At 50.1% G+C, this 47,923-nt stretch carries 57 protein-coding genes, 1 tRNA gene and 1 pseudogene (1 of these 59 running past the window's edge); 38 read left to right on the top strand and 21 right to left on the bottom strand.

From position 1 onward, the window contains the following. Positions 1–136 precede the first annotated feature (136 nt). From BC440_RS03135 to BC440_RS03065, 15 genes are all read left to right on the top strand, one after another. Positions 137–213 (top strand) — tRNA-Met (locus tag BC440_RS03135). A 288-nt stretch (positions 214–501) separates the two neighbouring features. Beyond that, positions 502–1,581 carry a helix-turn-helix domain-containing protein gene (locus BC440_RS03130; protein WP_065702104.1) on the top strand — a complete coding sequence of 360 codons (1,080 nt, stop codon included), beginning with the start codon at positions 502–504 and terminating at the stop codon, positions 1,579–1,581. Beyond that, on the top strand, positions 1,574–2,134 hold the full coding sequence (locus tag BC440_RS03125) for a hypothetical protein (protein WP_063095376.1): 561 nt from the start codon (positions 1,574–1,576) through the stop codon (positions 2,132–2,134). The genes BC440_RS03130 and BC440_RS03125 overlap by 8 nt, the downstream gene beginning before the upstream one ends. Continuing rightward, entirely contained in the window at positions 2,127–2,864 is a 738-nt protein-coding gene (locus tag BC440_RS03120; RefSeq protein ID WP_063095375.1) for a SprT-like domain-containing protein, read from the top strand. The genes BC440_RS03125 and BC440_RS03120 overlap by 8 nt, the downstream gene beginning before the upstream one ends. Continuing rightward, a complete protein-coding gene (locus BC440_RS03115; RefSeq protein WP_071239504.1) occupies positions 2,861–3,472 on the top strand; it encodes a hypothetical protein in 612 nt (203 codons plus the stop codon). The genes BC440_RS03120 and BC440_RS03115 overlap by 4 nt, the downstream gene beginning before the upstream one ends. A 187-nt stretch (positions 3,473–3,659) precedes the next feature. Then, on the top strand, positions 3,660–4,154 hold the full coding sequence (locus tag BC440_RS03110; RefSeq protein WP_158526692.1) for a ProQ/FINO family protein: 495 nt from the start codon (positions 3,660–3,662) through the stop codon (positions 4,152–4,154). A 61-nt stretch (positions 4,155–4,215) separates the two neighbouring features. Continuing rightward, positions 4,216–4,836: a division plane positioning ATPase MipZ gene (locus BC440_RS03105; protein WP_223305253.1), complete on the top strand. Its 621-nt coding sequence runs from the start codon at positions 4,216–4,218 to the stop codon at positions 4,834–4,836. Further along, positions 4,836–5,108 carry a hypothetical protein gene (locus tag BC440_RS03100; protein ID WP_063114488.1) on the top strand — a complete coding sequence of 91 codons (273 nt, stop codon included), beginning with the start codon at positions 4,836–4,838 and terminating at the stop codon, positions 5,106–5,108. Before BC440_RS03105 ends, BC440_RS03100 begins: the two co-directional genes overlap by 1 nt. Positions 5,109–5,337: 229 nt before the next feature. Further along, positions 5,338–6,117, top strand: coding sequence for a DUF5131 family protein (locus BC440_RS03095; protein WP_063093966.1), 780 nt, complete (start codon positions 5,338–5,340; stop codon positions 6,115–6,117). A gap of 121 nt (positions 6,118–6,238) precedes the next feature. After that, positions 6,239–7,489: a three-Cys-motif partner protein TcmP gene (tcmP, locus tag BC440_RS03090; protein WP_063093964.1), complete on the top strand. Its 1,251-nt coding sequence runs from the start codon at positions 6,239–6,241 to the stop codon at positions 7,487–7,489. Positions 7,490–7,533: 44 nt separating this feature from the next. Next, positions 7,534–7,938: a hypothetical protein gene (locus BC440_RS03085; protein ID WP_063093962.1), complete on the top strand. Its 405-nt coding sequence runs from the start codon at positions 7,534–7,536 to the stop codon at positions 7,936–7,938. 182 nt (positions 7,939–8,120) lie between these two features. After that, positions 8,121–8,399: a hypothetical protein gene (locus BC440_RS03080; RefSeq protein WP_063093960.1), complete on the top strand. Its 279-nt coding sequence runs from the start codon at positions 8,121–8,123 to the stop codon at positions 8,397–8,399. Positions 8,400–8,424: 25 nt separating this feature from the next. Continuing rightward, the gene (locus BC440_RS03075) at positions 8,425–8,979 is read left to right on the top strand and encodes a hypothetical protein (protein WP_063093958.1); all 555 of its coding nucleotides are present in this window, start codon (positions 8,425–8,427) and stop codon (positions 8,977–8,979) included. Between the two features lie 190 nt (positions 8,980–9,169). Next, positions 9,170–10,333 carry an AAA family ATPase gene (locus BC440_RS03070; RefSeq protein ID WP_063093970.1) on the top strand — a complete coding sequence of 388 codons (1,164 nt, stop codon included), beginning with the start codon at positions 9,170–9,172 and terminating at the stop codon, positions 10,331–10,333. Beyond that, positions 10,327–10,977 (top strand): DUF4276 family protein, encoded by a 651-nt coding sequence (locus BC440_RS03065; protein ID WP_063093956.1) that lies wholly within the window; start codon positions 10,327–10,329, stop codon positions 10,975–10,977. The genes BC440_RS03070 and BC440_RS03065 overlap by 7 nt, the downstream gene beginning before the upstream one ends. 97 nt (positions 10,978–11,074) lie before the next feature. Here the strand turns inward: BC440_RS03065 and BC440_RS03060 are convergent, their stop codons facing one another. The 10 genes from BC440_RS03060 to BC440_RS03010 form a co-directional block, all read right to left on the bottom strand. Beyond that, entirely contained in the window at positions 11,075–12,244 is a 1,170-nt protein-coding gene (locus tag BC440_RS03060; protein ID WP_331710489.1) for a Y-family DNA polymerase, read from the bottom strand. A 329-nt stretch (positions 12,245–12,573) separates the two neighbouring features. Then, complete coding sequence (locus tag BC440_RS03055) at positions 12,574–14,940, bottom strand: heavy metal translocating P-type ATPase (RefSeq protein ID WP_074624822.1); 2,367 nt, start codon at positions 14,938–14,940, stop codon at positions 12,574–12,576. A gap of 42 nt (positions 14,941–14,982) precedes the next feature. After that, complete coding sequence (locus tag BC440_RS03050) at positions 14,983–16,320, bottom strand: APC family permease (protein ID WP_063093952.1); 1,338 nt, start codon at positions 16,318–16,320, stop codon at positions 14,983–14,985. 7 nt (positions 16,321–16,327) lie between these two features. Continuing rightward, complete coding sequence (locus BC440_RS03045; protein WP_063093950.1) at positions 16,328–16,777, bottom strand: cytochrome c; 450 nt, start codon at positions 16,775–16,777, stop codon at positions 16,328–16,330. Positions 16,778–16,887: 110 nt separating this feature from the next. Beyond that, complete coding sequence (locus tag BC440_RS03040; protein ID WP_064781637.1) at positions 16,888–17,223, bottom strand: YHS domain-containing protein; 336 nt, start codon at positions 17,221–17,223, stop codon at positions 16,888–16,890. A 551-nt stretch (positions 17,224–17,774) separates the two neighbouring features. Further along, positions 17,775–18,974, bottom strand: a complete 1,200-nt coding sequence (locus BC440_RS03030) for an ABC transporter ATP-binding protein (RefSeq protein ID WP_063093946.1) — start codon at positions 18,972–18,974, stop codon at positions 17,775–17,777. A 69-nt stretch (positions 18,975–19,043) separates the two neighbouring features. Beyond that, entirely contained in the window at positions 19,044–19,766 is a 723-nt protein-coding gene (locus BC440_RS03025; RefSeq protein ID WP_063093944.1) for a copper resistance protein B, read from the bottom strand. A 2-nt stretch (positions 19,767–19,768) separates the two neighbouring features. Continuing rightward, positions 19,769–21,451 carry a copper resistance system multicopper oxidase gene (locus tag BC440_RS03020; RefSeq protein WP_063093942.1) on the bottom strand — a complete coding sequence of 561 codons (1,683 nt, stop codon included), beginning with the start codon at positions 21,449–21,451 and terminating at the stop codon, positions 19,769–19,771. Between the two features lie 78 nt (positions 21,452–21,529). Then, positions 21,530–22,096 carry a plastocyanin/azurin family copper-binding protein gene (locus BC440_RS03015; RefSeq protein WP_082822664.1) on the bottom strand — a complete coding sequence of 189 codons (567 nt, stop codon included), beginning with the start codon at positions 22,094–22,096 and terminating at the stop codon, positions 21,530–21,532. Between the two features lie 154 nt (positions 22,097–22,250). Next, positions 22,251–22,571: a hypothetical protein gene (locus tag BC440_RS03010; protein WP_063093938.1), complete on the bottom strand. Its 321-nt coding sequence runs from the start codon at positions 22,569–22,571 to the stop codon at positions 22,251–22,253. Between the two features lie 391 nt (positions 22,572–22,962). Between BC440_RS03010 and BC440_RS03005 the strand changes: the two genes are divergently transcribed. From BC440_RS03005 to BC440_RS02940, 15 genes are all read left to right on the top strand, one after another. After that, on the top strand, positions 22,963–23,292 hold the full coding sequence (locus BC440_RS03005) for a hypothetical protein (RefSeq protein ID WP_063089330.1): 330 nt from the start codon (positions 22,963–22,965) through the stop codon (positions 23,290–23,292). 365 nt (positions 23,293–23,657) lie between these two features. Continuing rightward, on the top strand, positions 23,658–24,599 hold the full coding sequence (locus BC440_RS03000; RefSeq protein ID WP_196871078.1) for a hypothetical protein: 942 nt from the start codon (positions 23,658–23,660) through the stop codon (positions 24,597–24,599). 14 nt (positions 24,600–24,613) lie between these two features. Further along, positions 24,614–25,102 carry a DUF411 domain-containing protein gene (locus BC440_RS02995; protein ID WP_196871077.1) on the top strand — a complete coding sequence of 163 codons (489 nt, stop codon included), beginning with the start codon at positions 24,614–24,616 and terminating at the stop codon, positions 25,100–25,102. Positions 25,103–25,115: 13 nt separating this feature from the next. After that, positions 25,116–25,253: a hypothetical protein gene (locus BC440_RS23060; protein WP_155988749.1), complete on the top strand. Its 138-nt coding sequence runs from the start codon at positions 25,116–25,118 to the stop codon at positions 25,251–25,253. Continuing rightward, positions 25,250–25,735 carry a cytochrome c gene (locus BC440_RS02990; RefSeq protein WP_063089329.1) on the top strand — a complete coding sequence of 162 codons (486 nt, stop codon included), beginning with the start codon at positions 25,250–25,252 and terminating at the stop codon, positions 25,733–25,735. The genes BC440_RS23060 and BC440_RS02990 overlap by 4 nt, the downstream gene beginning before the upstream one ends. Then, positions 25,732–26,337, top strand: coding sequence for a DsbE family thiol:disulfide interchange protein (locus tag BC440_RS02985; protein ID WP_063093935.1), 606 nt, complete (start codon positions 25,732–25,734; stop codon positions 26,335–26,337). Before BC440_RS02990 ends, BC440_RS02985 begins: the two co-directional genes overlap by 4 nt. Further along, positions 26,334–26,936 (top strand): TlpA disulfide reductase family protein, encoded by a 603-nt coding sequence (locus BC440_RS02980; protein ID WP_223305185.1) that lies wholly within the window; start codon positions 26,334–26,336, stop codon positions 26,934–26,936. The genes BC440_RS02985 and BC440_RS02980 overlap by 4 nt, the downstream gene beginning before the upstream one ends. Positions 26,937–26,949: 13 nt before the next feature. After that, positions 26,950–27,366: a hypothetical protein gene (locus tag BC440_RS23225; protein WP_197464517.1), complete on the top strand. Its 417-nt coding sequence runs from the start codon at positions 26,950–26,952 to the stop codon at positions 27,364–27,366. Further along, entirely contained in the window at positions 27,359–27,619 is a 261-nt protein-coding gene (locus BC440_RS02970) for a hypothetical protein (protein WP_063093933.1), read from the top strand. Before BC440_RS23225 ends, BC440_RS02970 begins: the two co-directional genes overlap by 8 nt. A gap of 62 nt (positions 27,620–27,681) precedes the next feature. Next, positions 27,682–28,332: an SCO family protein gene (locus BC440_RS02965; protein ID WP_063093931.1), complete on the top strand. Its 651-nt coding sequence runs from the start codon at positions 27,682–27,684 to the stop codon at positions 28,330–28,332. Continuing rightward, positions 28,329–28,778 carry a copper chaperone PCu(A)C gene (locus BC440_RS02960; protein WP_062956573.1) on the top strand — a complete coding sequence of 150 codons (450 nt, stop codon included), beginning with the start codon at positions 28,329–28,331 and terminating at the stop codon, positions 28,776–28,778. The genes BC440_RS02965 and BC440_RS02960 overlap by 4 nt, the downstream gene beginning before the upstream one ends. Then, positions 28,775–29,422 carry a hypothetical protein gene (locus tag BC440_RS02955; RefSeq protein WP_062956572.1) on the top strand — a complete coding sequence of 216 codons (648 nt, stop codon included), beginning with the start codon at positions 28,775–28,777 and terminating at the stop codon, positions 29,420–29,422. The genes BC440_RS02960 and BC440_RS02955 overlap by 4 nt, the downstream gene beginning before the upstream one ends. Positions 29,423–29,506: 84 nt before the next feature. Further along, positions 29,507–30,247 carry a cytochrome c biogenesis protein CcdA gene (locus tag BC440_RS02950; RefSeq protein ID WP_063093929.1) on the top strand — a complete coding sequence of 247 codons (741 nt, stop codon included), beginning with the start codon at positions 29,507–29,509 and terminating at the stop codon, positions 30,245–30,247. 188 nt (positions 30,248–30,435) lie between these two features. Then, positions 30,436–32,892: a heavy metal translocating P-type ATPase gene (locus BC440_RS02945; RefSeq protein ID WP_063093927.1), complete on the top strand. Its 2,457-nt coding sequence runs from the start codon at positions 30,436–30,438 to the stop codon at positions 32,890–32,892. A 126-nt stretch (positions 32,893–33,018) separates the two neighbouring features. Continuing rightward, entirely contained in the window at positions 33,019–33,228 is a 210-nt protein-coding gene (locus BC440_RS02940; protein WP_062956569.1) for a hypothetical protein, read from the top strand. 133 nt (positions 33,229–33,361) lie between these two features. Here the strand turns inward: BC440_RS02940 and BC440_RS23465 are convergent. Both BC440_RS23465 and BC440_RS02935 read right to left on the bottom strand, forming a co-directional pair. Next, positions 33,362–33,540, bottom strand: a pseudogene (locus BC440_RS23465) (signal peptidase II); the annotation flags it as partial. Between the two features lie 5 nt (positions 33,541–33,545). Then, a complete protein-coding gene (locus BC440_RS02935) occupies positions 33,546–34,325 on the bottom strand; it encodes a cation transporter (protein ID WP_343834530.1) in 780 nt (259 codons plus the stop codon). Between the two features lie 197 nt (positions 34,326–34,522). Between BC440_RS02935 and cadR the strand changes: the two genes are divergently transcribed. After that, the gene (cadR, locus tag BC440_RS02930) at positions 34,523–34,930 is read left to right on the top strand and encodes a Cd(II)/Pb(II)-responsive transcriptional regulator (protein WP_063093925.1); all 408 of its coding nucleotides are present in this window, start codon (positions 34,523–34,525) and stop codon (positions 34,928–34,930) included. Positions 34,931–35,223: 293 nt separating this feature from the next. Here cadR and BC440_RS02925 read toward each other — a convergent pair whose 3' ends face one another. Beyond that, the gene (locus tag BC440_RS02925) at positions 35,224–35,640 is read right to left on the bottom strand and encodes a helix-turn-helix domain-containing protein (RefSeq protein ID WP_062956567.1); all 417 of its coding nucleotides are present in this window, start codon (positions 35,638–35,640) and stop codon (positions 35,224–35,226) included. Positions 35,641–35,715: 75 nt separating this feature from the next. On the opposite strand from BC440_RS02925, the gene BC440_RS02920 reads away from it, so the two are divergent. Genes BC440_RS02920 through BC440_RS02900 form a run of 5 tightly spaced genes read left to right on the top strand, consistent with a single transcriptional unit; the run spans position 35,716 to position 38,828 of the window. Then, on the top strand, positions 35,716–36,105 hold the full coding sequence (locus BC440_RS02920) for a mercuric transporter MerT family protein (protein ID WP_062956566.1): 390 nt from the start codon (positions 35,716–35,718) through the stop codon (positions 36,103–36,105). Continuing rightward, positions 36,084–36,446 (top strand): cation transporter, encoded by a 363-nt coding sequence (locus BC440_RS02915; RefSeq protein WP_223305183.1) that lies wholly within the window; start codon positions 36,084–36,086, stop codon positions 36,444–36,446. Before BC440_RS02920 ends, BC440_RS02915 begins: the two co-directional genes overlap by 22 nt. A 3-nt stretch (positions 36,447–36,449) precedes the next feature. Beyond that, on the top strand, positions 36,450–36,701 hold the full coding sequence (gene merF, locus BC440_RS02910; RefSeq protein WP_063093920.1) for a mercury resistance system transport protein MerF: 252 nt from the start codon (positions 36,450–36,452) through the stop codon (positions 36,699–36,701). A gap of 1 nt (position 36,702) precedes the next feature. Then, positions 36,703–38,124, top strand: a complete 1,422-nt coding sequence (gene merA / locus BC440_RS02905; protein ID WP_063093918.1) for a mercury(II) reductase — start codon at positions 36,703–36,705, stop codon at positions 38,122–38,124. 32 nt (positions 38,125–38,156) lie between these two features. Next, positions 38,157–38,828, top strand: coding sequence for a cytochrome c biogenesis protein CcdA (locus tag BC440_RS02900; protein ID WP_063093916.1), 672 nt, complete (start codon positions 38,157–38,159; stop codon positions 38,826–38,828). Between the two features lie 160 nt (positions 38,829–38,988). On the opposite strand, the gene BC440_RS02895 is transcribed toward BC440_RS02900, so the two are convergent. The 7 genes from BC440_RS02895 to BC440_RS02870 all read right to left on the bottom strand — a co-directional run bounded on the left by BC440_RS02895 (position 38,989) and on the right by BC440_RS02870 (position 45,440). Then, positions 38,989–39,372, bottom strand: coding sequence for a hypothetical protein (locus BC440_RS02895; RefSeq protein WP_063093914.1), 384 nt, complete (start codon positions 39,370–39,372; stop codon positions 38,989–38,991). 7 nt (positions 39,373–39,379) lie between these two features. Further along, entirely contained in the window at positions 39,380–41,245 is a 1,866-nt protein-coding gene (locus BC440_RS02890) for a hypothetical protein (RefSeq protein ID WP_139190039.1), read from the bottom strand. A 37-nt stretch (positions 41,246–41,282) separates the two neighbouring features. Continuing rightward, positions 41,283–43,124 carry a phage integrase SAM-like domain-containing protein gene (locus BC440_RS02885; protein ID WP_129542743.1) on the bottom strand — a complete coding sequence of 614 codons (1,842 nt, stop codon included), beginning with the start codon at positions 43,122–43,124 and terminating at the stop codon, positions 41,283–41,285. A 7-nt stretch (positions 43,125–43,131) separates the two neighbouring features. After that, positions 43,132–44,427, bottom strand: coding sequence for a tyrosine-type recombinase/integrase (locus BC440_RS02880; RefSeq protein WP_063093908.1), 1,296 nt, complete (start codon positions 44,425–44,427; stop codon positions 43,132–43,134). 176 nt (positions 44,428–44,603) lie between these two features. Then, a complete protein-coding gene (locus BC440_RS23675; protein WP_196871075.1) occupies positions 44,604–44,711 on the bottom strand; it encodes a hypothetical protein in 108 nt (35 codons plus the stop codon). Beyond that, positions 44,708–45,124, bottom strand: a complete 417-nt coding sequence (locus BC440_RS02875; protein ID WP_063093907.1) for a S24 family peptidase — start codon at positions 45,122–45,124, stop codon at positions 44,708–44,710. The genes BC440_RS23675 and BC440_RS02875 overlap by 4 nt, the downstream gene beginning before the upstream one ends. Before the next feature lie 136 nt (positions 45,125–45,260). Then, a complete protein-coding gene (locus BC440_RS02870) occupies positions 45,261–45,440 on the bottom strand; it encodes a hypothetical protein (protein ID WP_063093906.1) in 180 nt (59 codons plus the stop codon). A gap of 995 nt (positions 45,441–46,435) precedes the next feature. Here BC440_RS02870 and BC440_RS02865 point away from each other — a divergent pair. Next, the gene (locus BC440_RS02865) at positions 46,436–47,029 is read left to right on the top strand and encodes a hypothetical protein (protein ID WP_063093905.1); all 594 of its coding nucleotides are present in this window, start codon (positions 46,436–46,438) and stop codon (positions 47,027–47,029) included. Positions 47,030–47,059: 30 nt separating this feature from the next. Then, positions 47,060–47,338 carry a hypothetical protein gene (locus BC440_RS02860; RefSeq protein WP_063093903.1) on the top strand — a complete coding sequence of 93 codons (279 nt, stop codon included), beginning with the start codon at positions 47,060–47,062 and terminating at the stop codon, positions 47,336–47,338. A 61-nt stretch (positions 47,339–47,399) separates the two neighbouring features. Here the strand turns inward: BC440_RS02860 and BC440_RS02855 are convergent, their stop codons facing one another. Beyond that, positions 47,400–47,923 carry the end of a recombinase family protein gene (locus BC440_RS02855; RefSeq protein WP_071239502.1) on the bottom strand. The gene runs 1,099 nt beyond the window's last position, so 524 of the gene's 1,623 nt are visible here — the last part of the coding sequence; the start codon falls outside the window, past its right edge; its stop codon occupies positions 47,400–47,402.

The following is a 47,923-nucleotide window of genomic DNA, read 5'->3' as shown; positions in this document are numbered from 1 at the left end:
TCTTAAGGCACGGGAGAGTAGGTCACCGCCGGGCCTTCAAAACACAGCAAATATTCCCTAATCACACAAAACATCCAACGCCGCCTCATCCCTGATGCGGCGTTATCTGTTTAACCCACCGGTTAATACACCCTGACGCGGGGTGGAGCAGCCCGGTAGCTCGTCAGGCTCATAACCTGAAGGTCAGAGGTTCAAATCCTCTCCCCGCAACCACTTTTCTCTTCCTTGGAAAGTCTTAGATATAGACTCCAGGGATTCTACCGACAAGAGAAAAATGCCCGGAGGCGTCGCCCTATAGAGGAGGCGGCGCCTACGAGGCTATTTTATCCCAACGATTTCAATAGCTTATAAACAGCAAAAAACCCGTCGGCTGGCACCAACGGGTCTTTGAAAGGCTTAAACTGCCCACGTCAAATATGGGTTTCAGTTTAGGTGACGGGACCGCTTTGTCAAGCGCAAATGCGCCAAAACATCGCGATTTTATGCCTTCGCCGAAGATGAATGACAACGACCGAATCCATATCCGGCTGCAATGCCGGTTGGGAGGCAATCCGGACAGGTATCGCCGAACGGACAGATACCTATAAGGACCTCTTGTCTCTCGCAGACAGCTTTAACGGCACAAACGATGTCACGACAGCATCCGTCGTCGGGCTGGTCTCTCGTGCCATTGCCCAGAGATCACCCTGCCTCACAGACCTTTCCGTTCGTCTGCTTATTGTTCTGATAGAGCATGTCTATGACGAAAAAGCATGGCGCTCCGGAAGGCTCACCGTATTCCCTGGAAACAAGCGTCTTGCCGAAATCACTGGCAAGAATGAACGATCGATCCGCAGAGCTTTGGCCCTGCTTGAAGCCAATCACTGGATTATTCGCCGTTACACAGAGACGAATACCCGTGCTTCAGGCAATGCCGGCATCGATCTGCGCCCGGTTGCAGCTCGGCTCTATGAGTTGCGACAGGCGGAAAACTTCCTTGAAGAAAAAATAGAAGCGTCTCGTGAACGCAAGAGGCAGGAACGTGACGATCTGGCGCGACTGGAAGCCCGCAAGAAGGCACAGGACAGTCAGAACAAAGAGCAAAAAGAGTCCGGGGGGGAGGACTCTTCTGTCCACCGTAAATCCTACAAGCTAAATCCCGGTTCTTCGAACCTTGTACAAAGCGGGGCTTCGCAAGCTACGCTTGGGCAGGGATCGAACAATTCGATTTCCGACATTGATGTGGATACGGAGATCCTGTTCCTGATGGTTCAGGCGTCCCCGTCCCTTCAAAAGCAGCTTAGCGCAGCAGAACTTTGCGAATTGGTCGGCCCGGAGCCCTCTGGTGCCGCAATCCAGTCCGTCGTGTCCGCGGTTAGATGGATCCTCACCAATCAGGTGAAACTCAGGCCAGCTGTCTGGCGCGTGGCGCTTGACAAACACGGATGGGCGGCACTCGCGGCTGTTGTCGTCGCTGTCGATCGGCAAGGCGTTCGAGATCCAGCCAGCTATCTCTATTCCATGCTCAAAGCTGCTCGCCTGCGGGATACGGTGCGCCATAGCCTTCGCGCCCTTGAAAGTCAGGAGGGCGGCTATGCTTGATCTGGTTTCACCTGAGTGCGGCCTACCCCACACTCGCGTTGGGCGTATCGCAATGTTTCAGGCGAAAGCCCGCGCCCTCTCCCGGCTCCGCCGCTGGAATGGTGCCAGTGACGTAACCGTTGCACAGCATCTGGTCGATGCTTGCGATCGTGCCCCGCTGGAAGTGAAAAGTTACATCCTCCTCCATGACATCGAGGAAGATGAAACCGGGGATCTGATTACGCCGATCAAGCACCGAATGCGAGAGCTGGGTATCTGGGACAAGTTTGAAACCCATGTCGTCATGCCGATCCGGCGAAAATTCACACTTGCGGCCGGTCTTGAATGGCCGTGTCCGTCGGAGATCTGCGCTCAGATCGAAGAGATCGATCACCGGCTGAAGGCGACTGAATACCGTGATGCTGTCGATCAGCTGGTGGTCAGGGATTTCCGGCCGGGAGAAACACAACCCTACCCGGAATACATGCTGCCCTGGAGCCCGCAGAAGGCTGAAACCCAATTCATGGATCGGGCAACGCGCTATCTCCCCGCGCTGGGAGGTGGCAATGGGTAACATTCATCCGGTCAGTTCGATCCAGACGCCCACGGTCGAAACCTATGCCGAGCTTCAGGCTGCCTTCGATCATTTCAATGCCAGGATATTTGACGGCAAGCTTCCGGCCTGTCTGATCACGCTTCAGCGGAACAAGAGGACCTATGGTTATTATTCCCACGACCGGTTAGTTTGTGGGGAGACAGGAGAGCTTACCGCCGAGATTGCGATGAACCCGAGTTACTTCGTTGCCAGAACGATCCGGGAAACACTTTCGACCCTCGTGCATGAAATGGTGCATCAGTGGCAATACCATTACGGCAAGCCGGGCCGTCGTGGATACCATAACCATCAATGGGCCGACTTCATGGAGCGGATCGGCTTGATGCCCAGCAATACGGGGGAACCGGGCGGTCGAAGGGTTGGTGAGCAGATGACACATTACATCATCGATGACGGCCTTTTTGATCGTGCTTGCGCGGATCTGATGACGACAGAATATACCTTGTCCTGGTTCGATCGTTTTCCACCAATTGAACCGGTCTCTGTCGAGAGAGGCGGTTGCGCCAATGCTGGCGCTCTCGCCGCTGTGAACCCCACCATCAAAGAAAACGGCTCCAATCGCGTCAAATATCGCTGCCCATCCTGTTTATCCCAAGTCTGGGGTAAACCGGAACTTAAGCTTGTTTGTGGTGAAGAAGCATGTAGCGGGGCGAACTATGCCCCCGTCGGCAAAGAGGGAACGGTATGAGTAAAACAGGAATGGTATCAAGGATAACCGGCAAAATTTTGCCGGTTCTGACATGCGCGAGGGAATGTGTGTTTTCTGGCAATCATCCCAAGCGTGGTGCGGATACCAGACCAAATAAATATCGAAGCAGAACTAAATTGGTATTGAATAAATACTTATTAGGTCTTTTTCTGGTTTCGGTTTGTGGTGGCGGCCCCGCCGATGCCAGCGCTTACAATTGCTATCAATGGCCGTTGCGCGAAAGCAAAGGCAGCTACGCCTATGATGGCGATACGATCTATATCCAGATGCCGGGGCTGCCTGATCCGATAGCAAGAATGTCAGTCCGCGTAGCCGGCATCGACACGCCCGAGATCCGGGGAGCATGTGAGGCGGAAAAATCCGCAGCCATAGCGGCGCGTAATCGAGTGCGCGCGTTACTGGATCAAGCAGACCTGACAAATACCCCTGTTCAATTCTGCAATCCCGAGTGGGGCAGGTATGGCGGCCGTGTGGTCGCTTGGGTCGCAATCGGCAATATCTGGCTGCATGATCTGCTGATCGGGGATGGAGTGGCGCGCCCTTACGACGGCGGCAAGCGAGGCGGATGGTGCAATGTGTCTGAATGATCGGCGCATTTTTTGACGGCAGAAAAAAACATTGAAAAAATACTTATTTAGTACCGAATTAGTGCTTGCGACAGGCTGCAATTGCAGTATGTTTATAGTATTGAATAAGTATCAATTAAATATCAATAAGATACTTTAACGGTATTTTTTAAGAACATTTTCAATGCGGGTTCGAATGGAGGTCAAAGTGACCGAACACAAGAAGTCCCAGAGTTCAATCTGGTCAGCAGATCGAAAGATCACGGCGAGGGCATTTGAGCTAAGGGCCGCACAAGAGCTGCAATCCTTGTTGCGAGAGGAGATTTCAATCCTGCCTGCAACATTGTCAGACCAGATCAAGCCGTTTCAGATTGGCGTTCGCGCTCTCTTTGACGACCTGGCGAAAGCCGACACAACACCTGTCGAGTTGAAACTGGCCTTACAAAGATATACCGGGGCGACCGGATACCAGATGGCCTTGGGGCTTGATGGCAGTCACAGATATCGCCTTGACGGATCTGTGGATGATCCTGTGTCGGATGACAATCGCGAACATGCCCGGAAGATTGCCTTGGGCCGCTTTGAAAAGATGCGACGCAAGAAAGCAAATCCGGAACCTGATGACCGATCAGTTTCACCGCTGCCAGAACCGGCGAGGCCGGCTCGTGCAGTCCTCACCATTAATCACCGAACTGGTACCTAATAAACATATTTCCAATACCGATTATGTATTGATTTAATGCAGGAGCAATGCTGTGATTGTCATGTTTGGAAGTCGCAAGGGCGGATGTGGAAAATCGACGACAGCGGTAAATGTTTGTGCCGCTCTCGCAAAGCAGGGAAAAGATGTTGTGCTGGTTGATGCCGATCGACAAAGCACCGCAGCCAAATGGGTGACGGACCGGGACGAAAATCCGGACCTTCCCAAGGTTCACTGCATCCAGAAATACGATAACATTCGCGATACCCTGATCGATCTGAATAATCGATATGAGTATGTAATTGTCGATGCCGCAGGCAAGGACAGCCGGGAGCTTCGCACAGGCATGACAGCTGCCCATAAGCTGATCGTGCCGTTCAAGCCCTCGAATGCGGATCTCGATACATTGGATGACCTGCAAAAAATCATTGTCGAGGCGCGCGACTTCAATCCCGGGCTTGAGGTCCATGGCCTGATGACGATGGTGCCGACCAATCCAGTCATTCGTGAACGCGAAGAGGCCCGCGAATATCTGGCAGACTTTCCCGAGATCAAGTTGCTTGCAGAGGTTATCTGTGAGCGCAAGGTTTATCGGGATGCCCTGCCGGAGGGACGTGGTGTCGTCGAGATGGACAATCCCAAAGCGGCTTCTGAGATCAATGCTCTCATGCAAAGGATATTCTGATGGTCAAACGACGCGAGCAGAAGAACGCGGAAATCCCTAACGTTGATCCCGAGAAGATCGAAGAATTTGCGAGCCGGGTGGATGATGTTGCCAAGCCCGGCCGCATGGGGCGACCGCCGAAGGCTCCCGGCAAGAAACGAGATTATAAGGCAATCAGCCTTCCATTCAATCAGGCTGAATGGGAAATCCTTGAGGAGGCTGCTGAGAAAGCCGGTCGCTCCAAGAACAATTTCATCCGTTGGGCGATACTGGAAAAAGCCAAAGATTTATAATAAAAACGGTATTGAATTAGTATAAATACAGCATTTTTAAAGTTTCTTATTAGTGCTGTTTTCGGCGTGCATGGATACTAGTATTTGGTTCGTCTACTGACCGAATTGCAAGGAGGATTGCAATTTTTGGTTACAGTCTATCTCTGATAGACACGTTTGATTTACTGATTTCCGGCAAGATATTGCCGGTTTGTTTTTTTAGTTGGATGAAGGTATTTGGGGGACGGCAATGGCAGAAACAGAAATTGAATGGACCGATGCGACGTGGAATCCGGTTGCAGGCTGTTCGGTTATGTCGGCCGGTTGCACTAACTGTTATGCGATGAGGATGGCCAAGCGCCTCGAAGCGATGGGGATGGAAAAATATTCAGGCCTTACGCGAACAGTAAATGGTCAACCTGTTTGGACGGGAAAGATTCATGAGGATCATGGATCGTTGCAAACACCTCTTTCCTGGAAAAAGCCGCGCAAGATATTTGTAAACTCCATGAGTGATTTGTTTCATGATGCTGTAAGTGACAGATTCGTTGAGCAAGTATGGGAGATTATGGCAGCCACACCACATCACCATTATCAGATTCTAACCAAGCGTCCGGAGCGGATGCATGATCTGTTAATTGGATGGAAGAAACAGCCTCTTCCAAATGTTTGGCTGGGGACTAGCATTGAGAATGCCAAAGTGACTAACAGAGCTGGTGCGCTTCGCAAGGTGCCTGCCGCAATTCGTTTTATTTCATTTGAGCCCTTGATCGGCCCCGTAGGGAACATTGACCTGCATGATATTCACTGGGCAATTGTAGGCGGGGAGAGCGGTCCTAATGCCCGGCCGATCCGCGAGGAATGGATTGATCAGATTTATGATCAGTGTAGCATTCACGATACAGCTTTCTTTTTCAAACAATGGGGAACTTGGGGGGCAGACAATAAAAAACGCCCTAAAAAGGCGAATGGTCGCACTTATCGTGGACGCACTTGGGATTACATGCCTCCACAAGCATTTGCTATTTAGAGTCGTCTTCTACAAATTTTCCCTATATTAGTGGATATGGTATCTGCGCCGTAGGTTGTGTTTCCAGCCTGCCGGAGCAGGGGAGGATGCCAATGGGGATGACTTCTTAGCGGACGGGAAAATGCAGGATAATTTCAGCTGGAGACCGGGGGCACCGCTTCCTGGAATTGAGAGGCACACCCTCAGAAAGCTGGACGTGCTCAGAGACTATCTTGATGTGTACTTTGATACGGTTGTTTCAGATCCTAGGCTGGATTGCCTAAATATCACTTTGGTTGATGGTTTTGCTGGTGGTGGAGCGTATCAAAATGGAGATGAAATTGCAGATGGTAGCCCGCTAGTTCTTTTGCATGCAGTCGAACGTGCCAGAGAACGGCTCAACCGCAACCGCAAGAAACCATTAGAGATTAACGCCCGTTTTTTCTTCATTGACGATAAAAAGAACCATATAGACGCCCTTTATGAGCGGCTACATCATGAGGGTTTTTCTCCTCAAATTGGGCGAGAAATAACTGTTATTAAGGGAAAGTTCTCAGAGGAACTTCCCGACATATTGACCTCAATTAAAGCAGTCCAGCGTGCAGGACGGTCCATTTTTGTGTTGGACCAGTTTGGCTACACTGACGTGCCGATGGAAAGCATCAGATTAATATTTTCCCAACTTGAACGCCCTGAAGTTCTTCTGACTTTTGCCATTGATGGTGTTCTAAATTATCTCCAGCAAGACTCCTCCACTTTGGAGCGGTATCGCCAACTCGGGATAGACGATCATTTTATTGCTGAGTGGAATGCAAATAAGCACGACCCCGCATTGGGAAGGTTGATTTCTCAGCGTGCTCTGATGGCGAACATTCAAATGGGATCCGGGGCCGATTACTTCACCCCTTTCATGCTTTGGTCGCCAACAGACAGCCGCTGGATGATGTTTGCGCACCTGTCCCGGCACCAAGCTGCGAGAGATAAAATGCTCGGAGTACATTGGCAGGCACAAAACAGTTTCAGGCATTTAGGAAGAGGAAGCTTGTTTTCATTGGGGTTTGATACTCGATTGTTGGAGGCAAAGGATGCTCTGTTTAACTTTGCCGCACACGATAAACAAAAAATGATCCAAGAATTATTGGGGGAGGTACCCCGAGAGATCAGCATACATATGAAAGAACGCCAGTTACCCGTGGAGCATTTTTTAAGAATGATCGGCAATCGGACTGCCGCAACCAACGAAGATCTGTTCTCCGCAATTAAGGAATTGGCTCTATCCAGAGAGGTTGAGGTTATATCGAAGAAAGGCACATCAAAGAGGATTGGGTCTAGAATTGAAATCACCGACAGATTGGTGCTGCCTCTTCAGGGAACATTTTTTCCGCTTAATTAACCCCTGAGTGCTGCCAGCCGTTTTCCTCTGCTGAGAAAGATGTGATGAGAAAATATTATATAGAAAAGTCGATAGTTAAGGCTACTTTTCAGTTGATAAAAGCGATTTTTATCGTGTCGTTGTTTGTTGTTGGAATATCAAGAAATGCCGATGCTTCAATTCGTGTGGGTCAATTTTTCTCGATTTATTCAGATTCTCAAATGACACCCCAAAAGGCACAAATTATAGATTACTTGCAAGGTGTATTTGAGGGGGTGTTTATTGCTAATAAATACTCTGGGGATCCAAAATTCTGCATTCCAGATGAACTATATTTGGACCATAACGGTCTTTATTCGATAATTTACAACGCGGTCACGGCGAAGAGGCCTAGTAATCCTGAAATTGATTCGGCGTTTGTTCCAATGGTGCTTTATATCGGACTTCGGGACCAATTTCCGTGTCAATAGCCGTGTAATATATGGCTGACTGCTTTGGGAATGTTGTTAACTCCGTTTGTAGTTTAAGGCTTGGCTAAACGAAAAAAGATAACTTGAGGTCAGTGGGAAACTAAAGCTGTACCCACTTTGCAGTATGAGACGCCACGATTTCATGCTTTGCATAATTCTAGTATTAAGCCAGAGGGCGAATTATGTCTGACACCGATAATGGAGCCTTTGCTCCTACTGCTTGGACCCCGGCGAGAACAATTCTATGGAATGCGCTGCAGGGAGATGACCGTAAAGAGTTTGAGAGTTGGGTGACGAAGGGAAGTGATGCTCCTGTCCCGGAAAAATGGAAGGAACTACACATTCAGCTGCGAGGGGTTAAGCGGGAAAGTGTTGTTCCCATGTGGATAGTGGAGCACATGCGCAAGATTGGCAGAACCGACGCTGTTATAGATGCGATGTACGCCAAATTCTATCGATAGAACATCCTGTAATGAGTAATACGAAATGAGCCGCTGCACCCTGGACTCAGGAAAATACGAAGTCGCGATCGGGTGGGACAATCCACTCCAAACCTTTTTTCTGCAGGTTTTCGAGCGCGGGGCTGCTACGCCATTGATTGAGGAAGGTACAACCCATAACGCATGTATTGATCCGGCCGAACTGGTTGCTCTTGCAGAGCAATATGGTTGCTCCTTTGACAAGGATCGTTTGATAAACGAGCTAAAGCTGGACCAGTTGCACAATAGGGCTCGTGGCTATTCTATGGCTGGTTCAGAGGTGAAGCCGATTATCGGCCGGGAAGAACTTTGTCCTCACTGCAAATCCGAACTGAACCCCGGTGCTACAACTTGCCATATGTGTGGGGCTTACAAGGTTTATCTGAAAGGCTCGGTACTTGCCCCGATGATTTTTCTAGGCATTTTTGTCGTTACCATTGCAATCCTTTTCGACTCTCCCGCGATGCTCTTGCTTCTCCTGCTGATTTTTGCAGTTTATGCTGGCATTAAAAAGCGACACACTGAATATCAGGGATGGGCTCCGAGGAGCTCTGAACAATAGTCTGTAAGACGATGAATGCTGCTTTCTGTCGACGGCGATCGTGTCGAGACATTTTCCAGTCATTTGAACTCGAGCCCGCAAAATGTCCGAATACTTTTGTTCTGGCGGTTTGCTTTGAGTGCTTTTTTAATAAGAGGGAATCCGCATATGACCGAACTTAACGGCATTGCACTGATTGGAGGAAATTAATTTGCTCAAATCCATTAATTTGACCGGGTTCTTAAGCTATGGAACTTCAAGCGAAGCGATCCAACTCCGGCCGTTAAACGTCGTAGTCGGTCCAAATGGTTCTGGAAAGTCTAATCTGATCGAAGCGATTGAGTTAATTCGATCTGCGCCAAAGGAACTGCTTACACCAATTCGCGATGGTGGAGGTGTGCGTGATTGGCTCTGGAAAGGGGCTATAAAGAAACTTCCCGTTGCAACAATTGATGCAGTTTTTGAATATCCCAAAGGACCGACAAATCTACGATATGTTTTAAGCTTTACTGAGGTCGGACAGCGGTTCGAAATTCTTGATGAGAGAATTGAGAACGAGAAGCCTGATGCGGGTCACGAGAAGCCTTATTTTTATTACCACTTTGAGAACGGTCATGGGGTCCTCAACGTGAAGGGGAATGAGCGACGTTTGCAGTACGAGGAGATTGATCCAACGGCTTCAATTCTCTCACAACGTAAAGACCCTGACCAATACCCTGAACTCACTTTTCTGGGCAATAACTTCGCCAAGATGCGTCTTTATAGAGAGTGGAGTTTTGGCCGTTACACCCCTCCTCGTTTAGCGCAGAAGGCTGATTTGCCAAATGATTTATTAGAGGCTGATTGTAGTAATCTTGGATTGGTTCTGAATCGCCTTCGCAGGGAGCCGGAGATGAAAAGGAAACTCCTTGATGCTTTGCGTGTCCTTTATGACGGAATTGATGACTTCGATGTGCAGATTGAGGGCGGGACGGTACAGGTATTCTTTCATGAGGGACGTTTTACAATTCCGGCAACGAGGCTTTCCGACGGAACACTTCGATATCTCTGCATGTTAGCTATCTTGTGTCATCCAAATCCTCCTCCGTTAATATGTATTGAGGAGCCGGAGCTCGGGTTACATCCAGATGTTTTACCTAAGTTGGCGGAGCTTCTTAAAGAGGCATCGAACCGTACGCAGCTTATTGTTACGACTCACTCCGATGTATTGGTTGATGCCATGTCAGATACTCCGGAGTCAGTTCTTGTTGCGGAGAAAACCGACAGTGGAACCTCTTTAACGCGTCTTAATGCCGAAAAACTGAAGCCTTGGTTAGAAAAGTACAGATTAGGCCAGCTTTGGACGCGTGGTGAAATTGGGGGAACACGGTGGTAACTGTAAAGTTATATGTAGAGGGGGGAGGCGACGTCTCAGCGCTAAAAGCCGAATGTCGCCAAAGTTTCTCAAACTTTCTTAGTAAAGCAGGTTTTGATGGAAAAAAACCTCGCATAGTTGCCTGTGGTGGTCGTCAGAATGCTTATGAGTCCTACTGTACGGCGGTCTCAAACGGTGAAGATGCCGTTCTGCTTGTAGACAGTGAAACTGAAGTATCACCTCAACATGAGGCAGGGAATCCGGATACTTGGCAGCCTTGGAAACATTTGAAGCTTCGCGAAGGGGACGGATGGGACAAGCCAGACGGTGTGAAGGACACTGATTGCCACTTGATGACCCAATGTATGGAAAGCTGGTTTTTGGTGGATCGAAAATGCTTGAAGGACTTCTTCGGTCAGGATTTCAAGGCAGGCAAGCTGCCCTCAGTTCAGAATCCATCGGAAAAAGTGAGGAAGGCGCAGGTGTTCCAATCTCTCTCTGAGGCTACTAAAGATTGCAGAACTAAGTCTCAATATGGCAAGGGGCAGCATTCCTTTAAATTGCTTGGAGCACTAGATCCGGATGTCGTGATGAGTGGTGCGCCTTGGGCAAAGCGATTTGTTGATGAGCTGAAGAAGAAGATGGGGGGGCAGGAGGGAGCCTAGATCTTTCGGTTATTTTCGAAGCACTCCCTAATCATTTTAATCTTGGCTATGGTAAGATAGAAAAGGGGTTTACATTAGGTGCCCCTTTTCTTGAAGGCTATCGAACTGTCGGAATGTCCTGCCATCGCGTCGTATAGTTCGGGGATCTGTTATCTGTCGTCATGAACCAGTCCGGGCCGCTTCTCCTGGCTAATCGCCCGGTCATGACTGTTTCCTTGCCAAACCGGACTTCCAACTGGTCGAGTGCCTGCATGAGAGGGTTTTCCGTTCTGCATGAACCTGAAAACAAATCTCTGGGCGCATCTTCCGGCCGACACAGATCCAGCAGCAAAATCCCCGCCTTTTTTATCTGAAGGCCGTTTTGCCATATCCGACCAATATTCTCGCCGACATGCTTGCAGATCTGCCGGGTGTCGTTGCTTGCGGGGGTTAATGTCAACTCGCACCCTTTCGAGAATTGTGGTCGATCACTTCTGAAGCGGTTGCTCAGAATAAAAAGCTGAAGCCGGCACGCCACCAGTTCCAGACGACGCAGTTTTGCGCAGGCCCGACCGGCAAAAGACAAAAGCGCCTCTTTCAACATTTCCCTGTCGTCAATTTCTTTGCTAAATGATCGGGACACGCACACAGTTTCCCGCTGTGCCGGGCTGTCATCGAGATCCGAGCAGCATATGCCGCGCAACTCCCGCACGGTTTTCAAGCCACCCACTGTCATCATTTGTCGTGCTGCCTGATCCGGTATGTCGCGGAGCTGAAGGGCAGTGGTAATTCCGATGCTGGCGAGCTTTTGGGCGAATTTTCGGCCCACGCCCCAGACATCGCCTGCTTCGGTTCGTTCGAGGGCGAGATCAATCCACTTCTGATCCTTCAGCATCAGTACGCCATCAGCTTTGAATGATTTCTTTGCCAAGCGGTTCGCGATCTTCGCCAGCGTTTTTGTCGTGGATATGCCAATACCTACCGGTATGCCTGTTTCACGCAGGATCTTCGCCTTTAAATCACGCGCCCATTGATCGTGATTAATCGACATATTGTCGAGGTCGATGAATATTTCATCAATCGAGTAAATCGCGCTGTCAGGCACCTCACTCGCAACCAGTGTCATCACTCTACGGCTGATATCGCCGTACAATGCATAGTTGCTCGATTTGACGATCACATTATGCCGACGTACCAGGTCGCGGATCTCGAACAAAGGTTGGCCCATTTTGATTCCCAGCGCTTTCGCCTCGTCGCTACGCGCGATCGCGCATCCGTCATTGTTTATATTACATTTAATATAGTTTGTTATTATTCAGAGCTTTGATTTAAAAGAGTAAATACAAATATATTATTATTTTTGTTCACACAAAAACTGTTCAGTCAAATTATATAGGTGGTTAGAAGATAAGTGCATCAACACTAATTCGATGAAAATAGATTTCTGGCTACCAAGTGTAAAAAGTCGACAGATGAATTTTGGGAACGGATCAGAAGAGATTTAAAGTTCTGAGTGCTGGATGGTATGTCATTTAAAATGGGCGAGGGGTGAACTGTCCTGTATTAAAGTCAGCCTTGTCTGGTTCACCCCTCGCCCAATCAGTCAATATTGGGATGCTAGTAACTTGCTCGACGTAACCTCAGTGCATTCGCAATGACTGATACCGAGGATAAGCTCATGGCTGCAGCTGCAAACATTGGTGAGATGAGAATGCCAAAGAACGGATAGAGCAGACCCGCAGCAACAGGCACACCGGCTGCGTTATAGACCATCGCAAAGAAGAGGTTTTGCCGGATATTGCGCATCGTTGCTTCCGAGAGTTCTCGGGCTCTAACAATCCCGCTCAAGTCACCTTTGACGAGGGTGAAACCAGCACTTTCAATTGCAACATCAGCGCCCGTACCCATCGCAATTCCGACATCAGCCTGAGCAAGAGCAGGGGCGTCGTTGACGCCATCACCTGCCATGGCTACCTGATGGCCTTCAGCCTTGAGTTCCATAATTAAATTGGCTTTGTCTTCTGGGGAGACATCGGCCCGAATCTCGTCAATGGAAAGTTTATTGCCAACGGATTTTGCTGTTCGTTGGTTGTCACCGGTTGCCATGACGATTCTGAAGCCTTGCTTCTTGAGCGCCTTTAAAGCCTCCAACGTCGTGTCCTTGATCGGATCGGCTACGGAAATGAGCCCGGCAATTCTTCCATCAATAACGACATGCATTACCGTCTCCCCCATATCTCGCCGATCATTTGCTGTTTTATCAACAGCAGAATGATCGATATTGAGAGTCTGAAGGAGTTTACTATTACCTAGGGCAACCGACTTGCCATCCACCTTTCCGGTGACGCCCTGACCGGTTACAGCTTCAAAGTCCTCTGCCTTATCAAGGGACAAGCCGCGCTCCTGAGCAGCACTAACAATGGCGTCAGCCAATGGATGTTCGGATCCTTTTTCGAGCGCCGCAGCGACAGAGAGAACTTCCTCCTCCTGATAGTCTGATTGAGCGATTACACCTGCTAGTTTCGGTTTACCCTCTGTCAAAGTCCCGGTTTTATCGACGATGAGCACATCGACCTTCGCTAATCGCTCCAGGGCCTCTGCATTTTTAATGAGCACACCAATTTGCGCACCACGACCGGTAGCGGTCATGATTGACATTGGTGTTGCCAAACCAAGAGCGCAAGGACACGCAATGATCAGAACAGCGACTGCTGCGACAAGCCCGTATGACAATGACGGATCTGGTCCCCAGATGGCCCAAGCGACGAAGGCAACTAAAGCAACCAGGATAACAGCAGGCACAAACTTGCCTGCAACCGTGTCTGCAACCTTTTGGATTGGCGCTTTGCTTCGCTGAGCATTAGAGACCATATCAACGATTTGGCTCAAGACAGTATCTTTGCCAACCCGTTTGGCTTGGATAATCAGGCTGCCATTCCCGTTGATTGTTGCTCCGGTTACATCATCATCTGGATTCTTTTCAATTGGAACGGGTTCACCCGAGATCATGGATTCATCAACTGACGATCGTCCTTCAACGACAACGCCATCGACAGGTATCTTGTCACCTGGACGAACTCTCAAGCTCATTCCGACGGTCACATCTTCAAGAGGAACTTCCCGTTCAGAACCATCATCTTCAATAATGCGGGCTGTTTTTGCAGCAAGACCCAATAACGCCTTGATTGCCGAACCGGTTCGTTCCCGAGCCCCCAATTCCAACAGTTGGCCAAGAAGCACAAGTACAACGATGACAGCTGCAGCTTCGAAGTACACACCGACATGTCCCTGTGCATCTCTGAATCCATCAGGAAAAATGTCAGGAGAAATCACTGCGACGACGCTAAATATATAAGCTGCGCTAACACCCATCCCGATCAATGTGAACATGTTGAGAGAACGGTTCACCACAGAATTCCATCCACGAACCATGAATGGGAAGCCAGACCACAGGACGACAGGCGTTCCAAGAATTAACTCAACCCAAAGAGTAACGCGTTCTCCAATCATTTCTCGGATGAAACCCAAACCAACAAAGGGCCCCATCGTTAGGACAATCAGCGGCACCGTAAGAGCTGCGCCTAACCAGAATCTCTTTTTGAAGTCTTGAATCTCGGGGTTTGGTTCCTCATTTTCTGTTGGTATATCCATCGGTTCCAGTGCCATTCCGCAGATCGGACAGGAACCAGGTTCGGATCGTATGATCTCCGGATGCATCGGGCAGGTGTAGCGGCGAGAAGCGGATGACGAAGCGCTGTTTGCAGCAGATGTCTCTTCCTTTGCGGATAATACGCTTTCAGGAGAGCTATCGAACTTGCTCTTACATTTCTGGGAACAGAAGTAATATGTCTCATCGCCGTACGGTGAGCGTGGTGTATCGGAATCCAGCGTGACCGACATGCTGCAAACAGGATCGGTTGCATGTTCTGCTTGATCCGACGTTCTGTGATTATGCTGGTGCTTTTTATGATGATGCTCAGACATGGTCTGCTTCCTGCTGTTATGCCTCAATGTCACTGCGGTTTATCAATGTCCTGAGTGATCGTGACTGTGCGCCTTGGCCGATTGGTTTATCCGGTTTGACAGGAACCAACGTTCAAAAATGAACACAGCAACAATCATCAAGGTTGCAATGAGAACAATGGATGGGTCGCTTTGCAATTTCATGCCGGCGAAAACGAGCAATACGATGATGTCAAAGACAATCGCTGTAATCATAACAAAGCCGCGTGCACCTATTTCCTGCCGTAGATACTTAAAACATCCCCAGTGGATGAGCACATCCATGACGAGATAGAAAAACACTCCAAGTGAAGCGATCCGGCTTAAATCAAAAAAGATTGTCAACAGCGCTGCCACGACAACCGTGTAAACAAGCGTGTGGTCTTTGATTGAACCGGACATTCCAAAATGACTGTGTGGGATCATCTCCATATCAGTCAGCATCGCGAGCATTCTTGAGACAGCAAACACGCTTGCAAGTAAACCGGAGGCCGTCGCAACGACTGCGAGCAGCACAGTCAGATAAAATCCGGTAGGGCCCAATGCAGGCGCTGCGGCTTCGGCAAGGGCATAGTCTTTGGCTTTTATCAGTTCATCCAAGCCAAGACTTGAGCCAACAGCGAGCGCCACGAGAATATATACGACAACGCAAATCAGGATTGAGAACGTGATCGCACGGCCAACATTCTTGTGAGGGTTCACGATTTCAGCGCCGCTATTCGTGATCGTAGTGAATCCTTTGAAGGCTAGAATTGAAAGAGCAATTGATGCTACAAAACCGGCTAGAGGAAAACTCGCGCCGTCAGTTGATGACGGCTCGAACGAATATCCACCAGCCCACAGAGCTGCAATTGCAAACAAAGCAATTCCACCGATCTTCAGTGTGGCCATGACCATTGAAAACACACCAACCGATTTGTTCCCAGCTCTGTTGACAGCGTATGCAAAAATGATCAGGCAGACACCCAAGACCGGTATAAGAACTTCAAGCTCTGTCAAGTCAAATGCGCGCAAGACATAGGTTCCGAATGTTCTTGCCACCAAACTCTCGTTGATAACCATCGAAAAGGCCATCAGTAATGCTGCGCCACCTGCTATGGCTCCTGACCCGTATGCTTTTTGAAGGATCATTCCGATCCCACCCGCGGACGGGAAAGCATTTGACATCTTTATATATGTATATGCGCTAAAAGCAGTGACAAGTGCGCCAAATAGGAACGACAACGGGAACCACTTTCCTGCAAGTTCGGCAATTTGTCCCGTTAAAGCAAAAATTCCTGCCCCGATCATAACACCGGTGCCCATGGATATCGCGCCAACGAGCGAGATACTGTTTTTCTTGTATTCTGATTGATGATCCATCCCTGCCTCACATTTGATGTTGTTGGTACATAATGCCGTTTGCTTCCTGCAGCTCGCGTATATAACGAATGATCCGCGATACCTGTTCCGAACTTACCTGAGGTTGGGCTGGCATATCGCCAAAGGGCCAGTGATGTTGTTTTGCCCCGTTTTGAACAGCTAGATAGAATGCGCGATCTGAATGATGTCCCGGATTGTAGATTCTGTGCATCAGCGGCGGGCCTTGCTCTGTGCCTGTTGCATTGCCTCCGTGACAAGCAACACAGTTCATATCGAAAAGCTGGTTTCCTACCATGGCTTCCTTGCTGAAACTGGGGAGCGCAATTCCGCTATCGGTCAGTTCAAGATCTTTGATGTCATCTTTCCCGGGCAGAAACGAATTCAGGGTCATGGCGATGATCCCTACTGCGAAAAAACCGATAACCAAATACTTTGGCCAATTGATTTGTTTTTTCATTTTCTTCGGGCCTTTGTTTTATGCGTATGTATCAAATATTCGAAGACACGTGAGACCAAGGGAACTAGTCAACCCTGGTCCTGTTGCTGCCGCCTATTGATTTCGCTGAACTAGCTTGGCGATACGTGAGTTTGTCGGCTAATTGCGCTGCCATCGACATAGGTATCTGGCGACACTTCAAATTTCGAACGACAGGTGTCTGAACAGAAGTAGAATACTTCACCGCCATAAATGGCTGTTTTGGCGATGCGCGGATCGACAGTTTTATGACAAACCGGGTCAACGGCGGACTGAGGGTGCTCCCATCGGATTGCCTCAGCCTGACCGTCCGCTTGTTTCTTATTGTGGGTGTGCTTTTTGTGCCCAAACATGTGAGCACCGCAACCAAAGCGCATCATCAATATGATGAAGGCTCCCCAAAGCAACCAACTGAGAATATTTTCCATTTCTCTTCGCCATCCCATAAATACCTTTAGGTATGACTGTTCCGTCTGAAAGCAGCATGGTGCAGAACACCAAGGCTCGATCTGTACGCATGCCATCGGCAGGTGCAGAACCCAGAACAGTTATTCGCTATTTGTTCGGGAGGATCAGGATATGGGAGGCTGGAAAATCCATGACCGAGATACCGGCTGAAGGGACACTTCTTCTATCCCGTTCTGTACAGGAGAAAACTCGGAAACCGGTAGGATAATCTCGGTAAGGACCGCTGATGTGGAGTGACAAGAAACCTGAGGGCAGCACGAAGCCAGGTCATGCTGGTGTTCAACGTCAAAACCATTGAGTTCTGCAGAATGCGCAGGAAAAGATCCAGTCGACGCGACTGCAATATGGGGAGCAAGCATTATAGCGCTAATCCCGACGAGCAGGATCAGTACGGCGCGTATTAGTGCTTGCTGTGCATTCATTGATCAAACTTCCTTTGGGCAGTAACGTAACACTTATGCCCTTAAATATCGAGTTACGTTGACCTACCTCAATTAAGGGGACGTTTTTTTTAACCGACTTCAGACAGAACCGTTACATCTGCAAGCCGGTTGTCCGTACTGTTGATTTCCTTTGAGATGTAAGGTTTGATTTCGGAGTATCTGACGTGAGCATCGGCTTGCGCCTGATAGTAGCGAAAGAGCTCTTTTAGCGGAGCGCCCATGTCTTTGTATGCAGTTAATACTGCGATTAGAGCCCCGAGCGTGAGATCGCCTTTTATCACCAGATACCCTCCAATTGTGTAAAAGAAGAAGGGCGTCATCTGTGATATGAAATTGTTTAAAGACTTCATGACGAACTTGTTCTTGTGGATAGAGAGACGAAGGTCGTGAAGTCGCTTGTATGACCCGTAAATATCCCGGGCACCTGGCTGGTTATCGTTTGAGATGTTCCCTATCTTCTCGCCGAGAACTCTGACTTCCTTCAGCCGCGTTCGAGACAAAGCATTAATTTTCTTCTGGAATCTGGGGATGACAAAAATCTGAAGCGGCAACAGTGCGGTTGCGGCGATGCCCAAAACCAAATCTTGCACGAGCATGAAAGTCAGAATCGTCAGGAATGTACCGCCTTGTAACAAAGGCAGCACAATCGACTCTGCAGCATATCCAGCTACGGGCTCTACCTCCTGCACAATAACCGGAATCAATTCCCCTCCTTTGGGGGATGGCTTTCGAAAGCTGAATTTTGAAATATCAAGCCGTAGGCGGCGTGACATGTGTTCTGCCAGCGCACCGGATTGCAAATTAACCTGATATTTCAGCCAGCCATGCACGCCAATCGCCAATAAAAAAAGCAGACAGAGAGTAAGTAAAGCCATCGTTTGAGAGAACTCCATTCCTAAATAGGTAACTGGAAAATGTCCTGACTCAATGGCGTTGTTGATGATCAACTTCGGAAGCTCGAGGCTCATGTAAAGAGCCGGCAAAGAGGCCGTCGCCAGTAGCCCCAGTTTTATCTGCCGCTTCCATGAAGCTCTGAATATGTACTGCAGGAGCGCTGTTCCGCTCTTTGCCGAGGGCTTTTGAGCCTGTTGCGCAAGAACAGATCTGCGGCGTCTTAAAGCCCTGTATCCCGTCGCGCTGAGAATAATAATTAGCGCAACCGGCACCCCAAACACCACCAAATGGAATACAAGATGAACCCACCAGTGTGCATCGCTTGATATGTAGTGCGTCAAGCGATGCCCCATATCGTGGACGATTTCCATCATTGTAGTTAGGTTCCTTGAGAAGGTTCGGCAAAACAGACAGGGAGGAAAGTCCTCCCTGTCGTGTGATGCTTAGAAAAGAAGGCGGAGACCGGTTACGAGGTAAGTTGCCTCGTAATCTTCGCCGTCATCTTTTGCAAAGTCTGCGGTTTTGCCGAGTTTCCGCTCATAGGCAACCCCGATATACGGTGCAACGGCACGGTCGATGAGGTCATAGCTAAGCCGCAGTCCGATCTCTGCGCTTGAAAACCCGCGTCCGACCTCAATCTCGCGATCGTCAGAGAACGCAGCATTCAGCTCAAGCGAAGGTGTGAGGATTAAACGATTGGTCAGCAAGCCTTCATACTCAACATCAAGCCGCGCACTGCCGTCTCCGGTCTCGCTGACAAACAGATCAGCGTCGACTTCAAACCATTGAGGAGCAAGCCCCATGATTCCAACGGTTCCATACCAACGATCTGTTGTGCTTGGCGTATCCAGACGAATACCGGCTTTGGCATCGAAAAAGTCGCTGATTGGTGTTTGCAGGACCAGTCTGTTCTCGAAGTTTTCGTAAAGGTCGTTTTTGAGATCACGCTCGCCTTCGCCTTGCCAACGTAACTTCAGTTCATCGGTGCCAACAAATGCATCACCATCCCAAACGAAAAGATTTTCCCCTTCGTCACCAGAGCGGTATTCAAACTGCTCCATTTGAATGCCATAAAAGATGTGATTGTCTGCTTTGGCAGTGAACGAGAAGGACAGGATCGTGGAAAGAACACCACCACCAATCGCGGCCAAAGTTAGTGTTTTCATTGTTATTGAACTCCATTCTCAAGTGCCGCGACGGCTGGACCGCCCTCTACAACCACTTTTCGGAACATGCCAGAAGCCATGTGATAGCTAAGGTGACAGTGGAAAGCCCATTGCCCAGGTGCATCAACTTCGGTTTCCGAATAAACGGTCATGCCAGGGTTGATATTGATGGTGTGTTTAACCGGATCCCATTTACCGTTGCCAGTATCGAGGATTGACCACATCCCGTGCAAATGCATCGGGTGTGACATCATGGTCTCATTGACGAACTTGAAGCGCACCCGTTCGCCATATTTCAAGCGGATAGGTTCTGCATCTTCATATTTGACGCCATTGATTGACCACGTATAGCGTTCCATGTTTCCGGTAAGGCGCAGTTCAATTTCACGCGTTGCAGGCCGTTCAGGGTACAAAGGCTTCTGTGCCTTCAGGTCGGCATAGGAGAGGAACTTTCCGCCATTGGCTGCTTTTGGTGTCAAACCACTTCCAGCGGCATAGAAGGGATCATCTTTGGACATTCCCATCTGAGAATGATCCATTCCGGCCATATTCGAATGGTCCATTCCAGCCATACCGTTCTCGTTACCACTGCCCATCGAAGAATGATCCATTCCGGCCATGCTACCGTGATCCATTCCCATGTCCGCCATTGTCAGCAACGGAGCGTCCATGCGTCTGGCTGGCATTTCAGCTTTCAACCCTTCTTGCGGCGACAACGATCCGAATGCATAACCCGAGCGTCCCATTGATTCGGCCATGATTGCATACGGCTTTTCAGCTGTCGGCTGAACAATCACGTCGTATGTTTCTGCAACCGAAATGCGGAATTCATCAACCTTGACCGGTTGAACGTTGTTGCCGTCGGCCTGCACAACAGTCATTTCAAGTCCCGGAATGCGGACGTCGAAGTAAGTCATGGCAGATGCATTGATGAAGCGCAGGCGCACACGTTCATTGGCCTTGAACAGGCCTGTCCAGTTCTGCTCTGGTGACTTTCCGTTGATCAGACCGACAAATCCCTGAACATCTTCGATGTCGGTCGGCATCATGCGCATGCTGCCCCAGTCACCACGTTCCGACAACGTCGCACCGAAGCCATTTTCAGAGACATCACTGATGAAATCGCCAAGGGTGCGTTGGTTGCGATTATAATAATCGGGCATCATTTTGAGGTTGCGCAAAATACGTGCGCCGGAATGCGGGTGCTTGTCTTTCAGGACAACCACATACTCCCGGTCGAACTTGAACGGTTCTCGCTTTTTGGGTTCGATAATGATCGAACCATACGCTCCGTCCGGCTCCTGAAAACCGGAATGGCTGTGGAACCAGTAGGTACCGCTTTGCGAGACTGGAATGCGATATGTGAATGTTTCACCAGGAGCAATTCCCGGAAAACTGATCTCAGGTACGCCATCCATCTGATAGGGGAGGATCAAACCATGCCAGTGAATGGACGTGCTTTCATCAAGATTATTAGTCACATTGATAACGGCCTCTTCACCTTCTCTCAGGCGCAAGGTCGGGCCGGGCGAAGATCCGTTATAGCCAATTGCTTTTGTTTTCATTTCCCCTGTGTCGATTGTTACGTAGTCGACTGACAGGTCATATGTTGCTGCGTTCGCTACTGATGACACAGCAATAACGCTTAGCGCACCGAGAAGGGCACTACCAAGAAACTTGTTCATTTTTTGATATCCTTTGAGCCGGGTGCGCCCGAGGGGATAGGTAGGGTTTCCCTCTGGCACAAGCCCCAAAAGCAGTGATTACTGCAGGCGTACTTTCCCAACCATGCCACTTTCATAATGGCCTGGCACGTTGCATGCGTACTCAAGTTCCGCATCTTTGGGGAAAGTCCAGATCACCTCTGCAGAATCACCCGGCTCCAAAAGCACACTATTCGGGTCGTTGTGCTTCATGGTTTTACCGTTCCCCATGTCCATTTCCATCATGTCCATGTTGATTTTGTCTACTTCAAGGGCTCCGTGTTCCATCATCATCATCATTTCTTCCTGATGATCTGCATGCATTGCTGCAGTTCCAATGTTGAATTCATGAACGAATTCACCCTTGTTTTCGATCAGAAAACGAACTGTTTCGCCACCTCGGACGATAATTTTCTCTTTGTCGTAAAAATTGTCTTCCATCGTGATTCTGATGGTGCGCCGCACATCAGATATCTCGCCTGGTGCCCCGATTTCCGATGCACCGTCATTATGACCGCCACTATGACCCGCACCCGCAAAGGCAGGTGACTGAAGACCGACAAGCGCGCCAAGAATAAAGGTTGAAACGCTAACGCGACGCATAAGGGAATTCTTGAAGTTGGGCATGTATATGCTCCTAATAGATATTCAGTAAGAAGGCCCTCGTCCCATGTTCAATCACGACAACAGTCTGCGCTGCTGTAATTCAGGCAAAACGCTGTTTCATTCGAGGAACAGTGATTGAACCAGGCAAAGGGATGTTCGGAAAATCTGAAATATCTCAGGAACGCGGAGGCTTGGCTCTAACGTCCAAACCTGCGGAAGTCAAAGTCAGGTCCTGATACCAGTATGTTACCGCAAGCACCGTTGGGCTGGAAGACAGAACACCTTCTACTTCTTTAACGAACGGGCCGCAAACCGCCATACCGCAAAGATCCGCATGCATGTCACGTCGATCATGTTGCGAGCTATCAGAAACATCGATCATGACGCCGTGATGATTGTCATGGCCATGTCCCGAACCTGCTTGCACACCCTCAACCCCCGACAGCAGAACTGTCATGGCTATCGCGATTGCAAGAAAGCAGGAAAGAATGCGCACGGAACGTTCCTTAGTGATGCATTGCAACATACGCAATATCGGGCTCCCCCGGTTTCGTCAAGTGGCAATATTGTGGCAAAGACAGACTATTTCACGAATTTACATCTGCTGCTTGAGCCATCAGCAAGGTGAAAACAATAGATTACTGCATTCGTCGCCATGAAATCACGTTATGCGCTACAGATGAACAACCTGTTGTGCTGAGTTATTCACTAATCTGCGGGTATGACTTGCTAACAATCAATTTATAGATGAAGCACAATCAAATCCTATTAAATGCTGCGTAACCCAACAATTCTCCTAGTCTCTGGATATGGGCACAGAGGTGCAGCAATAGGATTTACTGTAGTTCGATATAGACAGCATCGCATCCTTGGGATAGAAGTAAACCATGCTCAATCGCATCAGGTTTTTGACCATACTTTTGATAGCTGCTTTTGCCGTCGGGACAAGTTTCCAGACGGTCAATGCTGCTGTTATGGAGGTCGGGATGCCGATGGCGGAATTGGCAATGGACAATTGTCAGGATTGTTCTGGCAGCGGCGACATCATGCCGGACTGCGATATTGCGTGCCCTCAGGTATCAACTATCGCAATTTCGCCTGTACAAGTTGCAATACCTGCACTCGCCTCAGTCGAGCATTTCGGGCCGACAGGCAGCCTTACCGGCCGCTCAAACTCTCCCGATCCATTCCCTCCCAGAACCAACACTCTGAACTGATATCTCCTTAATCCGTTTTGGTTTGAGGATATCAGTGTCATGGGGCATCACCGCGATTTCTCATGACATGCTTCGTGCCCGCAATTTTTGTTGTGGGCCTTACAGCTTCTTCAGACAAGGTTGGAAATCATGTTTTCCGATCTACGGGTGCCAAAATGTCGGCTTTGGTCGGTATTTCTTGGCGCAGTCGCGACATGCACCAAAGCATAGCTTCAGCTTCACTCAACGAGCAGGCGGCAATCCGCCCCGGCCTTGAGCGTCCCGCTTTTACTGGTGCCCGGCCTCTGAAGATCAAACCTTATAGGATCATTGTGAGCGGGATTCGGATTACGTTCTGATGCTCCAACTCCTTGAGAAACTTGCATATGAAAAGAAATACCATAGTCGCGGGCTCTGTTTCCAGACGTGCGCTGCTTCGCGGTCTCGTGACATGTGCTGGCCTCTACCTGTTGCCAGCAACAACCCTTGCCGCGGTTAGTGAAAGCTCAAACAGTGCAATTGCTTTTGATAGCAATGCGCTGATTATTGCACGCGGGTCATTGCTTCTGTATCGCGATAGGGATCGAAACTGGATAACATTGCCGGAGATGTCGGCAGGTTCCATTCTCACACTTGCAACACATCCGGAACGGCCGGGCCGAGTTATTGGTGGTCTGGATACCGGCAGGATTGTTCTGTCTGTAGATGGCGGGAAAAGTTGGGACGTACGTGGGCAAGGACTGCCAAAAGCGGCAGTCACTGCCATCACAACTGCGGCGACAAACCCAGATACCATATATGCCGCCATTCGCGGTGACGGCTTATGGCAGAGCGATGATGCTGGTCAGTCATGGGTGTTTGTCATGGACCGGCCATGGTTAGCGAATGCCGAGCGAGATCTGACAGCACTGTCTTCAGTCGATCTGGCAACCGGAATGGGTGGGATCTGGCTATATGCCGGAACCGATACCGGTGTAACGCGTGTGCCGGATTGTTTCTGCCGTTGGCAGGATGTTCAGCCGGGCGATGCCATGGATGCTCTTGCGTCCGGAAAGCAGGCAACTCCCAAAGTACCCTTACCTGAGGGTGAACCTGTGAGTGCGCTGGTCAGTGCGGTATCGCGACCGGCCACACTTTATGCCGGATTGCCATCCGGAATTTGGCAATCGCAGGATGCGGGTGTCACCTGGTTAAAGCGTTCAGAAGTTATCGCAACAGCACTCGCGGTTCATCCGCTACGCGCTGATGATCTCGTAATTGTGAATAACGACGGGGTTTTACAAAGCCCAGACGGTGGCAGGACGTGGACCGCCATTGCGAACATATGATGATGGAGAAACAGATGAGAAAATTAGTGATTGTGACAGGTGTTGCGATTCTGGCTGTTGCCGGAAGTGCTGCATTTACAATGTTTGCTCCGGGAAAAGGAGAGGCGCAAACGAACGTGACAGTAGCTGGTGAGAGAAGCAAATCGATCACAATCTATCGGGACCCGAACTGCGGATGCTGTGATGCCTATGGCGAATATCTTGAGACCAATGGATATCAGGTTACCCGTGTCGATGATCGCGATTTCGACAAGCGATCCGTTGCCGCCGGTGTCCCGGAGCAAGGGCTGGGCTGCCATTTGGCCGAGATTGACGGATATGTCGTAAGCGGGCTGGTTCCCGCCGAGATCATTGAACGGATGCTTGATGAACGCCCGGATATAACGGGTATCACGCTGCCCGGCATGCCACCAAATGCGCCGGGCATGGCACGTGAAAAAACCGGGACGCTGAAAACCTATGCGTTCGGAGAGGACGGCATTGCCGTTTACGCCAATGAATGAGTGTTTTGGACAGATGATGGATGGTTCGATGATGGGTGGCCCGATGATGATGCTGATGATGGCAGGAGGCGGTCTTGTGTTTCTTCTGATCCTTGCGATCCTGATCATGAGCGTTCTCGCGTTGTTTAAATATCTTCGGGGCGGGAAATGAGTGCGGTATCGCCCGGATCAATGGTCACCGGATTAATGGCTGGCGTCGGCATGGCTTTGTTGTTCGGCGTGATGGATGCCAGCGCGAAGCCCGAGAATCTGACTTTTCTCGAAAAGCCGCTCACTCCGGAACAGATAGCACTGGGCAAGGATGACTATGTTGAATTTTGCGCATCGTGTCATGGCTCAAATCTTGAGGGGCAGAAAAACTGGAAGCGCCGCCTTGACACCGGGCGGATGCCCGCGCCGCCACACGATGCCAGTGGCCACACATGGCGCCATAGCGATCAGGAACTGTTTGCGATCACCAAGTTCGGGGTTGGCGCTGTCGTGCCGGGGTATGAGAGCGATATGCCTGCATTTGAGGATGTGCTGAGTGATGAGGAGATCATCGCGGTACTCGGTTATATCAAGAGTGTCTGGTCGGACGAAGAACGCGAATTCCAGCACAATCTCAATCTTAAAGACGGGAGGGCGAGATGATTGCAGTCCCCAAAGAACATCGCCCGCAGAAACGGTTCAACCGGCTGATCTATTTCTTACCGCTTGGCATAGCATTGATATTGGGTGTGGCCCTAGCGAAGGGATTAACTCTTGATCCCAACACACTCCCCTCTGCCCTGTTGGGTAGACAGGTCCCGGAATTTGACCTTCCACCGGTAAAAGGTCGAACACAAGGTTTGTCGAGTACAGATATCAGAGGTGAGGTGTCGCTGGTCAATGTTTTTGCCTCCTGGTGTGTTGCGTGTCGCGAAGAGCATCCCGTGTTTATGAAACTGGCTCGCGACGGCACCGTCCCACTGCATGGCCTGAACTATAAGGATCAACCTGACGACGCTGCAGAATGGCTCGATAGTCTTGGTGATCCCTATACGAGAACCGGCGCGGATATTAATGGACGTGTGGCGATCGACTGGGGCGTCTATGGCGTCCCCGAGACCTTCGTTGTCGATGCGAAAGGGAACATTGCATACAAGCATGTCGGGCCGGTGACGGAAAAAGTGATGGCCGAGACCATTCTGCCAAGGGTCGAAAAATTGCGTAATGAGGCCTCAGGTGCCGGAACTGCGGAGGCACCTCGATGAAGAGCCTCTTAGTGCATATGAACCTGAAAGTGGGGTTTGCCGCTGGCATCATACTGGTGGTTGTTACCACATTGACCATAGTTTCGTTACGCAACGAGAAGAATGTCACCGATCAGGCAGCGGACAATGTAAGGCAGAGTCAACAGCGCTCGTTTGTCATGCATGATGCTCCCCGGCCTCTTCCCGAGTTCGGGTTCGAAAACGTCGAAGGTCAACCCATGACATTGAGTGATTTCGAGGGAACGGTCGTCTTGCTGAATGTCTGGGCTACTTGGTGTGTTCCATGCCGGGAGGAAATGCCGACTCTGGATGCCCTGCAGGCCGAACTCGGCAGTTCGGAGTTCAAAGTCGTTGCCTTGTCGATCGACCGGGCCGGAGTGGATGTCGTGCAGGATTTCTATACCGAAATCGGTATCCGGAATCTGGACTTCTTCATCGATCCAACCATGAAAACCACGACGGCTCTGGGTATCCCCGGTTTACCGACGACGCTTCTGATTGACAGGAACGGCCGCGAGCTTGGTCGACTTGTCGGACCGACCGAATGGGCGACAGCAGAGATGATAAAATTTCTTGAAACCCACATCTACACCGATTGAGGAAGGATCCCCTATGACTGAAATACAACGGACCAAATCCGGCAATACCTCGCTTGGACATGACGTGGTTCATGCCGTTCGATACTACCTGAAGGGACGTCGCGGTTTGCTCGTGCTGGCAGGAACCGCACTTGTCGCCGGACTTGCATTTAACTGGAGCTGGCTGGTTGCCGCCGGCATCGCGCCTTTGCTCCTCTCCGTTCTGCCGTGCGTAGCGATGTGTGCGCTGGGTTTATGCATGAACAAAAAGGCCTGTTCGTCGAAAAAGAGCGCCAGCGATATCGCCCCTTCCTCCGATGAAATCCCGAAAAACAGTCTTCCCGGCAATGAGGCCGGAAGGTCCCCGGCTGCATCAGGCGCAAATATAGCGTCTTTAACTCCGCAGTCGGGACATGAGTCCACAACCGAAAGGAATGTTAAAGATGCGTAAGTCAATCAAACTCACCGCTATTGCCACAATGATGGTCGCGGGACTGGCGACAACAGCCCTTTATGCCCAGGAAGCCCAAACTCCGGACATGCAATCCCCGATGATGGAGCATGACGGCAATTCCGGCATGGGGGATATGCAGGGCATGATGGGTATGATGAAGATGATGAGCCAGATGGGTCCGATGATGGAGCAGTGTACTGAAATGATGGCTGCAATGACCGATCAAATGCCGAAGCCTTCCGACAAATAACATCGTGACATGACACCCGCCCGGGACAAATACCCGGGCGGGATTTTCTACGGGATCGTTTCATGACATCGCATAATTTCAACCGGTTACGTTTCATCCGTTCTATATTATGGGGGATGGTTGTTCTTGCTGCCCTGCTCTTTGGCGGCGCATATATCTTCCAGGCTTCCGACCGCAAGCAAATGTCGTCGGGGGCCGAAGGGACGGGAGAAGCCGCCATTCACTCTGATTTTTCCTTGACCGATCATCAGGGAAACCGTGTGACCGAAGCAAGCTTTCCGGGGCGTTGGCAACTTGTCTTTTTTGGTTTCACACACTGCCCTGATGTTTGTCCGACCACACTTGCCTATATGGCGGATGCGCTTGACCGAATGGAATCCGAAGCCGACCGTGTGGCACCGATATTCATTACAATTGATCCGGTACGCGATACACCTGATGTCATGGCTGAATATGTCGAGGCCTTTCATCCGGCGCTGATCGGATTGACCGGTAGTAAGGAGGATGTCGCTGCAGCCGCCGAGGCTTTTCGGGTCTATTACGAAAAGTTGGACGACGATACAGCACCGGACGGCTATTTGATGGCCCATTCCGGGCATCTTTATCTGATGGCACCGGATGGGCGTTACCTGACTGTCTTTCGTGAAGGAGATCAGCCGGCAGAAGACATGGCAATCCGGATTCTCGCGATCATGAATGGGAGTACAATATGAAAAGAACAGCCATCGCCCTCGTCATGACCTTGCTATCAGCACTACCGGTTTCTGCCGGAAACCTTGTCGAAATATCTGACGCCTGGGCACGTGCCACGATTCTGACATCCCGTCCGGGTGTGGCATATCTTACGATCACAAGCGCTGCGACCGACCGCCTTCTGGAAATCACCACAGCTGTGGCCGACCATGTGATGATACATGATGTCGTCACGGTCGATGATGTTCGCCGGATGCGACATGTCATGGCTCTGGATGTTCCGGCCAACCGCCCGGTCACTCTGGCGCCGGGGGCAATGCATCTCATGTTGACGGGATTGCATGAAAAACTCCGTGAAGGTGAGAAGTTTCCCATGACATTGCGCTTTGAAAACGCAGGCGAGATTAGCATTGACGTCGCCATTCTTGGCATAGCTGCCGCCGGGCCGCAGGGGGAAACAGAATGATCCGGTGGTTGTTTTTGATCCTGGCGTTGACGGCCTCACCAGCTTTTGCGAATCATCCCGGTGAACACCTTGACGAGGTGATGGCGGATAAAGAGCCATATTTTGAGGTGACAAACACCGGAAAGGTTCCAGAGATAGAACTTTTTAACCAAAATCAAGGTCGCTTTAATTTGAGCGACCTTGATGATCAGATACTTATTTTAAGTTTTGTGCCAAGGGATTGTGGTGCAGCCTGTGCAGAACAGCAAACCCTACTGGCGTCCTCTCAGGCGAGGCTGAATATTAGCCCGATGCGGGAAATGGTCACGTTCATTACCGTTCATTCCGAAGATTTTTCAGATACTCCTTCTTGGGATCTGGTGAACTGGCGGCCTGTTATGCCGTCTTCGGATATCAGTGCTGTAACTGTTGCCGATAAATTCGCCAAATTGAGCCAGCGTGACGGGTCTGCGCCGATGATTCATATTATCGATCGGAATACCCGCCATGCCGGTATTTTTCACGGCACGAGTTTCAATCAGATGAATCTGATCCTTTACGTGAACGGATTGACAAACGCTGTCCACCCCCCAAAGCCGCCTGTTGAAAAGGGGTGGCTCGATCAGTTAACAGACTGGTTCTCAAAAGTAGGAAAAGAGCCCTGAACAAAGATAGGCTTAGCACTGTTTGGTTAGCTGACCTTCCTGTTCTCTGAATACTTGGTTCCTGATTTTACGGAATACAGATTAATGCCTGAACTTTCCAATATCGGCATAATAAGCGCGTTCGCCGCAGGCCTCATATCGTTTCTCTCGCCATGCGTGCTGCCTCTGGTTCCCGGATATATCTCCTATATCGCGGGTGGTGCCTCTCTTTCGACCAGAACGGAGGCAATCCGAGTTGGTCGATTGTCATCTCTTGGTTTCAGCCTGTGTTTCGTTTTGGGCTTCACCACGGTTTTCGTCCTTCTGGGGGCCAGTGCAACAGCACTTGGTCAGGTCCTGCTCGGGTACCGGTTCGAGATGAATCTGATTGGTGGCGGCATTGTCATTCTGTTCGGGCTGTTCATGCTGGGAACGCTCCGTCCGGCGTGGATGATGCGAGAAGCACGCTTTCATCTTGATCTGCCTGGTGGGCGTGTGACTTCGGCATATGTGCTTGGGCTTGCTTTTGCGTTCGGGTGGACGCCCTGCATTGGCCCTATTCTCGGTGCCATTCTGACTGTCAGCGCCGCGTCGGCAACTGTCAGCGATGGTATTGCTTTGCTGATCGTATATTCCGTGGGGCTTGGTGTGCCGTTTCTCTTGGCAGCACTGCTTACCGAGAGTCTGTCTGTCAGATTGAAATCCATAGGACGCTTTGGGCGTTATCTCCGTGCAGCGGCGGCCTTGATCATGATTGCTATGGGGACGGCGATGATGACCGGTTATATGTCCGCCTTTGCGTTCTGGCTGCTGGAAACATTCCCGCTTTTGGGGCGCATTGGTTGACGGGCCAGGAAGAACCTTCCAACACTTAATGGCTTTCTTAGCAGTGACTTGTGCGCGCTATTTTTTGCCGAAAAATTGGAAGAAAACAGCAAAGTACACGTCGTGTGAGACACTTCGAACAAAATACTTGACCTTCCAGTGACTGGAGCCTTGATACTTGCTTAAACAGCAGACAATCAGAGGTTCAGATGCAAAACCATAATCACGTGCAAATAAAACTTGATGGCATAACCTGCTCCTCTTGCGTAGCAAGAATCGAGCAAACTCTATCCGCGATGAAAGGTGTCGGAGAAGTATCGGTCAATCAGGCGAATGAGACAGCCCGAATGAAGGTCGACAAGGCGCAAAGGCTTGTCGAGATTGCTCAAGCGCTTCAGAAACTTGGTTATGCCCCCCAATATGGCAACGTAACTCTAAGTGTGAATTCAATGTCATGCGCCTCTTGTGTTAATCGCATCTCAAAGTCGCTTGGCCAAGTCACCGGCGTAATAGACGTAGCCGTCAACCTTCCAGCTGAGACTGTAGCGGTGAAATTCCTACAGAATGTTGTCTCTCCGACTGAATTGTCCTCCCAACTGACTGCTTCCGGTTATCCATCTGAGATCAAAGAAACAACGGACAGTTCTATCAAGAATAAACAGGTTGCGCGTGAAATAGCCTACCGTACGCTTTGGGCTGCTTTGCTAACTCTGCCTATTTTTCTGACCGAAATGGGCGGTCATATCATCCCGGAACTTGCTAATGTTATCGAAAGCACGATCGGGCAGCAAACTTACTGGACGCTGCAATTTATCTTAACAACAGCAATTCTTGCCGGGCCGGGCAGATACTTCTTCATCAGAGGTGTCCCTTCTCTTCTGAAAGGTTCTCCAGATATGAACAGTCTGGTCGCACTCGGAACGGGAGCGGCTTATATATTCTCTACCGTTTCCACATTTCTTCCTGAACTTATACCTGTGGAAGTTCGCGCAGTATATTTCGAAGCCGCAGCAGTCATCATTGTTCTCATCCTGCTTGGCCGTTTTCTGGAAGCCCGTGCAAAGGGGAGGACTGGAGCGGCGATCCAAAAACTTCTGGGACTTCAAGTTATAGAAGCACGAGTACAACGCGATGGCGAAAGCGTCATTGTTCCTGTTGATGACCTTCAAGTTGGCGATGTTATTATAGTGCGCCCGGGTGAACGAATCCCGGTTGATGGTGTAATTGTTGAGGGAAACAGTCATATTGACGAGAGCATGATAACGGGCGAGCCAATTCCTGTTGCCAAACAAGCTGATTCAAAAGTCACAGGAGGAACCGTGAATGGTGCAGGAGGCTTCAGTTTTCGCGCAACTCGTGTTGGTGAAGACACAACATTATCGCAAATAATTCGGATGGTTGAAGAAGCCCAATCCACCAAACTTCCCATTCAGAGTCTGGTTGATCGCGTAACTCAATGGTTTGTACCTGCAGTCATGTTTTTTTCTGCACTAAGTGTCTTGGCATGGTTTTTGTTCGGTCCTGAGCCAGCCGTTACAATGGCGTTGGTGGCAGGTGTTTCTGTTCTAATAATAGCCTGTCCTTGCGCAATGGGGTTAGCCACACCAACCTCCATCATGGTTGGAACAGGTCGTGCAGCTGAAATGGGTATTTTGTTTCGCAAGGGAGACGCACTTCAGGAACTTCGTTCCGTTCAGATCGTTGCGCTCGACAAGACTGGTACTTTGACGGAAGGGCGGCCAGAGGTAACCGATTTTGTGGTTGCTCAAGGCTTCACAAAACTTGAAGTTTTAAGGTATGTAGCTGCTGTTGAAGCCAGATCGGAACACCCGATTGCCAACGCAATCGTATCTACGGCGCGCCGTGAGAATATTGACGCAGACCAACCAGTTACAGATTTCACCTCATTCACTGGTTACGGCGTCCGAGCAAAGGTTGATGATGCAACTGTCCTAGTTGGAACTGAACGCCTGATGCGACGAGAACAGATTGATCTCAAAGATTTTCCTGCAGTTGTTCAAAAGCTCTCACGAAACGGGCGAACAGCATTGTACGCAGCAATTGACGGACAGGTTGCTGCTGTTATCGGAGTGTCAGATCCTGTAAAGCCTTCAAGCAGGGACGTGATAAAAGCGCTTCACAGCCTTGACCTGAAAGTCGCAATGATAACAGGTGACAGTCTTGAGACTGCACAGGTAATTGCAGAGGAAACTGGAATTGATCATGTAGTTGCTGGAGTGTTGCCAGACGGCAAGGTTGCGGCCTTGAATGATCTTCGTGGAGAGGGGCGGAAGATTGCATTTGTTGGTGACGGTATTAATGACGCACCTGCTCTCGCTCATGCCGATGTTGGGATCGCGATAGGCACAGGCACTGACGTGGCAATTGAGTCGGCAGATATTGTTCTGATGTCTGGCGATCTTGGCGGCGTCATCAATGCCTTTGAAGTATCCAACCGGACGATGCGAAACATTCAGCAAAATCTGTTTTGGGCTTTTGGCTATAACACCGCACTTATCCCTGTTGCTGCAGGTCTGCTTTATCCTTTCTCTGGAATTCTGCTCACTCCTGTTCTCGCAGCAGGCGCAATGGCGTTGTCTTCGGTCTTTGTTTTAACAAATGCATTGCGGCTCCGTAAAATTGTGCCGGTAATGCGTATGTTGTGATCGCGTGATTGGATTGAGAAAGAACTGAAAAGTTCTATTAGATCGTGAGTGCGTCAAAGTACCGGTAGGAGAAGTTCTTCTCGGCAAGAACCTCTCTTACCCAATACCGGATTAAGGAGCGATTAAATGACGACCTCAAGTGATGAACAATTGGAGTATGTAGTTTTGCATGCTTTCAAACATGCCTGCAGCTGCGAAAGGCTTGATATTGCCGAATTTATGCTAAGAGCCCTTGAAAAGCTTGATCAGGAGCGAACGGAACATGACACCGTGGATCGTCCATTGATGGATGCGTATCGTGATTTGACGGCAAGCTCACAGCATCACAATAATTGATAGCTGGGGTGGTAAGGTCAATTGGAACACTTGAATTAACATTTCAAAGTATCCTTCATCTTTCAGCAAACCGAGTTTCACATGGCACGGCTTGATTCGTGTGAAGAAGAGTTGGTGGTTTTCTCAATTGGCAACTGAATGCAGCACAGGTGTTCCATGTCTGCACCCAATTAAAGAACGGGGTACAGAAACAGACTCGCCATAGGCCATTGATTGTTGCCCCAGACATTTTATCGCCTGATCCGACGCAGGAAGTACGCCAGAAATGGGCAATAGGTCATGCCGTGAGCGATTTTTGCCCGCAACGGACACTGCTCTTAACCCTTGATAGCCAGAATGCGTTTGGCGCCGTTCAGTACAATGACCCCGGCGATGGTGCCGATGATCAGGTCCGGATAATTGGACCCGGTCCACGCGACCAAAACGCCGGCGGTGATGACCCCCAGATTGATCACCACGTCATTGGCCGAGAATATCCAGCTTGCCTTCATGTGCGCCCCGCCCTCCCGATGTTTGGATATGAGCAGCAGACAACTGGCATTGGCAATCAATGCGACGAATGCGATAGCCATCATCACCAACGATTCAGGCTCACTGCCAAATACAAAGCGTCTCACCACCTCCGCTAGTGCTCCAACAGCCAGAATTAGCTGCAGAACACCAGCAAGATGCGCGGCACGCACCTGCATTCTTATGCTATGCCCAACAGCATAAAGGGCGAGCCCGTATACCGCCGCATCTGCGAAATTATCAAGAGACTCACTAATTAGGCCAGTGGACTGGGCTGCCAGGCCGGAAATCATTTCTATTAGAAATAGGAGTGCATTGATGCCAAGCAACCAGCGCAGGGTGCCTGCTTCTTGTTTGATAGAGGTAGTTGAGGCTTCGGCGGTCTTGATGGTCTCTGGATCGGCTGCGGTGCTTTCCTGAAGCGTAGCGCCTAGCCCCAAGGTCTCCAACTTTGTAGTGATAGCGGCAACTTCGCCATTGTGTACGACCTCCAACTGGTGGTTCGACAAGTCGAAGGACAAGGTCTGAATCTCCTTAAGGCCATTCAGGGCGAGGCGGATTATTCGTTCTTCTGACGGGCAGTCCATTTTTGGCACTGCATAAATACTGATCCATTGCTCTGATGCTTCGAAGGCGTTCGGTTCATCGGTATTCGATGGCGGAGGTGCATCACTACCAGAAAGGCTATCACAGAATATACTCATGACATGGTTCCACTTTAAATTACAGTGTTACCATTCAAAACTATATAGTAACTATAAGGTCAATAGGGTGGAGAGGACAAATGCGCATTGGTCAGTTGGCACGGTTAGTAGAGATCGACACACAAACAATCCGCTTCTATGAACAGCAGGGCCTATTGCCGTCGGTAGGGCGGAGAGAAAACGGCTACCGCGTCTATACCAAAAAGCATGGTCAACGGTTGAGATTTATCCGTCGCTGCAGAATTCTGGGTCTATCTCTGGCGGAGATTTCCGAACTACAGCAGCATCAGGATGAGCCTCATCAGCCTTGTAATGCGGTCAACGTTTTACTTGATGATCACATATCTCATGTGCAATCACAGATTGCCACTCTACAAGCGCTAGAAATACAACTCGTTTCACTAAGAGAAAGTTGCAAAGATGGACGGGATGTAGAGGAATGTGGCGTTCTTTCTGGGATCAATGATAAAGAGACGCATAAGAGGTAGAGGGGTTTTACTGTGGAACAAACCGAAAAACCAATATTTTACTCTTGCCGATTTAATTATATAAACAGAAACTTTTTTGGTTTATCTTGCTAAATACTTCCTATTTTATATATTACTTGGGGCGTATCCTTTTTTGTAATCTGGCATTCCATCATAAGTTTTTGTTGATATTTAGCTCAAGGATTTGGGAATAATTGAAATTTACTTCATTTGTTGGCATGCTGACAATGTTGTAAAAATTGATAACTGGCCTCTTTGTCCTTTTGATGAAGCCGAACTCACAAGCTACTACTTCAAACGTGGAACAAGGCTTCCAGAACAGGGCACTCAGGCACATCTTTTCCTGAACATTGAGCTGCCGTTTCCGCCAAAACCTGTTCGATCCGTTTCAGGTCATCAATTTTTGTGCGCACGTCAGCAAGATGGCTTTCCGTACGCTGTTTGACCTCCGAACATGTTTGCAACTGACCATCTATAAGAGTCAGCAACCCCCGGATATCTTCAATCGAAAAACCCAGATCACGGGCGCGCAGGATAAACCGCAACCGGGAAACATGTGTTTCGTCATACAGCCTGTAACCCGTTTTGCTGCGCCGCGGATCGGGCATCATGCCGGTCTTTTCATAATAGCGGATCGTTTCAAGATGACAGCCTGTCACCTTCGACAATTCTGCTCGCTTTAGTCGCCTCCCGGAATTGTGATCGTCCATGTGATCAAAACCTTCTTTAATCTGTAGCAGCTACAGACTGTATCTTAACTGCGAATCGAATTCGAGGTAAATCACATGAACGATATCAAATCGGACGACCTGTTGTCGGATGACGGGAAGCAGACAAAAAGAGGTCTGCTTGCAACTGGTGGAGTGGTCGGAGCCATTCTTGCATCCGCCTGCTGTGTCGCACCACTCCTGCTTCTGATGCTGGGGGTGTCGGGGGCCTGGATCGGCAATCTGACGGCTCTTGAACCTTACAAACCACTCTTCGCGACGGTGGCTCTGATATTTATCGGGCTGGGGTTCTGGCAGGTCTATTTCAAGACCAAGCCAGCTTGTGACGACGGGTCTTACTGCGCCCGTCCGGAATCCGCACTGATCACCAAAGCCGCCCTGTGGTTCTCAACCGTGCTGGTGGGATTGGCCCTGACAATCAACTGGTGGGCACCGCTGTTCTATTAGGAGAAATCGAGATGAAACGAACAGGCATTATTCTGGCCGGGGCATTTGCCCTGGGACTGGCTGTCATATATCCGGGAGGCTACCTCCCAACTGCGGCGCTTGCTGCCAGCGCCACAGCGCAGGATGAACAAACAACCGTTTTCGACATCGAAAACATGACCTGCGCCCTGTGTCCGGTGACGGTCAAAACCGCGATGGAAGCCGTCACCGGCGTAGAGGCCGTAGACGTCAACTTCGATAAAAAAAACGCAACTGTCACCTTCGACCCGTCAGTCGCCAATGTGGAAACCATCGGGATCGCTTCGACAAATGCCGGTTATCCGGCCAAGGCGCGGGATTAAATAATGCGTGGCAACACCATTTTCAAAACCGGGATCGTCGGAACAATTTTTGCTGTGATCTGCTGTTTCACACCAATCCTTGTTGTCTCGTTCGGGGCCCTTGGACTCTCGGCATGGCTGGGCTGGATAGACTATGTCCTCATACCCGGATTACTCCTGTTCATTGCCCTGGCACTGTACGGCTACCGACAACGAGCCCGTGCGCGCGCTTGCTGCGAGACCGATACACAACCAACCACCCGGAAAGGAAAATAATATGAACAATTGTTGTTCGACCGACAAACAGGAATATGACCTTGCTGTCATCGGCGCGGGTTCGGCCGGTTTTTCGGCGGCGATTACGGCCGCTGAACAGGGCGCAAGGGTCGCACTTATCGGCAAGGGAATGATTGGCGGCACATGCGTCAATGTCGGGTGTGTTCCCTCCAAAACCATGATCCGTGCCGCAGAGGCCGTGCATGGTGCGGGGGCCGCTGCGCGTTTTCCCGGCCTCTCCGGAAACGCTCATGTCGCTGACTGGCAGTCCCTGATCAAGGCTAAAGAGGATCTGGTTTCCGGTTTGCGTCAGAAGAAATATATCGATCTGCTGCCCGAATATGATGGTATCGATTATCTCGAAGGGGACGTTATATTTAATGACACCGGTCTTCTGCTTGACGGCAAAAAGCTTGTTGCAAGAAAGACAATCATTGCAACCGGCACATCCCCGTCATTTCCCGATATTCCAGGCATTGAGAATGTCCCCTGTCTGACCAGTACAACGGCACTTGAACTTGATCAGCAGCCACGATCACTTCTCGTGATTGGCGGCGGATATATCGGTTGTGAACTGGCTCAGATGTTTGCACGGCTCGGCAGCTCGGTTACGCTGGTGACACGGTCACGGCTTCTTCCCGAAGCAGAACCGGAAATTGCTGCATCGCTCACTCAGGAGTTAAGGAATGAAGGGGTATCCGTTCGCACGGGCCTCACCTACGAGAGGGTTGAACGGAAGAATGATAAAACGGAACTGACCATTAACGTTGATGGCCAGGCCGAGGTTCTTTTTGCTGAACATATCCTGGTAACGACAGGCCGTAAGCCGAATACAAACGGATTAGGCCTCGAAACGGCCGGAATTGAAGTAAATTCGAATGGCGGAATTGTTGTGGACGCGTACATGCGGACGACGCGTCCTGATGTATATGCTGCGGGCGATGTGACCGGGCGCGACCAGTTCGTTTATATGGCAGCTTATGGCGCCAAACTTGCGGCAATAAATGCCTATAACCGTGACGAACAGACATATGACAACACAACGATGCCCTGGGTTGTCTTCACTGATCCACAAGTTGCTGGCGTAGGTCTCTCCGAGGTTCAGGCACAGAAACGGGGCTTTGTGGTCAAGACATCTGTCGTGCCGCTTGATCTGGTGCCCAGATCACTTGCCGCCCGTGATACACGCGGTTTGATAAAACTCATTGCAGATGAAGCAACTGACCGCTTGCTGGGCGCTCAGATACTGGCACCCGAGGGCTGTGACAGCATTCAGACAATGGCGCTGGCCATACGGTTTGGGATGACCGCCCAAGAACTTGGCGACACGATTTTTCCCTATCTGACCACAGTCGAGGGCCTGAAACTTGCCGCTCAGGGCTTTGCGAGAGATGTCGCCAGACTGTCCTGTTGTGCCGGGTAACACCATGCGACGATGATAAGGAATTTACAAACGTGACACCGGACCTGTTCAACCTGATCTTTCTTGCGCTGGGCTTGGGATTTTTGGGATTTATCGAGCCCTGCACGATTGGCGCGCATATGCTGTTTCTCAACAGCCAGTGTGACCGTTCACTGCGCATGCGGGTTGGGGCTCTAGCTGCATTCATGCTCGCACGCCTTCTGGTCATGGGCGGTTTCGGCGGCGTGATCGTCATGCTGGGACAACGCATGATCGGGGTTCAGACCGGGGCATGGCTGATCTTTGGGGCACTCTATATGGTCATCGGAATTGTCTTCCTGTTCGGTGCAGGGGGACGGTTTCGGCGGCGTATCCGGATTGCGCCAGTCGGATGGCGGATCACGAAAAACCCATGGGTTCAGGGCGTTGCGTTTGGCCTGAATATTCCCGCCTGCGCCGCGCCGATCCTTTTCGGCCTGATGGGGGCCGCAACCGCAACAGGCTCCGCCGCAAAGGGTTTCATTCTGATGGCGGTCTTTGCGCTGTCGTTGTCACTTCCATTGGTACCGTTTTCGGTCGTGCCGCAACTTACTTCGCTTCTTGTCGGACTTGCAGACTGGATGCGTCCGCGCCGCTGGTTGACCGGCTTTGTTTTCGTCGCCCTTGGCCTATGGTCAATCTGGTTCGGGCTATTTGTCAATCTGGCAGACTGGGCAAAGGCATGAACTTGGGGAGGCGCCTCTCTGCTGATCTGCGGAAGTGATCTGTCGTAAGTGGGATGATTTATGGAAGATGGGAGACATGTGCATTAGGAGAGGCTTGGCGTAGACACCACGATTGATGTAAAAGGCTTGTTAAGAGTCTTCCTGTGTCGTGGAAGGCCCATTACGTATCAGAACCTTCTGCTTGTGTCATACGTACTGCCTGGCGAATTCTTGAAGCCGTTTGTCGTTCCATCTCGCGCATTTGAAGCAGCATTGCTGCCATCAGGTCTCTCGCCGTCCCGGTTTCCTGTTTTAATTTGGCGATTTCCTGACGCAGACTCATGATCTCATTTTGTTTTGATGATTTTGCTGTTGCCTCAAATGATTTCAGTCTCTCAAGCACTTTGGGATATTTGTACAGTGTTGTCCGGCTATGCCCGGCTTCGCGCGCAACCATACTTTTGTTGATTTTGGGTGTATTGCTGGAATTGGCTTTCAGAGCATGACGCGCGAGGAGCCGATCAATCGCCATCATGAATGCGGCTTCAACAGATGTGGGTGACATGGTTTCATTACCCGGGATTGTTGTTTTCTGCAGCTGCAGCTTCGGTGGTTTCAAGCTTGTTTAGCACCATAATACATTGTTCGAGGCGTTGTTTGCAGAGTTGTGCGAGAGCAAAGTCATCATTGGTTGTTGCCGTTTTCAGATCATCTTGCAATTTGGCCCGGCGGTCTTTCCAGAAGGGCAAATGAGTCTCGTCAAGGACAAGGTTTTGACATTCCCAACATAAATCCGGGCGTGCGGCCGACCATAGCGGCGCACTGATCACCCATCGGGCAGAGCAACCGATGGTACAATTCCCGGTTCCCTGTCGAAACAGGCAGGTTCCGAGGGATGTCTTTCCCCAGCGAATATCATGTGCCCGTATACCCGAGGTACGAACCAGTTCTTCAATATCGCGTGGGCGGTCATCTTCGGGACGGTTGTCCAGAGATTTTCCGAGTTGATTCGCAGTCTCTTTCAGTTTTCCACTGAGGGCCCCCGAGACGTTTTTTCTGCCGGCAATCATTTCGCCAATGAGAGAGACCGTTGACTGAACCGCAGCATCATCAAGGATCTGTTTCAGTTCTGGATCCGCATTTATATATCCCTGTTCCGTCATCGCCATACTGATGTGTTTGAAATGCTCCCGAAGCACCGGGAGCATGCAGCTGTCGCTTCGGATGACATATTGGGCGAAGGATTTGCGCCATTGATGAGAAGTAACAGTCCAATCCTTAACACCGCTTCTGACAAAGAACCTTCTCTGGCAGCGATTGACCCAACTTAAAGTATGGGCTTTCACATCTTTGGTCAGGCTTTTTGTTCGGCTAAAACCGACAATCAGTTCGTTGATGTTTCTTCGAGTGCGCCAGGGGGCGTACAACCTTTCGATGACAGATATTGCCTTGACCGGAACAGGAAGGTGATCACTCCCGACCGGGCGCAGTCCGGTGACCCAGGTGGCCGGGCGAGGCGTTTTCGTCGTCTTGTAGATATGACCGGAAAGATAAAATATCTCATGAAGACCGCTGGCCGACGGTTCAATTTTTATGCAATCGGGCAAGGCATTTTGTGCCAGTGGCGTATCAGAGGCTTGCAGTCCCAGCAATTCACTCACTCTGATACCCGACAATCCCTGGATGAGGATCAGGCACGCGTCAGTCAGAGAGTTCATGCGATCGCGTAAATGCTTCCTGTCTGGTGCATGTTTTTCGGCAACCTGCAGGTCTTTGGTGTCCGCGAAATGCCGAGCCTGTAAAATAATATCCTCTGCCGCGTCAAGCATGCACAAGGCGCTGGTCATTATGTGCAAAAATATGGGGTCGGGGACTGGCGGGACGTATCCCTGTTCCCTGCCTGCCAGCTGTTTCGCGACCTCGAACGCTGTCATGCCATGCCAGGGGGCGCTGCCCGGTACAGGAATTCCCGCCTTTGCCAGAACAGGGGCCTGATATCCCAGAGAAACAGGCAATGCGAGATGTTCCATAAGATACACGGCGTTGAGATTGGCTTTATTCTGCTTGTCGATGAGCAGGTTGTCGAGATACTGGTCAAAAGCACAGGTATCAAGCGCGCCGAAATGAGCGTAGCCGGATTTGCCCATCCAGCGAGCAAGATAAAGAACCCGTCGGGAGAGTTTGCCCATTGAGCCCGGCTTGTATCTATGCCGCTGTCTTGGGTCGACAATCAGTGACCAGACCAGTCGACGATGTGCGTCGAGCAATATCGCCCATTTCGGGTCTACGAATTTACTGCCGTCCGGCATGATGAAATCCCAGCGTATGGTGCTGGCTGCAGCGTCGTGACCTGGCGTCAGATTATCGAAGAACCATCTGTCATCATACCAGCGGGAATGGCGGTTGATCCTCGTTTCCCGCAGATCTTCCGCTGCCATGAGATGATATGCTGTAGCGGTTTGTATAGGGTTCATGTCATTCGATCAGAATGGCGTGGGTTCTTTGAATGTTTTTGGCCTCATGCCAAACACTCCTGGCCGGGAACTTGCTGAGCCAATTGTCCAGGCCCTTTTGTACCGTTGACCAATATAGCCAGCGACCTGGCGGTAAATCGTGACGTGCTTTCTCAATGGCATTGTGGAGATGAAGCAGTTGTGCCAAAGCGTGTGAATTGTCGGGGATCACGGCGGCGCGAGGACATAGCGGACACTCTCCCCAGGCGGTGCAGAGTTGTCCTGTGGACTGGGATGCGAGAGGAGAATCATAGGGGTCGGTGCATTCAAACCCCGGCGTTGCGGCGCGACCTGTATTGTTTGGAAGATTGATACGGTCATCGGACTTTCCAGATGTCCGGATATATCGTTCCCGTCGGTTCAAAAGATTGCCCAATGTTTCCCGTCTGCGGTGCCGGGCCGCTTCCGACACATAATGCGTTTCCGTTGTCTCTGTGTGCCAATGATTGAGAATTGCCTGTTGTGCCTTGATATCCCCGTTACTCAGTTGATTGACAATCTCCGAGATGGTGGGGCGAATGTTCGACAAGCTGAAATCAGGGAGTTGATTATCTTTTCTGAAAGCAGAAAGTGCGTTAGGGAAGGTGCAGGTTGCATTGAGATAATGATGAGCCCTTCCGTAATTTCTGCCCTGAAATATGAAGAGCATATCATGGTCGGGATCGTGCTCGGCATTTGGGAGGCGACGGGTCAGCTTTCCGACATTGTTGAAAATGGAAATCGGGCTATCAATCTCTGTGCTATCCTGAGGATAGGTTCGAACCTGATCGCCTCGCGCGCGTTTCTTCCCGCCGACCACCCGATATCTCGGCGCCAGTTCGGCACTTCCTTTAAGTAACGAGCTCTCCCGAAGGGCGGATTTTCGTAAAGCCAGTATGGTTTCCGGATTGAAGGCCGTCCTGATTGCCATCATCACGACAAACGGGACCAGAGAGCGCTTTGTTGCATACAGCCACGGAGCAATACCCTTGATCCCTCCGAAAAACTCGATTTGTCGTCGCCGGCCATCGCCGTCAGCAAAGAATTGTTTGCTGTTCGTCACATAGCCACCATAGCGGTCTTCAATGATTGCCAGCAATGTTTCAAGTCTATGCTCGGTGGGTGAAGCACCCGCCTGCAGGCGTTCTCTACCTGATTTAATAAAGTCGTTTCCTTCTTCCCATTTGCGCATCCATGTCTGCATTTCTTTGATGCAGGCGCGCTCAATCGTTACAAGATCGGTGATAGCCAAAATTGGTCGATGAGCAATTTGCTCGTTTATTCCAGGCCAGGGATTTGGCTGGATATAAGCATCCCCAGGGACTTCGCTTGTATATTGTGGATTTTGTTTAAGATAGTGCAATACAACACGGAGTGGGGAGATTAACCCGGCTTTCGTTTTGCTTGTAAGCTGTTGGGTGTCGAGCCAGAAAATGTACTCATTAAAAAGAGTTGTGGTCAGATCCGACAGTTTAAAATGTGCTTTTCCCTGTTCGCACATAAAAGCAAAGAAGCGATTGAGAGCTTGAACCTTGTTGACCTGGGTAGAGGGACCAAACTTGCGAATATGCGAGAAAATGGCCGTAGCAAACGGAACAGACAGATGTTCGGCTTTCAGCCAATCGTCGCTGACATTGATCTGGGCACTGCCGCGGTTGGATTTTGCGGTACGGGGACAGTTTAGCGTGAGTTGACACAGTTTTCCGTCAGGTGACAGCTTTTGGATAACCCCGTATTCTCTCTCTTCCTTTTCCGGACGGGCCAGGTTGTTCCTGTCGAAGGCAGGTGCCGCACCCGGGCGATACGTGAGAAAAGATCTGTCCATGCGCTTTCTAGCCATCGCGTAGGGCCTTGAGATACGTATTCAGGGTATCTGTCATGAGTGCTTCCCGAATTTGTACACTCCGCAAATATGTATTGATTGTTGTCGTTATGTGACTATGGCCAAGCAATGTTCGCAGGCTGAGCCAGGGTTCTGCTTTGCCCGCGCGAACCAGTTCAAAATACATGGTAACCGCAAAGGTATGACGGAGGTGATGAAAGCTGTGCAGGGCTTCAGGTCTGTCTAAGGGGCTGGTTGTGCCGTTTTTATGGGAAGGGCATACAAGACCGGCTTTCAGAACCGCGCGCTGAAAGTGGCGCCAGATGGAATGAGCTGTCATTGCTTCACCCGGATTTCTTTTGGCATGGGCGTGATTGACAAAAAGAGCCTCGACAGATGTTTTCGCGCGTCGAACCGCACGGGCCCGTTCTGTTTTTACGTAATGTCGCAGATCATCATGGATTATGCCCGGTACGACAACTGTGCGCGGCTTCAGGCCTTTGGTTTTGTAAAGAGGCAATGCGACGTTGCTGTAGCTACCATCTTTCTTGAGATTCTTGTATTGCGACAGAGTGAGGTTGGCGCATTCGTCAAGTCGCATTCCTGTGGCGACAGCAAGGCTGGCAATGAGCCGGTCTCTGCATGGACGACGATCAGCTTTGTCTCCGGGGATCGAACCAAGTTCGGCGAGCACTCGTTGAAGAGCTTCGGGAGAAAATGCCTCAGCCGTTTCACTGTTATAGGTTCTCGGAAGCAGTTTACTCGTTTTGACCGTATTGTCGCCGGATTGAACATGCGCCATCCGGGTAATTGCATAATTTCGGGGTTTGATACGTTCTTCGTAAAACTCTTTCGCATCAAATTCAATCAAGCCTTGTCTGGACGCCCATTCATAGAAGTCAACGATGGTGCCAAGCCTGCGGCGTACTGTTGCAACAGCATATCGTTTACCGGTTTTAGGTGATTTGCTGCATAAAAGCTTGTCGCGATATAGTTCGATGTCATCGAAACAAGCAGCGTCCCAATCCCTATGAATCAAGCCTAGATATGTGAACCACTCATACAGGTCATAGGTTAAAGCTGTTTGTGTGTTTCCTACCGAGGGAATTCTCGAGGACCGGACGCATTTGTCATGGAGATAGAATAAGACCGGCTCAACAATTCTGCATCCGTCATAGACAAGATAGTGGAAACCGGTAGGGAGACTGTGGCTCTTCACTTGATCCCACTCGGTATCGCGGATGATCGTTGCAGGTCGAACGACATCCGCTGTTTTGGCAACCGTGTAGTAGGGAACTGTCAGCATGCTTCCCTCATTCCAAATGTCGGGCACCGGGTTTTGTTTGTCATCTTGAGGCTGTGATATCAGACCTTACCTGCACCGCCAGCATGCTGGCGGTGCAGGTAAGGTCTGTAGGCACAGTGGCAGCTAAACAGCCATGTTAGCAAGGAAGTTTGTGTATGTGAACAATGTTAGTAATGTCATATAACATTATTGCTCAGAACGATCATTGGTCGACCGCGCAGACTTGGATCAAAAAGACGCTCGCATGAGCAATAAAAATTATTGCAGTCGACCAAACCAATCATTGGGACGGCCAGTGCAGATTTATCAGAACGACACCCCATATCTCTGTGTCGCCTGAGCAGGGCAGGTGGGGATAGTTTGGATTTTCGGGTTCTAGCCAAGCGTCTTTACCGGATTGACGTAATCGCTTTACCGTCAGCTCGCCATTATGTACGGCAACAACCACATGGCCGCTGCGAGCAGTCTTTGCGCGATCAACCACCAGAAGATCGCCGTCGCGCATAAGGGGTTCCATGCTGTCGCCTTCGAGCCTGAAGAAGAAGGTTGCGGCCGGATGCTCTATGAACTCGTTCAGATCCAGTTGGCGATCAATATAGTCCTCTGCCGGCGACGGAAAACCTGCCGGTACACGCGCCAGGGCGAGCGGTCTGGGTAAAAATCTTATGGGGGCAAATCTGGCGATGAATGAGAACATATCAGGAACATTGTCCTAGATGTTCCTGTTGTCAATATCGATCTACTGACAGATTTGATTATCGATCAGAAGAGGGGGAACTTGCCGGGTTCCCCCTCATTGGTAAGTATCTCATGGCCCAACATAATTTCATTTTTTAGAATGAAGTCAGATTTTTGCTATTTGATTGTTCATCGGCAATCGAGCCGAGTGCTTTACGTGCCGTGTGCAGATAAAGCGCTGGCTCGCGATATACCGCGTTACTGGATTCTGCCTTGCGGAGATCCGACAGAAGGGTATCAATGCGCTGGGTCAGGTCGTTGTGATTTACAACCATGTTTGCCTCCAAGGATGTGATTGAAACTATCCCCAAGAAAGTATGTCGACCTTCTCCCCGGGTCGGACCCAGCAATCCTAATGTGCAATGATGAATGGATTTTTCGTTGTTGGTCCATATCTTGCGCGGATTATTTCATACAGCAGCCAAACGCGGTTGTTTGCATTAAGTGGATTGCGCAATCCACAAGTTGTAAAACTCAAACTAGTATTCATTCAATATATATTTGGTACTGATTAAATATACTTTGTTCATTTTTTGCTTTCGTAAGGGCGAGGTCTGCCCAGTTAGCATGCGAAATTCGCCTCTAGACGTGAAAATCAACCGTTTCAACAAGGGTATTCTGAATTTGGCATCGGTGATGCCGATGGATACACCCCGTGTTGAAAAGGAGGATACATGGGAAGATTGCTTGAATTTGGTTTTTTGTGTGCTGCGTTTCTTACCGTGATCTACAAATTGTTCTGAAGAATGCTTTGCGCAACAAATGTTCCCAGCATTTTCCATAACCTAATCGACTATGGATTGTGCAATCCAGATTGACGGCTTGAATTTTGGCAGGTGTCTCAAGCATCATAGGACCGGAACAGGTCACGGCTCTATGGATTGAAGCAGGCCAGATCAAGCACGCTCTTTCTTTCGGCTGCACTTTGGTTCGATAGACCGGTGCCGCGCCAGGCGCGACACCGGCCAACCTCACTCGCAAGCATGTATACCGGAATACGGCCCTTACGGGTAACGGTTGGCCCTGCCGATAGCATCGCGGACAACATCCTTTCAGGCACGTACCAGGTACCCTTGAGGCATTGATCTTCAGGATCGGTCGAAGGAAGGGCTTCGCCCTCTGCCGTAAAGCAGAATCAGGGTCCCTGTTCGCGCCTTAACGGTCGCGAACATCCCATATTCAGCTTGACGGCATTCACCCTTTTGAGACGACGGGAAGAAGTTGAACCGGCCAGATCGGCCAGCCAGTTGTCTCTATGGGGATCAGAACAATGCATAAGGTAACGGACAGAGATATTGATACCGCCAAGCGTATCGCCCTTGAATTTCATGCTGCAGTCAGGGCGAATGATGGTGATGCCGCAAATGAGGCTTCGAGGTCTTTCCGCGCTCTTATTACGAAGACCAATGGGGAAAATGGCAGCTTTGGCAGTTTTGCCGACGATGGGGCAGGAACAGCCATCACAGCAGCACTTGCGGCCAAAGCCGGTCAAGAGCCGCATTGGGGGCAGAACGGGTTGTTTGTTCTGGAAACCAGACATGGTCGGGCATTGGTCGATTTCACCTGTCCGCTGGATATATGCAGCAGCTTTGGGTTTACGGCCATCGATCTTGGCCTGCCCTTTATTTCCGAGACAGGATATCGCTCGCATTTCTATATGGAATGGCCGCCACTCAGCGTTAAGGAAGCAGCTGCCGCAATCTTTTGCGAATACGCAGAAGCCGAGAAGATGGCAAATATTGAAATCGAATACCGGCAGGGACGAAGCAATTCGCTGCCTGATTTCGCAAAGCCCTCATGGACAGCATTTCAGGGCATCCCAACGCAGACCGACAACAAAGGCCAAATCGGTTTTCAGTTTTGATCTGCCGGATAAAGACGACAGGAAAAAGACATGACCAAATACATATCCATCGCATTTATCACCGCCAATCGACAGCATATTGAAAGCCCGGCAATCGGTTCTACGCTGGACGCTATAAACCGGTTGCAAGAGCAATTGGCTGAACAAATAGCCGTTCATTATGACATTCGCTGGAATGGTCGGATCGAACATGAAGGTGACATGACTGATATCGGCTATATGCCAAACCGGCCGGGGCAGGAATGTCCGATGCTATTGGATCGGGCTGATCCGAGTGGAGAGTTTGGTGACGATGAACAGCCCGGTTAGGGCGGGAAGGGATATTATGATCCAAACGACATAGACGGAAACCGGCAGAATTTTGCCGGTTTCATTTCTTTTTGCCAAGTACCCGCGCCATGGCCTCAAAGTCATATTCAATTTCACAGGTTCTATACCAGCGGAGGCCCGCATGATCCCATTTTGCTGTTATGGTGTATCTCTTCATCATGTGCCGGAGCTGCGAAACTGTCTCGGGTTCACGCGACCAGACCTGCAGTCTGGATATCAAAGCGTTAAATCGTTTATGGATATCGGCGATATTTGCCGGTGCCTTTATCTCTTCAAGAGACCGCTTTAATCGCGCAATTTCAAGCTTTGCGAGGCGCATCTGTTCGGTGTTGTCGTCAAACCAAGCTTTTAACTCGGCACTGTCGCTATTCACCTTGAACGTGTTCAGTGCATGGGCGGCGCGATCTCGCATTCCTTGCAATTTTTGTTCGGCTTCGCTGATTTGCTTTTCCAGCCTGTTCCGTCTTTCCGCTATGGCTTCATGACTATAATGTGCCTCGATGTCCGCACAAGTCAGGCGCAGGGCCTCACGAATGATAACATCGCACAGCTCTTCGTAACGGA

The sequence above is a fragment of the Thalassospira sp. MIT1004 genome (genome assembly GCF_001858545.1).
GTDB lineage: Bacteria > Pseudomonadota > Alphaproteobacteria > Rhodospirillales > Thalassospiraceae > Thalassospira > Thalassospira xiamenensis.
This window is presented reverse-complemented; position numbering and strand designations above follow the sequence as displayed.

Bases quoted from the DNA above. Each gene is read 5' to 3' on its own strand.
- BC440_RS03130 (WP_065702104.1), top strand. From the start codon at position 502: ATGACAACGACCGAATCCATATCCGGCTGCAATGCCGGTTGGGAGGCA.
- BC440_RS03125 (WP_063095376.1), top strand. From the start codon at position 1,574: ATGCTTGATCTGGTTTCACCTGAGTGCGGCCTACCCCACACTCGCGTT.
- BC440_RS03120 (WP_063095375.1), top strand. From the start codon at position 2,127: ATGGGTAACATTCATCCGGTCAGTTCGATCCAGACGCCCACGGTCGAA.
- BC440_RS03115 (WP_071239504.1), top strand. From the start codon at position 2,861: ATGAGTAAAACAGGAATGGTATCAAGGATAACCGGCAAAATTTTGCCG.
- BC440_RS03105 (WP_223305253.1), top strand. From the start codon at position 4,216: ATGTTTGGAAGTCGCAAGGGCGGATGTGGAAAATCGACGACAGCGGTA.
- BC440_RS03100 (WP_063114488.1), top strand. From the start codon at position 4,836: ATGGTCAAACGACGCGAGCAGAAGAACGCGGAAATCCCTAACGTTGAT.
- BC440_RS03095 (WP_063093966.1), top strand. From the start codon at position 5,338: ATGGCAGAAACAGAAATTGAATGGACCGATGCGACGTGGAATCCGGTT.
- tcmP (WP_063093964.1), top strand. From the start codon at position 6,239: ATGCAGGATAATTTCAGCTGGAGACCGGGGGCACCGCTTCCTGGAATT.
- BC440_RS03085 (WP_063093962.1), top strand. From the start codon at position 7,534: ATGAGAAAATATTATATAGAAAAGTCGATAGTTAAGGCTACTTTTCAG.
- BC440_RS03080 (WP_063093960.1), top strand. From the start codon at position 8,121: ATGTCTGACACCGATAATGGAGCCTTTGCTCCTACTGCTTGGACCCCG.
- BC440_RS03075 (WP_063093958.1), top strand. From the start codon at position 8,425: ATGAGCCGCTGCACCCTGGACTCAGGAAAATACGAAGTCGCGATCGGG.
- BC440_RS03055 (WP_074624822.1), bottom strand. From the start codon at position 14,940: ATGTCTGAGCATCATCATAAAAAGCACCAGCATAATCACAGAACGTCG.
- BC440_RS03050 (WP_063093952.1), bottom strand. From the start codon at position 16,320: ATGGATCATCAATCAGAATACAAGAAAAACAGTATCTCGCTCGTTGGC.
- BC440_RS03045 (WP_063093950.1), bottom strand. From the start codon at position 16,777: ATGAAAAAACAAATCAATTGGCCAAAGTATTTGGTTATCGGTTTTTTC.
- BC440_RS03040 (WP_064781637.1), bottom strand. From the start codon at position 17,223: ATGGAAAATATTCTCAGTTGGTTGCTTTGGGGAGCCTTCATCATATTG.
- BC440_RS03030 (WP_063093946.1), bottom strand. From the start codon at position 18,974: ATGATGGAAATCGTCCACGATATGGGGCATCGCTTGACGCACTACATA.
- BC440_RS03025 (WP_063093944.1), bottom strand. From the start codon at position 19,766: ATGAAAACACTAACTTTGGCCGCGATTGGTGGTGGTGTTCTTTCCACG.
- BC440_RS03020 (WP_063093942.1), bottom strand. From the start codon at position 21,451: ATGAACAAGTTTCTTGGTAGTGCCCTTCTCGGTGCGCTAAGCGTTATT.
- BC440_RS03015 (WP_082822664.1), bottom strand. From the start codon at position 22,096: ATGCCCAACTTCAAGAATTCCCTTATGCGTCGCGTTAGCGTTTCAACC.
- BC440_RS03005 (WP_063089330.1), top strand. From the start codon at position 22,963: ATGCTCAATCGCATCAGGTTTTTGACCATACTTTTGATAGCTGCTTTT.
- BC440_RS03000 (WP_196871078.1), top strand. From the start codon at position 23,658: ATGAAAAGAAATACCATAGTCGCGGGCTCTGTTTCCAGACGTGCGCTG.
- BC440_RS02995 (WP_196871077.1), top strand. From the start codon at position 24,614: ATGAGAAAATTAGTGATTGTGACAGGTGTTGCGATTCTGGCTGTTGCC.
- BC440_RS23060 (WP_155988749.1), top strand. From the start codon at position 25,116: ATGATGGATGGTTCGATGATGGGTGGCCCGATGATGATGCTGATGATG.
- BC440_RS02990 (WP_063089329.1), top strand. From the start codon at position 25,250: ATGAGTGCGGTATCGCCCGGATCAATGGTCACCGGATTAATGGCTGGC.
- BC440_RS02985 (WP_063093935.1), top strand. From the start codon at position 25,732: ATGATTGCAGTCCCCAAAGAACATCGCCCGCAGAAACGGTTCAACCGG.
- BC440_RS02980 (WP_223305185.1), top strand. From the start codon at position 26,334: ATGAAGAGCCTCTTAGTGCATATGAACCTGAAAGTGGGGTTTGCCGCT.
- BC440_RS23225 (WP_197464517.1), top strand. From the start codon at position 26,950: ATGACTGAAATACAACGGACCAAATCCGGCAATACCTCGCTTGGACAT.
- BC440_RS02970 (WP_063093933.1), top strand. From the start codon at position 27,359: ATGCGTAAGTCAATCAAACTCACCGCTATTGCCACAATGATGGTCGCG.
- BC440_RS02965 (WP_063093931.1), top strand. From the start codon at position 27,682: ATGACATCGCATAATTTCAACCGGTTACGTTTCATCCGTTCTATATTA.
- BC440_RS02960 (WP_062956573.1), top strand. From the start codon at position 28,329: ATGAAAAGAACAGCCATCGCCCTCGTCATGACCTTGCTATCAGCACTA.
- BC440_RS02955 (WP_062956572.1), top strand. From the start codon at position 28,775: ATGATCCGGTGGTTGTTTTTGATCCTGGCGTTGACGGCCTCACCAGCT.
- BC440_RS02950 (WP_063093929.1), top strand. From the start codon at position 29,507: ATGCCTGAACTTTCCAATATCGGCATAATAAGCGCGTTCGCCGCAGGC.
- BC440_RS02945 (WP_063093927.1), top strand. From the start codon at position 30,436: ATGCAAAACCATAATCACGTGCAAATAAAACTTGATGGCATAACCTGC.
- BC440_RS02940 (WP_062956569.1), top strand. From the start codon at position 33,019: ATGACGACCTCAAGTGATGAACAATTGGAGTATGTAGTTTTGCATGCT.
- BC440_RS02935 (WP_343834530.1), bottom strand. From the start codon at position 34,325: ATGGACTGCCCGTCAGAAGAACGAATAATCCGCCTCGCCCTGAATGGC.
- cadR (WP_063093925.1), top strand. From the start codon at position 34,523: ATGCGCATTGGTCAGTTGGCACGGTTAGTAGAGATCGACACACAAACA.
- BC440_RS02925 (WP_062956567.1), bottom strand. From the start codon at position 35,640: ATGGACGATCACAATTCCGGGAGGCGACTAAAGCGAGCAGAATTGTCG.
- BC440_RS02920 (WP_062956566.1), top strand. From the start codon at position 35,716: ATGAACGATATCAAATCGGACGACCTGTTGTCGGATGACGGGAAGCAG.
- merF (WP_063093920.1), top strand. From the start codon at position 36,450: ATGCGTGGCAACACCATTTTCAAAACCGGGATCGTCGGAACAATTTTT.
- merA (WP_063093918.1), top strand. From the start codon at position 36,703: ATGAACAATTGTTGTTCGACCGACAAACAGGAATATGACCTTGCTGTC.
- BC440_RS02895 (WP_063093914.1), bottom strand. From the start codon at position 39,372: ATGTCACCCACATCTGTTGAAGCCGCATTCATGATGGCGATTGATCGG.
- BC440_RS02890 (WP_139190039.1), bottom strand. From the start codon at position 41,245: ATGGCAGCGGAAGATCTGCGGGAAACGAGGATCAACCGCCATTCCCGC.
- BC440_RS02885 (WP_129542743.1), bottom strand. From the start codon at position 43,124: ATGGACAGATCTTTTCTCACGTATCGCCCGGGTGCGGCACCTGCCTTC.
- BC440_RS02880 (WP_063093908.1), bottom strand. From the start codon at position 44,427: ATGCTGACAGTTCCCTACTACACGGTTGCCAAAACAGCGGATGTCGTT.
- BC440_RS23675 (WP_196871075.1), bottom strand. From the start codon at position 44,711: ATGATTGGTTTGGTCGACTGCAATAATTTTTATTGCTCATGCGAGCGT.
- BC440_RS02875 (WP_063093907.1), bottom strand. From the start codon at position 45,124: ATGTTCTCATTCATCGCCAGATTTGCCCCCATAAGATTTTTACCCAGA.
- BC440_RS02870 (WP_063093906.1), bottom strand. From the start codon at position 45,440: ATGGTTGTAAATCACAACGACCTGACCCAGCGCATTGATACCCTTCTG.
- BC440_RS02865 (WP_063093905.1), top strand. From the start codon at position 46,436: ATGCATAAGGTAACGGACAGAGATATTGATACCGCCAAGCGTATCGCC.
- BC440_RS02860 (WP_063093903.1), top strand. From the start codon at position 47,060: ATGACCAAATACATATCCATCGCATTTATCACCGCCAATCGACAGCAT.